General features: G+C 72.2%; 53 protein-coding genes and 1 pseudogene (2 of these 54 running past the window's edge). 30 read left to right on the top strand and 24 right to left on the bottom strand.

All coding sequences use genetic code 11. The annotated features are described in order from the left end of the window. Positions 1-181, top strand: the 3' portion of a protein-coding gene (locus CLV43_RS31610; protein ID WP_106191715.1) for a dihydrofolate reductase family protein. Its footprint begins 458 nt before the window's first position; only the last 181 of its 639 coding nucleotides appear in the window; its start codon lies off the left edge, out of view; the stop codon is at positions 179-181. Between the two features lies 1 nt (position 182). On the opposite strand, the gene CLV43_RS48050 is transcribed toward CLV43_RS31610, so the two are convergent. After that, on the bottom strand, positions 183-359 hold the full coding sequence (locus CLV43_RS48050; RefSeq protein WP_170156100.1) for a hypothetical protein: 177 nt from the start codon (positions 357-359) through the stop codon (positions 183-185). An 18-nt stretch (positions 360-377) separates the two neighbouring features. Here CLV43_RS48050 and CLV43_RS31605 point away from each other — a divergent pair, with 18 nt between their 5' ends. The 3 genes from CLV43_RS31605 (at position 378) to CLV43_RS31595 (ending at position 3,567) form a co-directional block, all read left to right on the top strand. Further along, the gene (locus CLV43_RS31605; RefSeq protein ID WP_106191714.1) at positions 378-1,013 is read left to right on the top strand and encodes a hypothetical protein; all 636 of its coding nucleotides are present in this window, start codon (positions 378-380) and stop codon (positions 1,011-1,013) included. A 33-nt stretch (positions 1,014-1,046) separates the two neighbouring features. Continuing rightward, the gene (gene lysS / locus CLV43_RS31600) at positions 1,047-2,684 is read left to right on the top strand and encodes a lysine--tRNA ligase (protein WP_106191712.1); all 1,638 of its coding nucleotides are present in this window, start codon (positions 1,047-1,049) and stop codon (positions 2,682-2,684) included. Positions 2,685-2,949: 265 nt separating this feature from the next. Then, a complete protein-coding gene (locus CLV43_RS31595; RefSeq protein WP_106191710.1) occupies positions 2,950-3,567 on the top strand; it encodes a hypothetical protein in 618 nt (205 codons plus the stop codon). Between the two features lie 45 nt (positions 3,568-3,612). Here CLV43_RS31595 and pgm read toward each other — a convergent pair whose 3' ends face one another. The 6 genes from pgm to CLV43_RS31565 form a co-directional block, all read right to left on the bottom strand. Then, entirely contained in the window at positions 3,613-5,250 is a 1,638-nt protein-coding gene (pgm, locus tag CLV43_RS31590) for a phosphoglucomutase (alpha-D-glucose-1,6-bisphosphate-dependent) (RefSeq protein WP_106191709.1), read from the bottom strand. 58 nt (positions 5,251-5,308) lie between these two features. Next, a complete protein-coding gene (locus CLV43_RS31585) occupies positions 5,309-6,316 on the bottom strand; it encodes an EcsC family protein (protein WP_106191707.1) in 1,008 nt (335 codons plus the stop codon). Between the two features lie 13 nt (positions 6,317-6,329). Then, a complete protein-coding gene (locus CLV43_RS31580) occupies positions 6,330-8,858 on the bottom strand; it encodes an ABC transporter permease (protein WP_106191959.1) in 2,529 nt (842 codons plus the stop codon). Then, positions 8,858-9,616, bottom strand: a complete 759-nt coding sequence (locus CLV43_RS31575; RefSeq protein ID WP_245887130.1) for an ABC transporter ATP-binding protein — start codon at positions 9,614-9,616, stop codon at positions 8,858-8,860. The genes CLV43_RS31580 and CLV43_RS31575 overlap by 1 nt, the downstream gene beginning before the upstream one ends. A gap of 174 nt (positions 9,617-9,790) precedes the next feature. Next, entirely contained in the window at positions 9,791-10,378 is a 588-nt protein-coding gene (locus CLV43_RS31570; RefSeq protein WP_106191705.1) for an acyl-CoA-like ligand-binding transcription factor, read from the bottom strand. Next, positions 10,375-11,829 (bottom strand): FAD-dependent monooxygenase, encoded by a 1,455-nt coding sequence (locus tag CLV43_RS31565; protein WP_106191704.1) that lies wholly within the window; start codon positions 11,827-11,829, stop codon positions 10,375-10,377. The genes CLV43_RS31570 and CLV43_RS31565 overlap by 4 nt, the downstream gene beginning before the upstream one ends. Positions 11,830-11,914: 85 nt before the next feature. Between CLV43_RS31565 and CLV43_RS31560 the strand changes: the two genes are divergently transcribed. Both CLV43_RS31560 and CLV43_RS31555 read left to right on the top strand, forming a co-directional pair. Continuing rightward, positions 11,915-12,427 (top strand): mycothiol transferase, encoded by a 513-nt coding sequence (locus tag CLV43_RS31560; RefSeq protein ID WP_106191702.1) that lies wholly within the window; start codon positions 11,915-11,917, stop codon positions 12,425-12,427. Between the two features lie 66 nt (positions 12,428-12,493). Beyond that, complete coding sequence (locus CLV43_RS31555; RefSeq protein ID WP_106191701.1) at positions 12,494-13,870, top strand: amidase family protein; 1,377 nt, start codon at positions 12,494-12,496, stop codon at positions 13,868-13,870. A gap of 3 nt (positions 13,871-13,873) precedes the next feature. Here the strand turns inward: CLV43_RS31555 and CLV43_RS31550 are convergent, their stop codons facing one another. Continuing rightward, positions 13,874-14,995, bottom strand: a complete 1,122-nt coding sequence (locus CLV43_RS31550; RefSeq protein WP_245887129.1) for an aminotransferase class I/II-fold pyridoxal phosphate-dependent enzyme — start codon at positions 14,993-14,995, stop codon at positions 13,874-13,876. 143 nt (positions 14,996-15,138) lie between these two features. Here CLV43_RS31550 and CLV43_RS31545 point away from each other — a divergent pair, with 143 nt between their 5' ends. The 3 genes from CLV43_RS31545 to CLV43_RS31535 all read left to right on the top strand — a co-directional run bounded on the left by CLV43_RS31545 (position 15,139) and on the right by CLV43_RS31535 (position 17,331). Continuing rightward, positions 15,139-15,765: an alpha-ketoglutarate-dependent dioxygenase AlkB gene (locus CLV43_RS31545; protein WP_106191699.1), complete on the top strand. Its 627-nt coding sequence runs from the start codon at positions 15,139-15,141 to the stop codon at positions 15,763-15,765. A gap of 201 nt (positions 15,766-15,966) precedes the next feature. Then, positions 15,967-16,596, top strand: coding sequence for a DUF4360 domain-containing protein (locus CLV43_RS31540; protein WP_106191698.1), 630 nt, complete (start codon positions 15,967-15,969; stop codon positions 16,594-16,596). 99 nt (positions 16,597-16,695) lie between these two features. Next, positions 16,696-17,331, top strand: a complete 636-nt coding sequence (locus CLV43_RS31535; RefSeq protein ID WP_106191696.1) for a DUF4360 domain-containing protein — start codon at positions 16,696-16,698, stop codon at positions 17,329-17,331. A 3-nt stretch (positions 17,332-17,334) separates the two neighbouring features. On the opposite strand, the gene CLV43_RS31530 is transcribed toward CLV43_RS31535, so the two are convergent. After that, positions 17,335-18,588 (bottom strand): MFS transporter, encoded by a 1,254-nt coding sequence (locus tag CLV43_RS31530; RefSeq protein ID WP_106191694.1) that lies wholly within the window; start codon positions 18,586-18,588, stop codon positions 17,335-17,337. A 179-nt stretch (positions 18,589-18,767) separates the two neighbouring features. Here CLV43_RS31530 and CLV43_RS31525 point away from each other — a divergent pair, with 179 nt between their 5' ends. Then, positions 18,768-19,736, top strand: a complete 969-nt coding sequence (locus CLV43_RS31525) for a LysR family transcriptional regulator (protein ID WP_245887128.1) — start codon at positions 18,768-18,770, stop codon at positions 19,734-19,736. Here CLV43_RS31525 and CLV43_RS31520 read toward each other — a convergent pair. From CLV43_RS31520 to CLV43_RS31500, 5 genes are all read right to left on the bottom strand, one after another. Further along, complete coding sequence (locus tag CLV43_RS31520; RefSeq protein WP_106191691.1) at positions 19,708-20,214, bottom strand: MmpS family transport accessory protein; 507 nt, start codon at positions 20,212-20,214, stop codon at positions 19,708-19,710. The two genes, CLV43_RS31525 and CLV43_RS31520, sit on opposite strands and share 29 nt — an antisense overlap. A 154-nt stretch (positions 20,215-20,368) precedes the next feature. Continuing rightward, positions 20,369-21,190: a lytic polysaccharide monooxygenase auxiliary activity family 9 protein gene (locus CLV43_RS31515; RefSeq protein WP_106191689.1), complete on the bottom strand. Its 822-nt coding sequence runs from the start codon at positions 21,188-21,190 to the stop codon at positions 20,369-20,371. A gap of 57 nt (positions 21,191-21,247) precedes the next feature. Further along, positions 21,248-22,228: an ABC transporter substrate-binding protein gene (locus CLV43_RS31510; protein ID WP_106191688.1), complete on the bottom strand. Its 981-nt coding sequence runs from the start codon at positions 22,226-22,228 to the stop codon at positions 21,248-21,250. 50 nt (positions 22,229-22,278) lie between these two features. Next, positions 22,279-24,249, bottom strand: coding sequence for an ABC transporter permease (locus CLV43_RS31505; RefSeq protein WP_106191686.1), 1,971 nt, complete (start codon positions 24,247-24,249; stop codon positions 22,279-22,281). After that, positions 24,249-25,325 carry a quaternary amine ABC transporter ATP-binding protein gene (locus CLV43_RS31500; protein WP_106191685.1) on the bottom strand — a complete coding sequence of 359 codons (1,077 nt, stop codon included), beginning with the start codon at positions 25,323-25,325 and terminating at the stop codon, positions 24,249-24,251. The genes CLV43_RS31505 and CLV43_RS31500 overlap by 1 nt, the downstream gene beginning before the upstream one ends. 385 nt (positions 25,326-25,710) lie before the next feature. Between CLV43_RS31500 and CLV43_RS31495 the strand changes: the two genes are divergently transcribed. From CLV43_RS31495 to CLV43_RS31475, 5 genes are all read left to right on the top strand, one after another. After that, on the top strand, positions 25,711-26,667 hold the full coding sequence (locus tag CLV43_RS31495; RefSeq protein WP_211304640.1) for an ABC transporter substrate-binding protein: 957 nt from the start codon (positions 25,711-25,713) through the stop codon (positions 26,665-26,667). 119 nt (positions 26,668-26,786) lie between these two features. Further along, positions 26,787-27,893 (top strand): acyl-CoA dehydrogenase family protein, encoded by a 1,107-nt coding sequence (locus CLV43_RS31490; protein ID WP_170156099.1) that lies wholly within the window; start codon positions 26,787-26,789, stop codon positions 27,891-27,893. Beyond that, positions 27,890-28,846, top strand: a complete 957-nt coding sequence (locus tag CLV43_RS31485) for an LLM class F420-dependent oxidoreductase (protein WP_106191682.1) — start codon at positions 27,890-27,892, stop codon at positions 28,844-28,846. Before CLV43_RS31490 ends, CLV43_RS31485 begins: the two co-directional genes overlap by 4 nt. Then, complete coding sequence (locus tag CLV43_RS31480; RefSeq protein ID WP_106191680.1) at positions 28,843-29,301, top strand: winged helix-turn-helix transcriptional regulator; 459 nt, start codon at positions 28,843-28,845, stop codon at positions 29,299-29,301. The genes CLV43_RS31485 and CLV43_RS31480 overlap by 4 nt, the downstream gene beginning before the upstream one ends. 9 nt (positions 29,302-29,310) lie before the next feature. Further along, positions 29,311-31,335 (top strand): serine/threonine-protein kinase, encoded by a 2,025-nt coding sequence (locus CLV43_RS31475; RefSeq protein ID WP_106191679.1) that lies wholly within the window; start codon positions 29,311-29,313, stop codon positions 31,333-31,335. Positions 31,336-31,430: 95 nt separating this feature from the next. On the opposite strand, the gene CLV43_RS31470 is transcribed toward CLV43_RS31475, so the two are convergent. Continuing rightward, positions 31,431-31,622, bottom strand: coding sequence for a DUF3072 domain-containing protein (locus CLV43_RS31470; protein ID WP_106191953.1), 192 nt, complete (start codon positions 31,620-31,622; stop codon positions 31,431-31,433). A gap of 117 nt (positions 31,623-31,739) precedes the next feature. Between CLV43_RS31470 and CLV43_RS31465 the strand changes: the two genes are divergently transcribed. Beyond that, positions 31,740-32,360, top strand: a complete 621-nt coding sequence (locus CLV43_RS31465) for a DUF47 domain-containing protein (protein WP_106191677.1) — start codon at positions 31,740-31,742, stop codon at positions 32,358-32,360. A 17-nt stretch (positions 32,361-32,377) separates the two neighbouring features. Continuing rightward, positions 32,378-33,352 (top strand): inorganic phosphate transporter, encoded by a 975-nt coding sequence (locus tag CLV43_RS31460; protein ID WP_425445783.1) that lies wholly within the window; start codon positions 32,378-32,380, stop codon positions 33,350-33,352. Here the strand turns inward: CLV43_RS31460 and CLV43_RS48680 are convergent. Genes CLV43_RS48680 through CLV43_RS31440 form a run of 4 tightly spaced genes read right to left on the bottom strand, consistent with a single transcriptional unit; the run spans position 33,328 to position 39,570 of the window. Then, positions 33,328-35,349: a transglutaminase TgpA family protein gene (locus CLV43_RS48680; RefSeq protein ID WP_146174971.1), complete on the bottom strand. Its 2,022-nt coding sequence runs from the start codon at positions 35,347-35,349 to the stop codon at positions 33,328-33,330. The genes CLV43_RS31460 and CLV43_RS48680 overlap by 25 nt on opposite strands. After that, positions 35,346-36,455, bottom strand: a complete 1,110-nt coding sequence (locus CLV43_RS50155) for a DUF58 domain-containing protein (protein WP_281262187.1) — start codon at positions 36,453-36,455, stop codon at positions 35,346-35,348. Before CLV43_RS50155 ends, CLV43_RS48680 begins: the two co-directional genes overlap by 4 nt. Further along, on the bottom strand, positions 36,452-37,438 hold the full coding sequence (locus CLV43_RS31445) for an AAA family ATPase (RefSeq protein ID WP_106191672.1): 987 nt from the start codon (positions 37,436-37,438) through the stop codon (positions 36,452-36,454). Before CLV43_RS31445 ends, CLV43_RS50155 begins: the two co-directional genes overlap by 4 nt. Beyond that, on the bottom strand, positions 37,435-39,570 hold the full coding sequence (locus tag CLV43_RS31440; protein WP_106191671.1) for an NHL repeat-containing protein: 2,136 nt from the start codon (positions 39,568-39,570) through the stop codon (positions 37,435-37,437). The genes CLV43_RS31445 and CLV43_RS31440 overlap by 4 nt, the downstream gene beginning before the upstream one ends. 371 nt (positions 39,571-39,941) lie before the next feature. Here CLV43_RS31440 and CLV43_RS31435 point away from each other — a divergent pair, with 371 nt between their 5' ends. From CLV43_RS31435 to CLV43_RS31415, 5 genes are all read left to right on the top strand, one after another. Next, on the top strand, positions 39,942-41,282 hold the full coding sequence (locus CLV43_RS31435) for a cation:dicarboxylate symporter family transporter (RefSeq protein WP_106191669.1): 1,341 nt from the start codon (positions 39,942-39,944) through the stop codon (positions 41,280-41,282). Positions 41,283-41,438: 156 nt separating this feature from the next. Then, positions 41,439-41,699, top strand: coding sequence for a hypothetical protein (locus tag CLV43_RS31430; RefSeq protein WP_106191950.1), 261 nt, complete (start codon positions 41,439-41,441; stop codon positions 41,697-41,699). A gap of 81 nt (positions 41,700-41,780) precedes the next feature. Continuing rightward, positions 41,781-42,995, top strand: a complete 1,215-nt coding sequence (locus CLV43_RS31425) for a cytochrome P450 family protein (RefSeq protein WP_106191668.1) — start codon at positions 41,781-41,783, stop codon at positions 42,993-42,995. Positions 42,996-43,159: 164 nt separating this feature from the next. Then, on the top strand, positions 43,160-44,635 hold the full coding sequence (locus tag CLV43_RS31420) for an alpha/beta hydrolase (protein ID WP_106191666.1): 1,476 nt from the start codon (positions 43,160-43,162) through the stop codon (positions 44,633-44,635). Positions 44,636-44,708: 73 nt separating this feature from the next. Next, entirely contained in the window at positions 44,709-45,410 is a 702-nt protein-coding gene (locus CLV43_RS31415; protein WP_342749823.1) for a MerR family transcriptional regulator, read from the top strand. 46 nt (positions 45,411-45,456) lie between these two features. Here the strand turns inward: CLV43_RS31415 and CLV43_RS31410 are convergent, their stop codons facing one another. Then, on the bottom strand, positions 45,457-46,317 hold the full coding sequence (locus CLV43_RS31410) for an NAD(+)/NADH kinase (protein WP_106191665.1): 861 nt from the start codon (positions 46,315-46,317) through the stop codon (positions 45,457-45,459). A gap of 21 nt (positions 46,318-46,338) precedes the next feature. Then, positions 46,339-46,842, bottom strand: coding sequence for a YflT domain-containing protein (locus CLV43_RS31405; protein ID WP_106191663.1), 504 nt, complete (start codon positions 46,840-46,842; stop codon positions 46,339-46,341). 171 nt (positions 46,843-47,013) lie between these two features. On the opposite strand from CLV43_RS31405, the gene CLV43_RS31400 reads away from it, so the two are divergent. From CLV43_RS31400 to CLV43_RS31385, 4 genes are all read left to right on the top strand, one after another. Then, positions 47,014-47,985 (top strand): ABC transporter substrate-binding protein, encoded by a 972-nt coding sequence (locus tag CLV43_RS31400; protein WP_106191662.1) that lies wholly within the window; start codon positions 47,014-47,016, stop codon positions 47,983-47,985. A gap of 377 nt (positions 47,986-48,362) precedes the next feature. Continuing rightward, positions 48,363-49,781: a family 2B encapsulin nanocompartment shell protein gene (locus CLV43_RS31395; RefSeq protein WP_106191660.1), complete on the top strand. Its 1,419-nt coding sequence runs from the start codon at positions 48,363-48,365 to the stop codon at positions 49,779-49,781. Between the two features lie 40 nt (positions 49,782-49,821). Then, positions 49,822-51,219 carry a family 2B encapsulin nanocompartment shell protein gene (locus CLV43_RS31390; RefSeq protein WP_245887127.1) on the top strand — a complete coding sequence of 466 codons (1,398 nt, stop codon included), beginning with the start codon at positions 49,822-49,824 and terminating at the stop codon, positions 51,217-51,219. Positions 51,220-51,232: 13 nt separating this feature from the next. Continuing rightward, on the top strand, positions 51,233-52,273 hold the full coding sequence (locus CLV43_RS31385) for a family 2 encapsulin nanocompartment cargo protein polyprenyl transferase (protein WP_106191657.1): 1,041 nt from the start codon (positions 51,233-51,235) through the stop codon (positions 52,271-52,273). Positions 52,274-53,112: 839 nt separating this feature from the next. On the opposite strand, the gene CLV43_RS31380 is transcribed toward CLV43_RS31385, so the two are convergent. Beyond that, positions 53,113-53,370, bottom strand: a complete 258-nt coding sequence (locus tag CLV43_RS31380; protein WP_245887126.1) for a hypothetical protein — start codon at positions 53,368-53,370, stop codon at positions 53,113-53,115. 214 nt (positions 53,371-53,584) lie between these two features. On the opposite strand from CLV43_RS31380, the pseudogene CLV43_RS31375 reads away from it, so the two are divergent. The 3 genes and pseudogenes from CLV43_RS31375 to CLV43_RS31365 all read left to right on the top strand — a co-directional run. After that, a pseudogene (locus CLV43_RS31375) lies at positions 53,585-53,890 on the top strand (ArsR/SmtB family transcription factor); the annotation flags it as partial. Between the two features lie 83 nt (positions 53,891-53,973). Beyond that, complete coding sequence (locus tag CLV43_RS31370; protein ID WP_106191654.1) at positions 53,974-54,858, top strand: SRPBCC family protein; 885 nt, start codon at positions 53,974-53,976, stop codon at positions 54,856-54,858. A 99-nt stretch (positions 54,859-54,957) separates the two neighbouring features. Next, on the top strand, positions 54,958-55,725 hold the full coding sequence (locus tag CLV43_RS31365) for a pirin family protein (protein WP_106191652.1): 768 nt from the start codon (positions 54,958-54,960) through the stop codon (positions 55,723-55,725). A gap of 6 nt (positions 55,726-55,731) precedes the next feature. Here the strand turns inward: CLV43_RS31365 and CLV43_RS31360 are convergent, their stop codons facing one another. Then, positions 55,732-56,133: an ester cyclase gene (locus CLV43_RS31360; protein ID WP_106191650.1), complete on the bottom strand. Its 402-nt coding sequence runs from the start codon at positions 56,131-56,133 to the stop codon at positions 55,732-55,734. Continuing rightward, a complete protein-coding gene (locus CLV43_RS31355) occupies positions 56,130-56,759 on the bottom strand; it encodes a TetR/AcrR family transcriptional regulator C-terminal domain-containing protein (RefSeq protein WP_106191649.1) in 630 nt (209 codons plus the stop codon). Before CLV43_RS31355 ends, CLV43_RS31360 begins: the two co-directional genes overlap by 4 nt. 52 nt (positions 56,760-56,811) lie before the next feature. On the opposite strand from CLV43_RS31355, the gene CLV43_RS31350 reads away from it, so the two are divergent. Beyond that, a protein-coding gene (locus CLV43_RS31350; RefSeq protein WP_106191647.1) for an FAD-dependent monooxygenase crosses the window boundary here: on the top strand, positions 56,812-57,671 show its 5' portion. It continues 499 nt past the right edge of the window; 860 of the gene's 1,359 nt are visible here — the first part of the coding sequence; the start codon lies at positions 56,812-56,814; its stop codon lies off the right edge, out of view.

Genomic DNA, 57,671 nt, shown 5'->3' with positions numbered 1-57,671 from the left:
GCACCCGATCATGCTCGGCGTCGGCAAGAAGGTGTTCGACGACGGCGTGGTGCCCACGAACCTGACCCTGCTCGAACCGGCCGTGACCAGCCCGAAGGGCACGATCCACCTGCGCTACGGGCTCGCCGACGGCACGCCGGGCACGGGCGACATGAGCGCGCCCGACCGCGGCGTCGGCTGACCTAGGGCGTCGCGGGCTCGACGGGCTCCGGTTCCGCCTCGGCGATCCGCGCGTGCAGGCGGTCCCGGATCTCGTCCGGCGTGTACGCCTGGCGCCGGCGCTCGGCCCGCACGACGACCGCGCCGGTGGCGGCGACGCCGACCACGCCCGCGAGCCCGAGCAGCTTCCACCACTTCATTTGCCTAGGCTACCTCCCATGGCCGAAACGCGGATCACCCTGGACGAAGCCGTCAACCTCACGCGCACCGGCGACGTCTGGCTGTTCAGGGGCGACTCGGCGGCGGACCGGGCGATCCGGATGACGACGAACAGCCCGGTCAACCACGTCGGCATGGCGGTGGTGATCGACGACCTGCCGCCGCTCATGTGGCACGCCGAGCTGGGCCGGTCGCTGATCGACATGTGGACGGGCACGCACCAGCGCGGGGTGCAGCTGCACGACCTGCGCAGCGCGGTGCTGGTGTGGGCGAACCGGTACGGGCAGCGGGCGTGGCTGCGGCAGCTGGACCACACGCACACGCGGGAGACCGACGACGCGGTGCTCAAGACGATCGCGCGGCTGGACGGGACGCCGTTCCCGTCCACGGCGAAGCTGGCCACGCGGTGGTTGCGCGGGCGGCTGCCCAAGGTGCGCAAGGGGACGTCGGAGGCGACGCTGGAGACCGCGTACTGCGCGGAGGTCGTGGCGGTCACCTACGAGGCGATGGGTCTGCTGCCCGTCGGACGGCGGGTGAACTGGTACGACCCCGGCCGGTTCTGGAGCGGTGACGGGCTCCGGCTGGAACGGGGCGCGGAGCTGAGCGCGGAGATCGCCGTCGACATCCCGGCGTGAACCCGTTCGACACGCCGTAGGACAATCGGGGGTATGCAGGTTCAGACCGAGGCCGACTGGGTCTCCCGTTTCGCAGACGACGTCATCGCCGAAGCCGAACGCCGGGCGCCCGGCGAACCCATCGTCTGCGCGTCCGGCCTGAGCCCGTCCGGCCCGGTCCACCTCGGCAACCTCCGCGAGGTGATGACCCCGCACCTGGTCGCCGACGAGATCCGCCGCCGCGGCCACGACGTCGTGCACCTGCTGTCGTGGGACGACTTCGACCGGTTCCGCAAGGTCCCGGTCGGCGTCGACCCGGCGTGGGCCGAGCACATCGGCAAGCCGCTCACGTCCGTCCCCGCGCCCGCGGGCAGCGAGTACCCGAACTGGGCCGAGCACTTCAAGGCGCCGATGATCGCCGCCCTCGCGGAGCTGGGCATCGAGTACCGGCCCGTGAGCCAGACGCAGATGTACACCTCCGGCGCCTACCGCGACCAGGTCCTGCTCGCGGTACGCGAGCGCGCCAAGATCGACGCGATCCTGGGCCGGTACCGCACCAAGGACAAGCCCGTCACCGAGCAGGACGACGAGGAGCAGTACTTCCCGTACAAGCCGTACTGCTCCGCGTGCGACCGCGACATGACGACGGTCACGTCCTACGACGACGAGACCACCGAGCTGACCTACACCTGCGTGTGCGGGCACACCGAGACCGTGCTGCTCAGCGAGCACACCCGCGGCAAGCTCGTGTGGAAGGTCGACTGGCCGATGCGCTGGGCGTACGAGGGCGTCGTCTTCGAACCGTCCGGTGTGGACCACTCCTCCCCCGGCTCGTCGTTCGTCGTGGGCGGCCAGATCGTGCGCGAGGTGTTCGGCGGCAAGCAGCCGATCGGTCCGATGTACGCGTTCGTCGGCATCTCCGGCATGGCGAAGATGAGCAGCTCCAAGGGCGGCGTGCCCACCCCCGGTGACGCGCTGGAGATCATGGAGGCACCGCTCGTCCGCTGGCTGTACGCCCGCCGCAAGCCGAACCAGTCGTTCAAGGTCGCGTTCGACCAGGAGGTGCAGCGCACCTACGACGAGTGGGACGCGCTGGAGCGCAAGATCGCCGACGGCACCGCCGTCGCGGTCGACGCGGTCGCCCACGACCGCGCCACCCGCACCGCCGCCGGGCCCCTGCCCAGCACCCCCACCCCGATCGCCTACCGCACGCTCGCGTCCATCGTGGACATCACCACCGGCGACCCCTCGCAGACGTTGCGCATCGTCCGCGACCTGGACCCCACCCGCCCCGTGTCCACCCTGGACGAGGTCCGCCCCAGGCTCGACCGGGCCGCCCACTGGATCACCACCCAGGTCCCGCTCGACCAGCGCACCCGCGTCCGCGAACACGCCGACGTGGACCTGATCCAGTCCCTCGACGAGCACCAGCGCGAATCCCTGCGCCTGCTCCTCCAGGGCTTGGACAGCCACTGGTCGCTCGACGGCCTCACCGACCTCGTCTACGGCGTCCCCAAGGACCAGGCGGGCCTGCCCAGGGACACCAAGCCGACGCCCGAGCTGAAGGTCGCACAACGCACCTTCTTCGCCCTGCTGTACCGGCTGCTGGTGGGGGTGGAGACCGGGCCACGGCTGCCCACGTTGCTGCTGGCCGTGGGGGCGGACCGGGTGCGGAAGCTGCTGTCGGACTGAGCCTTGGGTGTGGGTGCGCTCGCGACAAGGCGCGCGCACCCACACCGGGCACTGCTTTACCTGCGACAACACAGCCCGCCGGACCGTTCGGCGCATAGGAACATACGTTCGAAGCTTCGCACTACCGGGGCCACCCGTTTGCGACGAATAGACCGTACGGTCCGGGTTCAAGGCGGGCACTGCCCGTCTGAGGCAGCACCGCCATGAACCGGGTGTTCGTCGTGGCCAGCTCCTGCCTCTGGTCTGATCAGAGGAGGAAGCCCTGATGCGTGTGAAGATCAGTGCTGGGTCCTTCATGGAGTACTCGACCAGCGGCCAACGGGGCCGCATCGCCATCGTCTCGGAGCAGAAGGCCGTCTACCTGTCCGAGCACTTCCTGGGCCAAGGGTTCTACGAGCCGGTGCGCGACGCCATGCGGCGCGCGGCCAACTCCGCGACTCCTGAACTCGCGCTCGACGCCGCGATCGACCGAGCGAATCGACGCGGACAGGCACAGGCGTTCGTCGAGATCAAGAACGGTTACCTGCCGTGGCTCGCGAGCCGGCGTGCGACCGGTGTTCCGGTCGTCAGTTCGACCTGGAGTTGCGGGGATCTCGTCCTGACCATCAAGCCCCATCTCGGCTTGCGTCTCCGAGACGGCTCCACCATGGCGGTGCTGGCCTACCTGAAAAGCCAGCCGCTGACACAGGAGTCCGCCAACGTCGGCCTCAGGCTGCTGGAGTACACGATCGGAACGACGCTTCCGGAAGCCACGCCGATCGTGCTCGACGCCCGCCGCGGTCGGGCGTTCAGCATGTCCAGGCGCACGAACACGGCCAAACTCGACGCACTCATCATCGCTGAGGCGGCAGGCTACGTCGCACATTGGGGTGCTACCGCCTGACAGCCGGCCAGAGGGGCCTCGCTCGGAAGCGAGGCCCCCGGTTCGCTAGGACCCCAGAACCCCGTCCAGCACGGTCTGGGCCTCCTCCTGCAACAGCGCCAGGTGGTCCGGGCCCTTGAAGGACTCGGCGTACAGCTTGTACACGTCCTCCGTCCCCGAAGGCCTCGCGGCGAACCAGCCGGACTCAGTGACGACCTTCAAGCCGCCCACGGGCGCCCCGTTGCCCGGTGCGTTGGTGAGGCGGTCGAGGATCTTCTCGCCCGCGATCTCCTCCACGGCGACCTGCGACGGGGACAACGCACCCAACGCGGCCTTCTGCTCACGGGTGGCGGGCGCGTCGATGCGGGCGTACACGGGGTCGCCGAGGGAGGCGGTCAGTTCCCGGTAGCGGGCGGAGGGGGTCGAGCCGGTCACCGCGATGATCTCCGAGGCGAGCAGCGCCAGGATCAGGCCGTCCTTGTCGGTGGTCCAGCCCCGGCCGTCGCGGCGCAGGAACGACGCGCCGGCGCTCTCCTCGCCGCCGAAGGCGATCGAGCCATCCAGCAGCCCCGGCACGAACCACTTGAACCCGACCGGCACCTCGACCAGACGTCGTCCCAACGACGACGCGACCCGGTCGATGATCGACGAGCTCACCATGGTCTTGCCGATGGCCGCCCCTTCAGCCCAGCCGGAGCGGTGGGAGTAGAGGTAGTCGATGGCGACGGCGAGGAAGTGGTTCGGGTTCATCAGGCCCGCGTCGGGGGTGACGATGCCGTGCCGGTCGGAGTCGGCGTCGTTGCCCGTGGCCACGTCGAACTCGGCGCGGCGGGAGATGAGCGACGCCATGGCGTACTGGGAGGAGCAGTCCATCCGGATGCGGCCGTCCCAGTCGAGCGTCATGAACCCGAACGTCGAGTCCACCACGGGGTTCACGACGGTGAGGTCGAGGCCGTGGCGGTCGGCGATCTCCGACCAGTAGGCGACGCTCGCGCCACCCAACGGGTCCGCGCCGATGCGGACGCCCGCCGAGCGGATGGCGTCCAGGTCGACGACCGAGGGCAGCTCGGTCACGTAGAGGTCGAGGAAGTCGAACGGCTCGGCGGCCTGGCGGGCGCGGGCGTACGGGATGCGCTTGACCCCCGAGAGCCCGGCTTCCAGCAGTTCGTTCGCCCGGTCCTGGATGCCCTTGGTGATGCCGGAGTCGGCCGGGCCGCCGTCCGGCGGGTTGTACTTGAAGCCGCCGTCCTCGGGCGGGTTGTGCGACGGGGTCACGACGACGCCGTCCGCCAGTCCGTCCGTGCGGCCGGAGTTGTGGGACAGGATCGCCAACGACACGGCGGGCGTGGGCGTGTAGCCGTCGCGGCTGTCGACCAGCACCCGCACGTCGTTGGCGACGAACACCTCCAGCGCGGTCACGAACGCCGGTTCGGACAGCGCGTGGGTGTCGCGCCCGAGGTACAGCGGGCCGGTCACGCCTGCGCGCGCCCGGTGCTCGCACACAGCCTGGGCGGCGGCGGCGATGTGGTCGTCGGTGAAGCCGATCTTCAACGCCGACCCGCGGTGGCCGGACGTGCCGAACGCGACCCGCTGCTCGGCGACCGACGGGTCGGGGTGCTCCGCGTAGTACGACGTGACCAGGTGAGCGACGTCGACCAGGTCGGCTCGCGTCGCGGGCTGACCTGCACGCGGGTGGACTGCCACGGGTTTTCTCCTCGCTCTGGGCTGCGGGGTGAAGCAGACCCCTACGCGCCCACCGAGGTCAAGGGGACACGTCGGGCTCCGCCTCGACGATCTCCGCGTCCAGGATGTCCACGATCGGGATCGTGTCGTCGCGCTCCGCCGTCACGGTCGGCTGGGGCACGTTGTCGACGATGCCGTACTTCTCCTGGAGGTGCCGTTTGCGGTAGGCGTGCTCGGCGTCGTCGACCACCCGCGAAATGGTCTTCGCGTTCAGCCCCGCGCCGATCAGGACGCCCACGACGGGGACGGCCTGGCCGAGCTTGCGCTGGGTGAGGCGCATGCCCAGCTGCGCGTACACCTGCTCGACGACCTTGGTCACGACGTTCTGCCGCAGCTGGTCCCACGTGTGCTTGCGGGCCAGGCCCTGGACGAGCTTGTTCAGCTCCAGGTAGGCGGCGGTCTTGGTGACCTCGGAGGACGTGCCGAGGTTCAGCACGCCCAGCGCGAACATCTGCTCCTCGGGCCGGGTGAGGTCGTAGCCGTAGTAGGCGGCGACGTGCGCGACCGCCCGCTGGCTCGCCACCAGGACCGCGGCGGCGTCGGCGGCCATCGCGCCGATCACCACGCCCGCGCCCGGCGCGCCGCCGCTGGCCACGCCGAGCAGCTCGCCGCCGGACACCGCGAGCCCGGCGGCGGCGCCCTGGAGGGTGGACGCGGTGATGTAGGCGATGTCGAGCCGCGGTTTCACCTTGTCCATCTCGCTGAGCGGCAGCGCCCGGATGTCGTCGATGGTCTGCACGGCGTGGCCGCGCTTCTGGAACGCCTTGACGACCGCGCCGGAGCGGACGCTGGCCCGCGCGGCGCGCGAGCCGAGGTCGGTGAAGCCGCCGAGCGCCTTCATCAACAGCCCCTGGAACTGCTCGGAGCCGGGGATCGAGTCGATGCGGCGCTTGGCGACCTCGCCGGTCCGCTGCAGCCGGTCCCGCACGACGGCGGGCAGCAGGGAGCGCTCGGCGGGCTGCTCGCTCTCGATGAGCGCGTCCCACGCCTTGCCGTCGTACTCGGACATCCCGCTGCGGAACGACATCCCACCAACCTACCTATTCGTACGAGATCGCGTTCAGGACGTTCAGCCGCGCCGCCCTGATCGCGGGCAGGATCGCCGCGACCACGCCGATCACGGCGGCCACCGCCAGGTAGGTACCCATTCGCGCCCACGGGAACCCGAGCTCGGTGATGCCCTGGTCCCGCAGCGCCCGCACGGTGGCGACGCCGAGGCCGGAGCCGACCAGCAGGCCGAGCAGGGCGCCGAACACCGAGATCACCACGGACTCGACGATGATCATGCGCATCACCTGGGCCCGGCGCATGCCGATCGCGCGCAGCATGCCGAGCTCGCGGGTCCGCTCGACGACCGACAGCGCGAGGGTGTTGACCACCCCGAGGACCGCGATGAGGATCGCCAGCGCGAGCAGGATCTGCACCATGAGCAGCACGGTGTCGAGCTGGGCGGCCTGCTGCCGGACGAACGCGCTGCGGTCCTGGACCGAGACCTCGGGGTTGTCCGCGAACAGCGGCTCGACCCGGTGCTGGACGTCGGCCACCGGCGTTCCCGCCGCGACCTTCGCGAAGGCGTCGGTCAGCTCGGCCGACGAGAAGTCCGCCGCTGCGGCTGCCGAGAGCTGTACCCCGTCCATCACGCCGTTCTTGGCGTAGATCACGGCCACCGAGTAGGTCTGCTGCTCCCCCTTCGCCAGCTGCACGGTCACCGTGCTGCCCACGCCGAGGTTCTTCGCCTTGGCCGTCTCCTCGGCCATCGCCACGGTGCGGCCGGTGACGTCGGCGAACGACCCGGCCGTGGCGCGCAGGCCGAACAGGCGCTGCATGGCGGGGAAGTCGGTGACGGCCTGGAGGTGCATGCGGTCGCCGTCCACGGCCGCGTAGTCGGAGTAGAACCCGAACGCGGACTCGACGCCGGGCGTGCTCCGCACCCGGTCCAGGACGGCGGGCTCGAAGGTGGCCCCCTCCTCGCCGGAGATGATCAGGTCGGCGGAGATCTGCGAGTCGGCCACCTTGGTGATGCTCGCGGTCGCCGACGTCAGGACGATGCTCACGCCGGTGATCAGCGCGATGCCGACCATGAGGGCGGCGGCGGTGATGGCGGTGCGGCGCGGGTTGCGCGCGGAGTTGCGCCGCCCCAGCGTGCCGGGCGTCGACCAGGACAGCAGTCCGCCGATCACGGCGACGACCGGCTTGCTGATCAACGGGGTCAGCAGGGCCACGCCGAGGAAGGCGACCAGGATGCCGGAGAACACCATCCACAGCACGCCGTTGGCGAGGCCGATCCCGAGCAGCGTGCCGCCGGTCGCCGACAGCGCGGCGCCCGCGACGGTCGGCTTGGTCAGCGGGCGGTCCGGGGTGGCGGCCTCGCGCATCGCGGCGACGGGCGCGATCCGGGAGGCGCGCACGGCCGGGAACACCGACGCGGCCATCGTGACCAGGATGCCGACGGCGAAGGACGAGACGACCGCGGCGGCCGGGAGCCCGATGCTCGCGAGCTGCAGGCTGCCGCCGCCGAACGTGGCGAACAGCCGGGCGAGCAGCGCCCCCACGCCGACGCCCGCGCCGAGTCCGACGACGGAGGCGACCACGCCGATCACCAGCGCCTCCAGCACCACCGACACCATCATCTGGCGGCGGCTCGCGCCCATGGCCCGCATCAGCGCGAGCTCCTTGGTGCGCTGCGCGACGATGATGGAGAAGGTGTTGAAGATGATGAACGCGCCCACGAACAGGGCGATCCCGGCGAAGCCGAGCAGGATGTAGTTGAAGAACTTCAAGCCCTCGCCGATGGAGTCGGTCTGCGCCTTGGCCAGCTCGGTCCCGGTCTTGACCTGGTAGTCCGCGCCGATGGCGGCGGCCACCCGGTCGCGCACGACGTCCTGCGGGACGCCGTCGGCGGCCTGGACGGTGACGGAGGTGTAGGTGTCGGGCCCGCCGAGCAGCACGCGGTGGGCGGTGGCGGGGCTGAAGCTGATGCTCATCTCGCCGCCGAGCGAGTCGCGGCCGCCCTGGTAGCCGAAGACGCCGACGACCTCGTAGGTCTGCTTGGGCGCGGCGGTGAGCACGGCCACCTCGTCGCCGACGGCGAACCCGCCGGACTTGGCGAGGAACCCGCCGAGCACGACCTCGCGGTCGCCCTCCGGCGCCCGGCCCTCGCGCAGGACCCGTTGCCCCGACAGGTCTTCGGCCCACGCGTCGCCCAGCCGGGGCGCGCCGCTGGTGGTGAGCACCTTGCCGTTCTTGCCGATCGCGCGGGCCGGGCCGACGACGTCGCCGACCACCGCGCGCACGCCGTCGACCCCGCGCACGGTCTCCAGGACCGAGGCGGGCAGCGCCGCGGCGGAGCTCTCCGGGTCGCCGTCACCGCCCTGCACCTTGGGCTTCGTGGTGACCTGCGCGTCGACCCCGGTGTAGACGCTGGAGAACAGCGAGTCGAACGACCGGTCGAGCGTGTCGGTCAGCACGAAGGAGCCGGACACGAACATCACGCCGAGCACGACGGACAGCCCGGACAGCAGCAGGCGCAGCTTGCGCGCCATCAGGCTCTTGAGGGTGGCCCTGAACATCACGCGACCCCGCCGTCGAGGTGCTTCATGGTGTCGAGGACGGCTTCGGCGGTCGGCTCGACCAGCTCGCGCACGATCCGACCGTCGGCCAGGAAGACGACCCGGTCCGCGTAGGACGCCGCGTTCGCGTCGTGGGTCACCATCACCACGGTCTGCCCGAACTCCTGCGCGGACCGCTGGAGGAAGCCGAGCACCTCGGCGCCGGAGCGCGAGTCGAGGTTGCCGGTCGGCTCGTCGGCGAACACCACGTCGGGCCTGCCGACCAGCGCGCGGGCGCACGCGACCCGCTGCTGCTGGCCGCCGGAGAGCTGGGTGGGCCGGTGCCCGAGCCGGTCGCGCAGCCCCACGGTGTCGACCACGGTGTCGAACCACGCCCGGTCGACCTTGCGGCCGCCGATCGCCAGCGGCAGCAGGATGTTCTCCTCCGCGGTCAGGGTGGGCAGGAGGTTGAACTGCTGGAAGACGAACCCGACCTTCGTGCGCCGCAGGTCGGTCAACCCCTTGTCCCGCAAGCCGGTCACCCGCGCGTCGCCGACGAACACCTCGCCGGAGTCCACGTCGTCCAGTCCCGCCAGGCAGTGCATCAGCGTCGACTTGCCCGACCCCGACGGCCCCATGATCGCGGTGAACCGGCCCCGCTCGATGTCCACGCTGACCCCGTCCAGCGCGGTCACGGCCGCTTCCCCCGAGCCGTACACCTTCGTCACGCCCACGGCTCTCGCCGCGGTGGACGTGGACGTCCCCACTGTCACCGTCACCGGATGCTCCGATCTCCCCTGCGCGCTTGTGTTGGGGAAATCCTGTCGATCCGACGGTGCCCGCGCGTCGGGAACGTGCCCGATCCGCGGCCGGGGCCGACCCCGAACCGGCCTAGGGGTTCTTCCCCGACCCCTCCCGGCGGGACCCTTCGGTCGAACGGCTCGACGCGCTGGTCAGGAGTCCAGGTGCCCCAGGACGTCGAAGCCCCGTTCCATCAGCGACGGCAGGTCCTCCGCGCCGTCGCCCTCGACCCAGGCGGTGAGCGCCGTGGACAGCGCGCCGAGCACGGCGGCGGCCAGGACGCGGAGCTCGAAGGTGATGTCGCCGCCGGTGCGGGTGGCCAGCGCCTCGGCGAACAGCCGCTGGGTGCTGTCGCCGTTGCGCCACTGGCGGCCGCGCAGCGCCGGTGTGGTGAGGATGAGCCTGGTGCGGGCGAGCAGGGCGTCCTTGTCGGTGTCGTACACCTCGCGCATGCCCAGGACGACGGCGTTGCGCAGGGCGGTGAGCGGGCCGAGCTCGGCGGGCTGGGTGCGGATGAACTCGATCAGCAGGGGGTCGTACTCGTCGTTCTCGACGACCGCCTCCTTGCTGGGGAAGTAGCGGAAGAACGTCATGTGCGACACCCCGGCGGCCGACGCGATCCGCTCGACCGTGGTCGCGTCGTAGCCGTCGGCCAGGAACAGCCGCAGCGCGTGTTCCTGGATGGCCTTCCTGGTCCGTGCTTTCCGCTGTTCCCGCAGTCCCGGTGCTGGCGTGCTCACGTGCCAAGGATGCCGGTCAGCCTCGAGTCCAGCACGCCGGGTGCCTCCTGGCCGCGCCACGCGAGGTGGCCGTCGGGGCGGATCAGCAGGGTGTCGCCGTCGGCGGGCAGCACCACGACGCGGTCCTCCCCCAGCCGCTTGCGGGCCACGACGGCGGACCGCTCGCCGCCGAACAGCACCCAGCGGTGGCCGAGCAGCGCGTGCAGCCTGGTCGGCGTGCTCCCCAGGACGACGGGCCGGTCGGGCACGCGGTCGCCCGGCTGGGGACCGCGGCCGAACCGGTGGCCGCCGAGCGGACCGCGCCGGTAGGTGATCCCGAGCTGGGAGGACCGGTCCCAGACCGCCTTCTGCACGAAGCCGCGGTTCATCATCGGCACCACCACGTGGTCGCGCAGCAGCCGGGCGGGCGGCGACCCGCCGATCAGCAGCTTCGTCATGCCGCTGGTGGAGGACAGCACGCCTTCGGCGACCGGCCGCCGTTCGCCCTCGTAGGTGTCCAGCAGCGACGCCTCGGCGTGCCCGGACGCGACCAGCGCGAGCTTCCACGCCAGGTTCTCCGCGTCCCCCAGCCCGGTGTTCATGCCCTGCCCGCCGAACGGGCTGTGGATGTGCGCCGCGTCCCCCGCGAGCAGCACCCGGCCGACCCGGTAGGTGTCGGCGAGCCTGCGGTGGAAGCGGAAGCTCGACGTCCAGTCGGTCGACCCGACCACCGCGTCCGGTAGCGCCGCCCGCTCGCGCAGCAGCTTCCCCATGACCGCGGCGATGTCCCCGTCGTCGGGGAAACCGGCGGGCGCGGGCGCCATCAGCCGCCACAGGTCGGTGCCCGGCAACGGGAACGCGGCCAGCAGGTCCTCGCCGTCGAGCCACACGGCGACGGCGTCGCGCGGGCGCGGCAGGTCGACGTGCGCGTCGGCGAGCAGGAACCGCTCCACCAGCGGCACGCCGGGGAACCCGACGCCCACCGCCTTGCGCACCGCGCTGTGCGCCCCGTCGCAGCCCACCACCCAGTCGGTGCGCGCCTCCCGGCCGTCGGCGGTGCGCACCAGCGCGCCCCGGTCGTCCTGGGTGATCCCGGTCAGCGCGGTGCCCCACTCGACGACACCGCCGAGGTCGGCGAACCGCCCGCGCAGCTCGCCTTCCACCTCGGCCTGCGAGATCAGCAGCCCGCGCCGCTCGACCAGCTTGGTGACCCGGCCGACCTCCAGCTCCCCCAGGGGTTTCCCGCCGACCGAGATCGCGATCCGGTCGACCTCGATCGACCGCTCCGGGAGGTCGCCCAGCGCCCCGAGCCGGTCCAGCACCTCCACCCCGCGCGGTTGGAGACCGAGTGCGCGGGACGTGACGGCGGGACCCGCCGCCGCGTCCACCAGCCGCACGGGAACGCCTGCCGCGAGCAGGCCGCACGCCAACACCAGTCCGGTCGGACCGGCACCTACCACCGTGGTTGTCATGGCTGAAGTGTTACTCAATACCAGTTGGTAGTCAATAACAATTTCAGACGGGACAGCCGCGCCGGTCGGGATTACGGTCGTGGGCATGAGCACCGAGACGAGCACCGCGCTCCTCACCGACGCACTCGACCGCGTCCGGGAGGTCGCCCACCAGGCCGCCGACGGCCTCACCCCCGACCAGCTGGCCCACCGCGTCGACGGCACCGCCAACTCGATCGCCTGGCTGGTGTGGCACCTCACCCGCGTCCAGGACGACCACGTCGCCGAGCTGGCGGGCGTCGAGCAGACCTGGACCGGGCAGGGCTGGGCGGAGAAGTTCGACCTCCCCTTCGACGACTCCGCGACCGGCTACGGCCACACCTCCGACGACGTCGACGCGGTCGGCGGCCGCACGGCGGACCTGCTGCTCGGCTACCACGACGCCGTGCACCGCGCGTCCACCGAGTACGTGCGCACGCTGACCGACGAGGACTTCGGCCGCGTCGTCGACCAGCGCTGGGACCCGCCGGTGACGCTCTCGGTCCGGCTGGTCAGCGTCCTGTCCGACGACCTCCAGCACGCCGGGCAGGCGGCGTTCGTGCGCGGGCTGCTGGGTTGACCCTCACACGGCGTCAGACCGTAGACCGGTGACGCCCGTCCCACCCGCACCGGAAGCGAGCACACCGTGGACGTCCTCTTCGGATCCGCCACCGAGGCCGCGGCGCTGCTGCGCCGCGGGGAGCTGTCGGCGCGCGAGCTGACCGCGCTGCAGCTCGACCGCGTCGACGCCGCGAACCCCGCGGTCAACGCCGTGGTCGAGCTGCGGCGCGACGTCGCCCTGCGGGCCGCCGACGAGGCCGACGCGGCACTGGCGCGCGGTGACGACGTGGGCCCGCTGCACGGCGTGCCGATCACGGTCAAGGAGGCCTTCGACGTCGCGGGGATGCGCACCACGTGGGGGAACCCGGCGTTCGCCGACTTCGTCGCGCGGGAGGACTCCACCGTCGTGGCGCGGCTGACCGCGGCGGGCGCCGTCGTGATCGGCAAGACGAACGTGCACGAGATGCTCGCGGACTTCGGCCAGACGGCCAACCCCGTCCACGGTCGCACCGACAACCCGTGGGACCCCGACCGGACGCCCGGTGGCTCGACCGGCGGCGGCGCGGCGGCGCTGGCCGCCGGTCTGTCCTTCCTGGAGTACGGCTCGGACCTGGTCGGCTCGATCCGCGTGCCCGCCGCGTTCTGCGGTGTCTACGGCCTCAAGCCGAGCGTGGACACCGTGCCGCTGACCGGTTTCCAGGTTCCGCGCACGACGGCGGCGCCGAGCGACTGGCGGTACCTGTCGTCGGTCGGACCGCTCGCCCGGTCCGCGGCGGACCTGCGCACGGCGCTCCGGGTCACCGGTGGCCCCGAGGGGCCGGCCGCGCGGGCGTACTCGTGGCACCTCGCCCCGCCGCGGAGCACCAGGCTCGCCGACTTCCGCGTCGGCGTCGTGCTCGACCACCGGGACGCACCGGTGTCCGGCGAGGTCGGCGCCGTGCTGTCGAACGCGGTCGACGCGCTCGGCGCGGCAGGCGTGGAGGTCGTCGAGGGCTGGCCGCAGGGCGTGGACCCGACGCGCGACGCCGAGTCGTTCGGCTTCCAGGTGGGGCTGTTCTTCGCCTTCCAGGAGCCGGAGGACTTCGCGCCGCTGAGCGCCGTCGTCGAGCAGGAGGCCCGGCGGATGGCGGCGCGCACGGCGTGGTCGCGGTACTTCGAGGACGTCGACGTGTTCCTGTGCCCCACCACCTTCACGCCCGCGTTCCCGCACGACACCAGGCCGTTCGCCGACCGCGTGATCGGCACGCCCGAGGGCGACCGGCCCTACGACGCGCTGCCGTTCTGGGTCGCGCACGCGTCCCTGCCCGGCCTGCCCGCGGTGTCCGCCCCGGTCGGGCTGACCGCGGGCGGGCTCCCGGTGGGCGCGCAGGTGGTCGGGCCACCGCACGAGGACGACACCGCGATCACGTTCGCCGAGCTGGCCGCCGACGTCCTCGGCGGGTACCGGCGGCCGCCGCGGTAGTCCTCAGCGCCGCCGTTCCAACCAGTCCGCCCACAGGTCGAGGGCCTCGCCCGGCCCGAGTCGGCCGACGCCGACGCGGAACCGGTCGGTCGGCGTGGGCGTCAACGCGGAGGCGAAGATGCGGGCGGGCAACAACAACACGCCCTCCTGCTCGACGAGGTCCGCGCACATCGCCTCGACGCCGTCGGCCCCGAGGTAGCGCGGGTAGGCCACGCACCCTCCCTTCGGCGGCGCCCACTCGAACAGGTCGGGGAAGCGCGCGAAGAACGCGTCGAACAGCGGCACGTTCTCCTCGACGATCCGCCGGTTGCGGCCCAGCACGCGGTCGCGGGCCCGCAGCGCGATCAGCGCCAGCACCTCGCTCGGCGCGGCGTTGCAGATCGACGTGTAGTGCTTGGCGCGCTCGAGGCGGGCGAGCAGAGCCCTGTCCTTGCAGGCGATCCAGCCGATCCGCAGCCCCGGAAGGCCGTAGGCCTTGGACATGACGTTGAGCGAGAGCGCCGTGGGCGAGAGGTCCGCGGCCTGCGGCAGCGCGGGCGCGCGGTCGAGGCCGCGGTAGACCTCGTCGCTGAACAGCAGGACCCCGCGCTCCTCGCACAGCCGCACGAGCCGGGTCCACGTGGCCGCGTCCGGCACGGCGCCGGTGGGGTTGTTGGGGAAGTTGACCGACACCATCCGCGTGGTGGGCCGCAGCGCGGCCTCGACCTCGTCCACGTCCAGCGCCCAGTCCTCGTCGGCGCGCAGCGCGACCCCGGTCACCTCGCACACCGACAGCGGGATCGTCTCGGCGGCCTGGTAGTTCGGCGTCACCACGACGACGTGGTCGTCCGCGTCGAGCAGCGTCGTCATCGCCAGGTACAGGCCCTCCTCCGCCCCCGCGAAGCACAGCACGTCCTCGGGCTCGACGGTGTCGTAGGTGTCGGCGACGGCCTCCCGCAGCGCGGGCAGGCCGTAGGTCTCGCTGTAGCCCAGGGTCAGCGACTCCCAGCGCTTCCTGCCGTCGTCGTCGGCCAGGTCGAGGAGCTCGGTCAGCGACAGCGTCTGCGCGTCCGAGGCGGTCAGGTGGTGGCGGGCGGCGAACTCCCAGCGCGCGAAGTACGACTCCAGCCGGAACTCAGGGAGCATCGGGATCCTCACGCGGGTCGGCGGGCGGGTGGAGGGCGGCGGGCGTCGACCGGGGCACCGCGCCCCGGTCGTGGACAATACCTCCAGGTTGGACGAAAACTCCAAACTCGAACACCCGTTCGACCTGGGTTACGCTGCCGGACATGCCGGTACCGGTGCAGGCGTCGTTGTTCGACGACTCGGAGGCGATCGGGCTCCGCGAGCTCACGTCGGTCCGCCGCACGGTGCTGGACCGCGGCGCGTGGGTCGACGTGCGGCCGGGCTGGCTCAGCGGGGCGTCGGAGCTGTTCACCGAGCTGGCGGGCGGGGTGCCGTGGGTGGCCGAGCGCAGGCAGATGTACGACCGGGTCGTGGACGTGCCGCGGCTGCTGTCGTTCTACGACGAGCGCGCACCCCTGCCGCACCCCGTGCTGGAGGCCGCGCGGACGGCGTTGAGCGCGCACTACGCGGCGGAGCTCGGCGAGCCGTTCCGCACCGCGGGCCTGTGCTACTACCGCGACGGGCGCGACAGCGTGGCGTGGCACGGCGACACGATCGGCCGAGGCGCCACCGAGGACACGATGGTCGCGATCGTCTCGGTCGGCACCCCGCGCGCCCTGCTGCTGCGGCCGCGCGGCGGCGGGGAGACCGTGCGGCACGCGCTCGGGCACGGCGACCTGATCGTCATGGGCGGCTCGTGCCAGCGGACGTGGGAGCACGCGATCCCGAAGACCGCGAAGCCCGTCGGGCCGCGCATCAGCGTCCAGTTCCGGCCCCGCGGCGTACGCTGACACACCCCTACGTTCTTTCGGCCGAGCCGGTGAAAATCCAACGGGAGTCATTCCCCGGCCGCCGCCGACATCCTTCGCCGATGCCAAGTAAATTCTCTGGGAATTTTTACTCCATCCAGCCTGATGCCGAGGCCCGACCCTTTGCGCTACCGTTCGAATCCTGCGCCGCCATCAGGTCGAGAGGTATCGGAAAGGTATCCCATGCTCACTACGATGGCAGCTGCCGTCATGGCTTTGTCCACGGTCATAGCGCCTGCCACGACCGTCGATTCCCCGCCGGGCGAGCGGATTACCGTCACCGTCGTCACGGTCAACGGATCCGGCTGTCCCGCGGGCACGGCGGCGGTCGCCCCGTCCGCCGACAACACCGCGTTCACGGTGACCTACAGCGACTTCCTCGCGCAGATCGGCGTGGGTGCGGAGCCCACCGAGTTCCGGAAGAACTGCCAGCTCAGCCTCCGCGTGACCTACCCGCAGGGCTTCACCTACGGCATCGCGCAGGCCGACTACCGGGGGTTCGGCTCCCTCGCGCACGGCGCCAAGGGGCTGGAGAAGGCGAACTACTACTTCGCGGGCAACTCGCCGACCGCCCAGGTGAGCCACACGTTCAACGGGCCGCTCAACGACTACTGGCAGGCCACCGACAAGACGGAGGTCGCCTCGATCGTCTACGCGCCGTGCGGCGAGCAGAAGATCCTGAACCTGAACACTGAATTGCGCGTCAGCGCGGGCACCTCGGACATCTCGAAAACGACGAGCTTCATGGCCATGGACTCGACCGACGGCAGCGTTCGAACGACAGTCCACTTCGCGTGGAAACAGTGCCCCTGACATTCCCGAGGGCCGTCTAGAACGTTTTCAAAGCCCTGAGAAACGTTTTCATTCGCCGCGCCGCCATTCACGGATGACCGCATTCAGAAAGGTGCACCCATGCTCAGTGCGATCACGGCCGCCCTCATGGCCCTGTCCACGATCACGTTCCCACCCGGCGGCGCACCGGGCACCGTTCCCCCACCGGACCACATCACCATCGAGGTGGTGACGGTCCTCGGGTCGGGCTGCCCGACGGGCACGGCCGCGGTGGCCGTCTCGCCGGACAACAAGGCGTTCACGGTGACCTACAGCGACTTCCTCGCCCAGGTCGGCATCGGCGCCCAGCCCACCGACTTCCGGAAGAACTGCCAGCTCAACCTGAGGGTCAACGTGCCGCAGGGCTTCACCTACGGCATCGCCCAGGCCGACTACCGCGGGTTCGCGCACCTGGAGACGGGTGCCAGCGGCACCGAGCGGGCCAACTACTACTTCCAGGGCATGTCGGCCACCCCGTACAAGTCCCACACCTACAACGGGCCGATGAGCGACGACTGGCAGGCCACCGACACCACCGAGGTGGCCGCGATCGTCTACTCGCCGTGCGGCGAGCTGCGCAACTTCAACATCAACACCGAGCTGCGCGTGAACGTGGGCACCTCGGACCCGAAGAAGACGACCAGCTTCATGGCGATGGACTCGACGGACGGCAGCATCGAGACGACCTACCACTTCGCGTGGAAGACCTGCCCCTGATCGTCAGCGCCCGACGCCGGGGTCCGCGGTCTCCACCGCGGGTCCCGGCTCCTCGGCGTGCTCGCGGCGCGGCAGCAGCAACGGCGTGGCCAGCATCAGCACCCCGGCCACCGCGACCGCCTCGCGCGGCCCGACGAGACCCGCCAGCAGCCCCCACAACGCCGTCAGCACCGCGATGGTGGCCTTGCTGGAGATCGACCACGCCGACAGCGTGCGCACGACCCGGTCGTCCGGCACCTGCTCCAGCCGGTAGGTGGCGAACACCGGGGTGAACACGCCCATGCACGTGATCAGCCCGAGTTCGACCAGCATCACCAGCACGAGGCCGGACGCTCCCGCGTGGACGAACGCCAGCCCGACGAGCCAGCACGCGCGCAGCGTCCCGACCACGCGCAGCACCCGGTGCCGCCCGAACCGGCCGACCAGCCGCCGCGACGTCCGCGCCCCGACCAGCCCGCCCACGCAGGGCGCCGCGAACGCCAGCCCGTACTGCCACGGCGCGAACCCCAGCGGGCCAAGCATGAGCACGGCGAGCAACGGCGCCGTCGCCATGATGAGTCCGCTGACCAGGACCGTGTTGAAGAACAGCGGGCGCAGCACCGGGTGGCCCAGCACGTACCGCCACCCCTCCAGCAGGTCCCCCACCCGCACCGGCGCGCCGGTGCGCACGGGTCGCGGCTCGCCGCCCCCGATCGCCCGGATCCCCGCCGCCGACAGCAGGTAGCTCACCGCGTCCGCCACCACCGTCGCCACCGGCCCGAACAGCCCGATCGCCGCCCCGCCCAACGGCGGACCCAGCGCGGTGGCGGTCCAGGCGGTCGACTCGAACCGCCCGTTCGCGACCAGCAGGTCCTCCCCCGACACCACCGACTTCAGGTAGGCCCCGCTCGCCGCCTGGAACGCGATGTCCGCCGTCCCGACCACGATCGACACCACCAGGAGCTGCCCGAACCCCAGCCACCCCAGCCAGTGCGCCAGCGGGACCGTCACCAGCGCGGCGAACCGGACCAGGTCCATCGCCACCATCACCGGCCGCTTGCGCCGGAACTCCAGCCAGTGGCCCAGCGGCACCGCCACCAGCGCACCGACCGCCAGCCCGGCGGCCGCCAGCACCGACACCTCCGCCGGACCCGCGTGCAGCACCAGCACCGCGATCAACGGGAACGCGTCGAACGCCAACCTGGTGCCGAAGGTGCTGGCCGCGTACGCCGCCCACAACCACCCGAACCGCCGCCCCAGCGACCGCCCACCCACCACTGCGGACTCCTCCCCCGGTCCGGGAGATCCAAGCGAGCGGCGCGCGAGCGGGTCAAACAACCGCCACCACAACCACCGGTTGTGCCCGCGGTGCGGTGGCCACGAACCCTTGCCGGGGAGTTCTGTCGCCCAGGCGGTCCCTCGCGAGCGGCTGGGCCCGGAGATGCCCGCCGAGGATCGTGGTCACCGCACTAGAGTCGGCCGCCGTGGACCTCGACGCCGTGCGCACCTTCGTCGCCGCCGCGGAGGCGGGCCGGTTCCAGGACGCCGCCGCGGAGCTGTCGGTCACCCAGCAGGCCGTCTCCAAGCGGATCGCGGCGCTGGAGAACGACCTCGGCGTGCGGCTGTTCGCCCGCACCCCGCGCGGCTCGTCGCTCACCCCCGACGGGCGGGCGTTCCTGACGCACGCGCGCGACCTCCTGCGGGCCGAGGAGCGGGCGGCCGCGTCGGTGCGCCCCGGTCGCCGCGCCCTGTGCGTCGACGTGATCGGACGGCGGCTCGCGCCCGCGGACCTGGTGCGCGACTTCCACCGCGCGCACCCGGACACCGAGCTCGACGTCGTGACGCTCCCCGACGGGGACGCGGCCGTCGACGCCGTCCGGTCCGGTGCGGTCGACGTGTCCTTCCGGGCCGTCACCGCCGGGCGGCTCCCCGACGGCGTGCGCGCCGAGCGGGTGCACGACGAGCCCGTCCAGCTCCTCACCGGACCGGCCCACGAGCTCGCCGACACGGGCGCGGTCACGCCCACCGCCCTGCGCGGGCACCGGATCTGGATGCCCGGCGTGGGCCTGCGGACGGAGTGGGGGACGTTCTACCGCGACCTGACCGCCGCGTTCGGGCTCACCGTGGACGCGACCGGTCCCGACTTCGGCACCCGCCCCGTGCTGGACGTGGTCGCGGGCTCGTCGACGTTGGCGACCTTCATCGGCGAGGGGTCCGGGCTGCTCTGGCCCGCCGACTACGACCTGCGCCGGATCGCCCTGCGCGACCCGGTCCCGGTGTACCCGCACTCGCTGGTGTGGCGCGACGACAACCCGCACCCGGCGCTGGCCGCGCTCCGCGCCCACCTCGGCACCCCCGCACCGGCCGCGGGCACCTGGACACCGGAGTGGGCCGGTCTCAGGCCCGCGGGCCGACGGTCGCGGTGAGCGACACGGAGTTGTAGGCGGGGCTGGAGGCTCCTTCGCGGGCGACCTGCCCGTCGACGGTGATCCGCGCCCCGATCTCCGACGCGCCGCCCACGGCGACCACGGAGGCGCTCTGCGGCTCCGCCCCGGCGGGCAGCTCGACCGTCGTGGTCCACGGCAGCGCCGCCCCGGTCACCACCTCGGTCCCACCCGCGCCGTCCGTGCCGAAGGTGATGTCACCCGTACCGGTGCCGGTGACCTCGTACACCACGATGTGCACCACGGGCGGCGGCGCCGCGGGAGCCGTGGGCGCGGTCTCCAACCCCGGCCGCGGGGCCTCGGTGGACGTGCTCGTGGCGGGCGGCGGCGCCGCGGCCGTCTTGCCACCGGACCCGCCGGTGAGGACGACACCGGCCACGACGAGCACCGCGACGAGCCCGACGACCCAGAGCCAGTTCTTGGTGTTCCTCGGTGCCGGGACGGCCGGATCCTGCGACATCGGGCACTCCTGCGACGGGCGGCGGGCTGACCCCTCAAGCGTCGCGTTCCGCCCGCTCGCCGTTACACCCGTGCCTGGCGAGTCCACTCCGGACCGTCAAAACCCCGCACCGGCGGCACGGCGATGTGCCACCGGTGCGGGCTCGCCAGAACGTCTAAGCGCGCCGCCTCCAGAACAGCGCTCCGCCCACCACGACCACTCCCAGCACCACGATCCCGGCCGGGATGAGCACGCCCTTCTGCGACGCCAGCGAGGCCAGCCGGTCCACCTGCGGCGCCGCCACGGCCGACCCCGGCTGCGGGGAACCGGGCTGCGGGGATCCGGGCGGGGGCGCGGCACCCGCCTGCGAGGCCCCGGCCACCAACGTCACGTCCGAACACGAGTAGTAGGTGTCCGGTGTGTCCGAGTTCTGCCAGATCGTGTAGATCACGTGGCGCCCGGTCTTGCCCGCGGGCACCGACCCGGCCAGCGTGTAGGCGTCCTTCACCAGCGGAGGGTCCGTCACCGTCATGAACGGCTGCTCTTCGAGATCGGCCCACCGCAAGGGGTTCTCCGGCTTGTACCCGTCCTTGCTCAGGTAGAGCCGGAACGTCCCCTTGTGCGGGATCGTCGCCCGGTAGGTGATCTTCACGGCGCCGGTGACGACCTTCGACGTGGGCCAGTCAGCCCTGGCCAGGTCGAGGCCCGCGTACTCGCGGAGACCGGCGCTGCACAGCTTGCCGTCGGGGATGGTCTCGCGGTCGCGGCCCTTGACGTTGGCGACGCGGATGTTGTCCCACTCGGCGGAGGCCTTGGGACCGCTGGCGGACAGCGCCGCCTTGCACGCGACGGGTTGCGGCTGCGCGCCGTCGGCCCCGCACGCGGCCGACCGGCTGACCGGTGACACCACCGCGCCGTGCGCGGCCGCGGTCCCGACGGCGAGAGCCGTGTACAGGACCGCGACCGCGGACGCCCACCACCATGCACGAGTCCGCACTCGCCCACCTCCACGTGGGGATACGGATGGCGCCCGGCGAACGTTCAGGTGGACTTCCTACTTGCCCGCGGGCAACCAGGCCTTGACCTTGTCGGCGTTGTCGTCGACCCACTTCTTGGCCGCCGCGTCCGCGGACATCTTGTCCTCGGCGATGTACTTGGCGACGAGGTTCTGGTCCTCGTTGGTCCACTTGAAGTTCTTGACCAGCTGGAAGGCGGGACCGCCCGCGTCGGCGAACTTCTTGCTGACGATCTTGTCCAGGTCGTAGTCGGGGTAGTCGCAGGCGATCTTCTGGGTGTCGGCGTCGCAGCCCTTGGTGTAGGCGGGCAGCTTGACCTTGACCAGCTTCACCTGCGACAGCAGCCACTGCGGCGAGTAGAAGTAGCCGATGACCGGGGTCTTCTTCTCCTCGGCCTGCTTGAACGCCTGGATGAGCGCGGTCTCGCTGCCGCCGTAGACGACCTTGTAATCGAGGTTCAGGTTCTTGACCAGGGCCTCGTCGTTGGTGACGAACGAGGGGTCGCCGTCGAGGAGCTGGCCCTTGTCGCCGGACTCGGAGGTCTTGAACAGGTCGGCGTACTTGTTGAGGTTGTTCCAGTCGGTGATGTCCGGGTACTTCTCGGCCATCCACGGCGGGACGTACCAGCCGATCTGCCCGGTGACGCCGGTGGAACCGGCCGACACGGCGGTCTTCTGGTCGTCGACGTACTTGGCGCGCAGGTCGTCGTGGCCCCAGTTCTCGACCACCGCGTCGACCTCTCCGGTGCCGAAGCCCTGCCAGGCCACCTCTTCCTTCAGGTCCTTCTTGGTGACCTTGCAGCCGAGCTGCTTCTCGGCCACGTAGGCGAGCACGGCCGCGTTGGCCTCGTAGCCGACCCACGGGTTGATCGCGATGTTGAAGGTCCCGCAGTCGCCGGTGGACCCGGACTGGGCACTGCCGGTGTCACCGACCTTCGCGCCGCCGCACCCGGCCAGGGTCAACGCGACGGCGAGCGCAACGCCCGCGCCGCGGATGCCGGTCTTGCCGCTCAGTGCCACGTGATCGAACCTCCTCGTTCCGCCACCTCCGGGGTGGCGCTTGCACTTGGTCAGGACCGACCGGACCTGGCCGCGGCGGCGCGGGTGAGGCGGTCGAGCAGCACGCCGAGCACGACGATGGCCAGACCTGCCGCGAGCCCCTTGCCGTAGAGCTGCCCCTGCGAGAACCCGGCCACCACGTCGTAGCCGAGGGCGCCCGCGCCGACGAGGCCGCCGACGACGACCATCGACAGCACGTAGACGAGCCCCTGGTTGGTCGCGAGGACCAGTGCCTGCCGCGCCATCGGCAGCTGCACCTTGGTGATCGTCTGCCACGTGCTGGAGCCCGACGCCGTGGCGGCCTCGACCGTGGTGGGCGAGACCGCGCGGACGCCGTCGGCGACGATCTTGACGGCCACCGGCGCCGCGAACACGACCGCGGCGACGATGGCGGTGAACCGGCTCGCCGCGAACAGCGCGAGGAACGGGACGAGGTAGACGAAGGCGGGCATGGTCTGCGCCGCGTCGAGCACGGGCCGGATCACCCGGTCCGCGCCGGGGCTGCGGCCCATCCAGACGCCGACGGCGACGCCGATGACCATGACGACCGCGGTCGCGACGAGCGTGGAGGCCAGGGTCGCCATGCTGTCCTGCCACAGCCCGGTGGCGACCAGCAGGCCGAGGCACACCGCGGAGCCGATCGCGGCCCGGATCCCGCCCAGCACCACGGAGAGCGCGACGACCACGGCGGCGACGAGCCACCACGGGGAGCCGGTCAGCAGCGACTGCAACGGGTCCACGAGCACGAGCGTCACGACGTCCTTGACGCCGTTGGTGATGCCGGACAGGTTGCTCTGCACCCAGTCCGTCGCGGTGGTCACGCCCTTGGCGATGGAGCTGCCGACCTCCACGTCGGGTGGGAACTCCGCGGCCCACACGTAGGTGTAGGACAGCCAGACCGCGACCAGCGTCAGCACCCCGCCGCCGATCAGCCCGCCCTGCCTGGCCCGCGCGGCCCACGGCCGCCGGGTGAGCCGGGCGCGGTCGACCCGGTCGCCCGCGGCGGTGGTCACGCGGTCGAGCACGATCGCCAGCACGACGATCGCCAGGCCCGCGTTGAACGCCGTGCCGACGTCGAGGGTCTGCAGCGCCTTGATGACCGTCTTGCCCAGGCCCGGCGCGTCGATCAGCGCGGCGATGGTGACCATGGACAGCGCCGCCATCATGGTCTGGTTGATCCCGACGATGATCGTGCGCTTCGCGGTGGGCAGCAGCACCTTCCGCAACGTCTGCCCGTCGGTGGCGCCGAGCGAGGCGCTGGCCTCGACGGTGTCGCCGGGGACGTTGCGGATGCCGTAGGCGGTGAGCCGGATGGCGGGCGGGGCGGCGTAGACCAGCGTCGCGATGGTCGCCGACGCGGGGCCGATGAGGAAGAACAGCGTCAGCGGCGCGAGGTAGACGAACGTCGGCATGGTCTGCATGAAGTCGAGCACCGGGGTGATGACCCGGTTGAACCGGTCCGACAGCCCGGCCCAGATGCCGATGGGGATGCCGAACAGCAGCGCGATGACCACGGCCGCCAGCGTCAGCGCGAGCGTGTCCATGCTCTCCTCCCACAGGCCCTGCAGGCCCAGGAAGGTGAAGCCGGCGGCCGCGAGCAGCGCGACCCGGAAGCCGCCCGCCGCGTAGGACACGAACGCGGCCAGCGCGACGACGCCGAGCCAGCCGATCAGCGGCAGCGGCCTGCCGAACGCGGGCTGCGCGATCAGCGACTGGATGAAGGTGACGAACTCGTCGATGACGAGCCGGATCTCGTTGAAGAAGTAGAGGAACAGCGGGTTGGTGTTGCGGCTCGCGCCGATGGAGTCGTTGAGGTCGTTGACGGCCTGGTGCAGCGGCGTGAGCTGGGCCGGGCCGAGCGCGAGGGTGTGCAGCCCCTTGAGCAGGGCCCACAACACCAGCCACAGGGCCAGGACCAACGCGACGACGGCGCCGCGACCGGGACGTCGGAGGTCCACTTTGGACAGTGCGACCGCCGCCATCAGGCGTCCGCCTCCTGCCCCGCCACGACCGCCAGGATCTCCTCGTCGCCGACGATGCCGAGCAGCTCTCCGTTCTCGACCACCTTGACCGGGGCGGCCGCGGCGAGCACCGCGCGGGTGGCGTCGCGGACCACGACGTCCGGGCCGAGCTCGGGGCCGTCCAGCACGTCGTCGGGACGCGGGTCGCGCATGATCCACTTCAGGGTCAGCACGTTCGCGCGCGGCACGTCCCGGACGAAGTCGCGCACGTAGTCGTCGACCGGGGCGCCGACCAGCTCGTCGCCGGTGCCGACCTGGACGACCTTGCCGTCGCGCATGATCAGGATGCGGTCGCCGAGCTTGAGCGCCTCGGCCAGGTCGTGGGTGATGAACAGCATCGTCTTGCCGACCTCGCGGTGCAGCCGGATGACCTCGTTCTGCATGTCCCGGCGGATCAGCGGGTCGAGCGCGGAGAACGGCTCGTCGAACAGCAGCACGTCCGGGTCGCCCGCGAGGGCGCGCGCCAGGCCGACGCGCTGCTGCATGCCGCCGGAGAGCTGGTCCGGGTAGGACTTCTCGTACCCGCTCAGGCCGACCAGCTCGACGACCTCCATCGCGCGCCGGGACCGCTCGGCGCGCGGGACGCCGCGGATCTCCAGGCCGTAGGAGATGTTGTCGAGCACCCTGCGGTGCGGCAGCAGGCCGAAGTGCTGGAACACCATGGAGAACTTGTTGCGGCGCAGCTCGCGCAGCCGCTTCGCGTCGGCCGCGAGGATGTCCTCGCCCTCGAACAGCACCTGGCCCGCGGTCGGCTCGACGAGCCGGGTCAGGCAGCGCACCAGGGTGGACTTGCCCGATCCGGACAGTCCCATCACCACGAAGACCTCGCCGGGAGCGACGTCGAACCCGACCTCGCGGACCGCGGCCGTGCAGCCGGTGCGCTCCATCAGCTCCCGCCGCGAGAGGGCGCACAGCTCCGGCGACCCCGGCACCCCCTCGGCCTTGGGGCCGAAGACCTTCCACACATCCCGCACAGAGATCACCGGGTCGGGCCGCTCCGCACCGACCGGTCCGACCTCGACATCTTGGGCCGCCACGTAGGTCTCTCCAAACCGTGCGCCTTGTTGCGGATCGCGCACATTGTTTCTGGATGCGCGACAGCATCGACCCTGGTCGAACCGCCGTCAAGGTCAAGTAGGCCCGGTCGCGCGACTTTAACGTCCCGACCACGCGGCCGACACGACGCGGACCGGCGGCTCCACCCGCCGTCGATCCACAGTGGACAGTCGGCGACCAAGATCGATCCTCTTGAACGTCCGTCGATCCGGTCGTCCGACCTCTGCCCTGGTGAACTGCGAAAACGTGCTCTCCAGGACACCGACGGCGGTCTTCCGACCCTTGACCGGCCCGGCGGCGCGCGTCGATGCTGGGCGCGCACCCCGGAGATCGAGTCCCTGCCCTCTGTTCCGGAGGTCCCAGAAGGTGTTGCCGAGAAGGTCCACCGCCGGCGGGCGCGCCCGGTGGTACGTCCTGGCGATGGCGCTCGTCCTCGGCGCGGCCGGGTGCGCCCAGCCGCCGCGGGCCGCACCGGCGAGGTCGTGCGGCCAGGTCAGCATCGCGGTGAACCCGTGGGTCGGGTACCGGGCCAACGCCGCGGTCGTCGCCTACCTGGCCACCACGAGGCTGGGCTGCAAGGTCACCCTCAAGGAGCTCGGCGAGGAGGAGTCCTGGGAGGGTCTGGCCGCGGGCGACGTCGACGTGATCCTGGAGAACTGGGGGCACGACGACCTGAAGGCCAGGTACGCGCGGGACACCGTCGTCGTCGGCACGACCGGCAACGTCGGCGCGATCGGCTGGTACGTGCCGCCGTGGATGAAGACCGCCCACCCCGACATCACCGACTGGCACAACCTCGCCAGGTACAAGGACCTGTTCGCCACCATCGACTCCGCGGGACAGGGGCAGCTGCTCGACGGCGACCCGTCGTTCGTCACCGCCGACGAGGCGCTGATCCGCAACCTCGGCCTGGACTACCGGGTCGTCTACGCGGGCAGCGAACCCGCGCTGATCAAGGCGTTCCAGCAGGCCGAGGAGCAGCGCACGCCGCTGATCGGCTACTTCTTCGAGCCGCAGTGGCTGCACCTGGACATCGGACTGGTCAAGGTCGACCTGCCGCCGCACCGGCCGGGGTGCGACGCCGACCCCGCGACCGTGGCCTGCGACTACCCGCGCTACGAGCTGGACAAGATCGCGCGCCGCGGGTTCGCCGACGCGGGCGGGCCCGCCTACCGGCTCGTCGACAACTTCCTGTGGACCAACACCGACCAGAACACCGTGGCCAGCTTCGTCGACGTCTACCGGATGAGCCCGGACGAGGCGGCGAAGCGCTGGACCGAGGCGAACCCGGACAAGGTCGAGGAGTGGCTCAAGGGGACCTGAGCCCACCGGCCGTTGTGGACGGTCGACGCCCGACCAGTGGGCTCCTGATCACCGCACCTCCGCTTGACCTGCCCGCCACCAGCACGGTAAGAATTTTGAACCGACAACCTGGAGGCGTTGTGTTCGAGTCCGCCGTCGCCGTGTCCGCCGTGGCACGGGAGTTCGCCCGCGACACCGAGGCGGGGCGGGCCCTCGCTCCCCCGGTGCTCGCCGCCGCCAAGGAGGCCGGGCTGCTGCGCTCCGGGCTGCCCGAGGAGCTGGGCGGTCCGGCGGCCTCACCGGAGGCGATCCTGCGCTCGGCCGAGACCGTGGCGCGCGGTGACGCGTCGGCGGGGTGGTGCGTGTCGATCGCGGCCACCAGCAGCCTGCTGTCCGCCTACCTGCCGCCGGAGGGCGCGCGGGAGGTGTTCGGGCCGCCCGACGTGGTGGCGGCCGGGGTGTGGGCACCGCGCGGCACGGCCAAGGCCGTGGACGGCGGCGTCGTCGTGTCCGGGCAGTGGGCGTTCTGCAGCGGCATCCCGCACGCCGACTGGCTGTTCGCCGGGTGCGTGCTCGACGGCGTGGGGCTGCGGGTCGCGGCGATCCCCAAGGCCGAGCTGGAGGTCCTGGACACCTGGTACACCGGCGGGCTGCGCGGCACCGGCAGCCACGACTGCGTGGCGCGCGAGGTGTTCGTGCCGCGGCACCGGGTGCTGTCGGTGCTCGACGGGCCGCTGGACGACTCGCCGCTCTACCGGTTCCCGGTGTTCGGGTTCTTCGCGCTGTCCATCGCCGTCGCCGCGCTCGGCAACGCCCGCGGGGCGGTCGACGACCTGATCGCGCTGGCCGGGGGCAAGCGGTCGATGGGGTCGAGCAAGTCCCTCGCCGAGCGCGCCCAGACCCAGGCCGACGTGGCGCGGGCCGAGGCCTCGCTGCGCGCGGCCGACCTGCTGGTGTTCGACGCGGTCGACCGGGCGTGGCAGGAGGCGCAGGGCTCCGACCCGGTGTCGGTGGCCGCGCGGATGGGCGTGCGGCTGGCCGCCACGCACGCGACCCGCACGTCGGCGGAGGTCGTCACCGCGATGCACGACCTCGCCGGGGGCGCGGCGATCTACCAGGACTCCCCGTTGCAGCGCCGGTTGCGCGACGCGCACACCGCCACCGCGCACTTCCAGGTCAACGCGGCGAGCTACGAGCTGTCCGGGCGGCTGCTGCTCGGCCTGCCGACCCGCACGGAACAGCTGTGAGCCTCGGCGTCGTCCTGCCGTACTGGCTCGACCGGCCCGACGGCGAGGCCGTGGAGATCGCGGTCGAGGCCGACCGGCTCGGGTTCGGCACGCTGTGGGTCGGCGAGATGGCGACGTTCGACGCGTTCGCGCTGGCGACCGCCGTCGGCCTGCGCACCGAAGGCATCGGCCTGCGGATCGGCCCGCTCGCGGCCGGGGTGCGCGGTCCGGTCGCGGTGGCGCTCGGGGTATCCTCGGTCGCGGCGCTGACCGGGCGGCGGGTGGACGTCGCGCTCGGCGCGTCGAGCCCGGCGATCGTGACCGGGTGGCACGACCGGCCGTGGCGCGGTGCCGCCCCGCGGATGCGCGAGTCCGTGCGGGCGCTGCGCGGTCTGCTGGCCGGGGAACGGATCTCGGCGGACGGCGACCACGTCCGGGCGCACGGTTTCCGGCTGCGCCACCCGCTGCCGGAGGCGACGGTGTCGGTGGCCGCCTTCGGTCCGGTGATGACCCGCGTCGCGGCCGAGGAGGCGGACGAGGTCGTGCTCAACCTCGTCGCGCCGCACCAGGTCGAGCGGGTCCGCGCGGTGGTCGACGCGCACGCGGCCGCGTTCGGCCGACCGGCGCCGAAGCTCGCGGTGTGGGTGACGGCGGCGCTGGACCCCGGTCCGGCCGCGGTGCGGCAGGTGTCCGAGCAGCTGGCCCTGTACCTGCGGGCGCCCGGCTACGCCGGGATGTTCGCGGAACTGGGCCACCCGGCGCTGGTGGCGCGGGCGGAAGCGGGCGCGCCGCGGCGGGAGCTGGCCGAGGCGGTGCCGCGGGAGCTGCTGGAAGCGGTGTGCGCCATCGGTTCCGCGGCGCGGGTGCGCGACCGGATCGCCGACTACCACCGGGCGGGGGCGGACCACGTGGGCGTGGTGCCGTCGACCGCGGACGACCCGGCCGGCCGCCGGGTCCTGGCCGCGGTGGGGTGAGCGTGCACGACCTGCCGCAGCGGTTCGAGGCCGACTCCGTCGGCCGGGCGCTCGCCCTGGTCGGCGAGCGGTGGACGTTGCTGATCCTGCGCGAGGCGTTCTTCGGCGTGCGCCGGTTCGGTGAGCTGGTCGCCAACCTCGGCATCCCCAAGCCGACGCTGTCCGCCCGGCTGCGGACCCTCGTGGACGCCGGGCTGCTCGACCGCGTGCCCTACGCCGCCGAGCCGGACCGGCACGAGTACCGGCTGACGCGGGCGGGCCGCGACCTGTTCCCCGCGATCGTGGCGCTGATGAAGTGGGGCGACACCCACCTGGCCGGACCCGACGGGCCGCCGATCGTGCTGCGGCACCACGCGTGCGGCGCGGTCACCGACCCCGTGCTCACCTGCGGGCACTGCGGCGGGGGGATAACGACCGAGTCCGTCACGCCGGAACCCGGACCTGGTCGGTCGTAGGATCGAACGGTGGCGACTGACGACGAGCTGATGGCCTGGGCGCCGCGCGCGACGACCAGGAGCGGCATCGCCCTCGCCGGGTACAGCGACTTCCGGATGGTCGCCCAGGGCGGCGAGGGCACCGTGTACCGGGCCCGGCAGGACGGCCTCGGCCGCGACGTCGCGGTCAAGGTGCTGGCCGCGGCCGACGACGCCACGCTCGCCCGGTTCCGCCGCGAGCTGGAGATCACCGTCCGGCTCGGCAGGCAGCACCCGCACATCGTGACGGTCCTGGACACCGGTGTGGTGCAGGGCAGGCCGTGCATCGTGATGGAGTTCCACGACCTCGGCTCGCTGCACGACCGGCTGCTGGCCCGCGGTCCGCTGCCGGTGGCCGACGTGGTCGCCGCGGGCATCGCCGTCGCGGACGCGCTGGCGTTCGCGCACGGCCAGGGCGTGCTGCACCGGGACGTGAAGCCGCAGAACGTCCTGGTGCTGCCGACCTCCTACGTGCTGGCCGACTTCGGCATCGCCCGCGCCGTGGACGCCGGGCACTCCGCGTCGCTGCAGCTGGTCAGCTACCGGCACGCCGCGCCGCAGATGGTCGACGGCGAGAAGCCCGCCGCGACCGACGACGTGTGGTCGTTGGGCTCGACGCTGTTCACGCTGCTGGACGGAAAGCCGCCGTTCTCCTCCGCCGACCCGGACGAGGACACGATGCTGGCCTACCTCGGGCGGGTCCGGTCGGCCCCGCCTCGTCCGTTGCGGCGCACCGACGTGCCGCCGGACCTGCTGGCCGTGGTCGACCGGTGCCTGCGCAAGGCGCGGGAGGACCGGTTCCCCGACGCCGCGTCGCTGCGCGCCGCGCTGGCCGCCGTGGACACCGCGTGGGCGCCGACTCCGTCCACTGTGGACCCGGACAGCACCAGGGCCGTGGTCCCCCTGGCCCCGCCCCAGCTCTACCCCGAGGGCCCGACCGCGCTCCCCGACTTCGGGCCTCGGCCGCGGGTGGAGGAGGAGCCGCCCGCGCCGGCAGTGCAGGAGGAGCCCAAGTCGTGGGCCGACCAGCTGGCCGACCTGACCGTGCGGCACCACCCCGCGGAGCCGGAGGTCCCGGACTTCGGTCCCCGGCCCGGAAACCCGGCCGACGCACCCGACTTCGGCCTGCGCGAGGCAGGCCCTTCCGCACCCGGTGTGCCGGACTCCGAGAGCGGTGCCGGTGCGGCCGACCCGACGACGGACGTGCGGTCCGCCGAGCAGACCACCTCGGCCGGGCAGGACTCCACCTCGGACTCACCCACGAGCACGGCGGTACCCGACTCGGACTCGCCAGCCAACAGGCCCGTCTCCGATGAACGTGCCGTCCCGGACCAAACACCCCCAGATCACGCACCCGAGCCTCCGACGGCGGTGACGCCCGCACGTCCGGCGCCGTTCGCCCCGTCGATCCCCGTCGTGCCGTTCACCCCACCGCCCCCGGTGGCCGTGGTGCCCGCCACCTCCTACCCGGTCGACCGCACCGTCCACGAGCCCGTCACGCAGCCGTCCGCGCCCCCGCGCTCCGACCCGCCCGTGCCGCGCCGCCACCTGCGCTGGCTGGTGCCGCTGGCGATCGTCGCGATCGTCGGCGGCGCGGTGCTGGGCGTCGTGCTCACCCGGCCCGACGACCGGTCGCAGGCCGCTCCGCCCACGACCTCGTCGGCGGCGTCGACCTCGCCTGCACCGCCCAGCACACCCGACACCAGTGCCAACGTCCCCGCGGGCACCGACCCGAGGTTCTCGCCGGTGCTCAACCGGGTCGAGGTGCTCAGCGGCACCACCATCGAGCTCGACTGGACCGACCCCAGCGACGGCCGCGCCCAGTTCGTCGTGGTCGACGTGACCGGCAAGAAACCCGAACCGCTGGTCACGGTCGCCGCGGGCACCACCACGCACCTGCTCGAAGGCCTCGACACGGCCGGTCGCCGCTACTGCTTCCAGATCCTCGCCATCGGCCTCGACGACCCCGGCAACCAACGCGGCTCCTCCGCCCGCACCTGCACCTCGACGGGCTAGCCACCCGGCGGCACACGCGCCCCTCCCAAGACCGCCGGTGCTCGCCGCGCGGGCGACCGCGGCGAGCACCCGGACGAAGCGGCGGGGGCGGAGCGCTAGCTGGCGCCGCGCCCGGTCTCCTGCTGCAGCTTGTCGATCATCTGCGACGCCTCGGCCTTGGTCAGCCCGTCCGGCACGTCCTCGCCCGCCTCGCGCGCCAGGGTGTGCAGGTAGGACTCCTGCGGCCCGGTGATGGGCTCGTCCCCGGTGGTCCACTCCTCGAGGTCCTTCTCCGGCGTTCCGGTCATGGCGTTCTCCTTCCGCTCGAACACCTGTTCGCGGTACCCGAGACGTCCCGGTCGCAAACAACCCGGCCGACGTTTGCCCTTGATCGAGTTCGGGAACCACGGCGCCAGGAGGCCCACATGGTGTTTCGGCGCAAGCCGCGGGGACGTCAGTTCTTCGACCTGTTCAGCACCGCCGGCACGAACATCGCGGCGAGCGTGGACGTGCTGCGCGAGTTCGTGGCCGCGCCGCTCGACCGCCGTCCGGTGCTGGCCGCGCGGATGCACGAGCTGGAGAACGCGGGCGACGACGCGACGCACGCGATCGTCGACCAGCTCAACCGGTCGTTCATCACCCCGTTCGACCGGGAGGACCTGTACCTGCTGGCCAGCAGGCTGGACGACGTGGTCGACCACGTCGACGCCGCGGTGGACTTCGCGAACCTCTACGGCATAGGGGAGTTCCCCGAGGGCGTGGCCGACCAGGTCGACCTGCTGGGCAAGGCGGCCCGGCTGACCGCCGACGCGATGCCGCGGCTGGCCGCGCCCGCCGACCTCACGTCCTTCTGGATCGACATCAACGCGCTGGAGAACGAGGCCGACCAGGTGTACCGCAAGCTGGTGTCGCTGCTGTTCAGCGGCCGGTACGAGCCGCTGGAGGTCATGAAGCTCAAGGAGGTCGTCGACGAGCTGGAGTCGGCCGCGGACGCGTTCGAGGACGTCGCCGACGTCGTGCAGACGATCGCGGTGAAGGAGTCCTGAGCGGGCAGCTCGCGGCCGTGGTCCTGGTCGTCGTGCTGGCCACGGCCTTCGACTTCACCAACGGTTTCCACGACGCCGCCAACGCCATCGCGACCGCGGTGTCCACCAGGGCGCTGCCGTTGCGCGGCGCGCTGGCCATGGCGGCGGTGATGAACCTGCTCGGCGCCCTCGCGGGTACAGGGGTCGCGGTCACCATCGCCAGCGGTGTGATCGCCGTGCCCGCCGGCGACGGCGGTCTCGTCGTGGTGATCGCCGCACTGGTCGGCGCCACGACGTGGAACCTGATCACCTGGTACTTCGGCCTGCCGTCGTCGTCCTCGCACGCCCTCATCGGCGGCCTCGTCGGTGCGGCCCTCGCCTCCGCCACCGTCGTGCACTGGGGCGGTGTGCTCGCCAAGGTCGTCGTCCCGATGGTCGTCTCCCCCGTCGTCGGCCTCGTCCTGGGCTACCTCGTGATGACCGCCATCCGGTTCCTGTTCCGCGCCGCCGACCCGCACGTCGCGGGCCGCCGCTTCCGCCGCGCCCAGGTCGTCTCCGCCGCCAGCCTCGCCTTCGGCCACGGCCTGCAGGACGCGCAGAAGAGCATGGGCGTCATCGTGCTCGCGCTCGTCGTCGCCGGGCACCAGACGGACTACCACGTCCCGCTGTGGGTGATCCTGCTGTGCGCCACCGCCTTGGCCGCGGGCACCTACTCCGGCGGCCTGCGCATCATGCGCACCGTCGGCAGGCGCATCTTCCACCTCACCCCGCCGCACGGCTTCGCCGCCGAGCTCTCCGCCTCCTCGGTCCTCTACCTGACCGCCTTCGCCTTCACCGCGCCCATCTCCACCACCCACGTCATCACGTCCGCCGTCATGGGCGTCGGCGCCACCGAACGCCGCTCCGCCGTCCGCTGGGCGGTCGCGGGCGACATCGCCGTCGGCTGGGTCCTGACCCTCCCGGCGTCCGCCGCGGTGTCGGCGCTGGTCTACCTGGTCACGCGGTTGTGGTGACGGCGCAGCGGCCTCGGGTCGACCGACCAGAACAGCCGCCGGTACCACGGGACGACGCGGCGCAGCCCGGCGCGGACCTCCACGGCCAGCCGCCACGCGTCCGGCTCCACGACCGCTGACGGACCGAAGGCGGAGCGGTCGGCCATGGCCGCCAAGGGCACGGCCGACGGGGCGAACCCGGCGATGTCGTGGGCGATGTCCGGAGCCGCGCGGTCGCGCCGCGGGGTGCGACCGGCCAGCAGCAGCGAGTCCAGCACGTAGGACCAGGCGCCCGCGACACCCGCACGGCGCAACCGGACGCGGTGGCCGGTGCGCAGGGCGAGCAGGAGCAGGACGGGCACGAGCGGGACGGCCAGGAGGACGAACGGCGGGCCGCCCGCGGGCGGTGCCGGTGGCAGCGCGACGGGAGCGGCGGGCTGGGCCAGCGGTGGTGGCGCGGACGGCGGGGTGGTCGGCGACGGCGGGATGGAGGCCAGGCGGTCGAGGACCTCGCGCTTGGAGGCCGGGCTCGGGCCGGAGCCGGTGCCGGACACGGGGTCGAAGGGGACCCAGCCCCAGCGGTCGAAGTACACCTCGGGCCACGCCGTGGCGTCGCTGCCGCGGATCACGCGGACGCCGTCGGGACCCTCGGGAACGGGTTGGAAGCCGACGACGACCCTGGTCGGGAGGCCGACCGAGCGGGCGAGGACGGCGAAGGCGGAGGCGAACTGCTCGGCGGTGCCCGCGTTGGCGCCGGACTCGGTGGTGCCGAACAGGAACGTCTCCAGGCGCGCGTACGACGACCCGACCGGTGCCTCCACGTCGGGCTTGCGGTCCAGCCGCACCACCTGTTCGAGCGCCACCGCCTTCTCGTACGGCGTGCTCGCCCCGGCGACCGCCTTGCGCGCGTACTCGGCGAGCGAGAACGGCAGACCGGGCAGGGTGACGTACCGGCGGGCCGCCGGACCCGTGGGAACCGTGGCGGTCAGCAGGTCGGCGTCGTCGGGCGTGTCCGTCGAGCCGGTCACGTCGTAGCGCAGCCCCGGCGTCAGTTCTCCGGGCAGCACAAGGGATCCGGAGTCGGTGTCGACCGCGGCGCCGTCGAGGCTGACCGCGGAGGGACGGCCGACCGCGGGCAGCCAGGTGCCGCCGAGGGCACCGACGGTGACCTCGATCGTCGACTCGGACACGCGCGCCCCAGGCGGCAGGTCCGGGTCCGCGACGGCGCCGATCGGCCCGTACAACGAGGCCGCGCGCCAGGTCGCGCCGGTGTAGTCGGCCAGCGCCACGAGCCGCAGCGGGCGCTCCGGGCCGCGCACCCGCAGCAGCTCGGTGTCGCCTATCCCGGCCCAGAAGGCCAGTCGTGGCAACGGACTGGTGACCGCCATGTCGCTCACCGGCGGCCGCACCAGCTCGCGCGGCTCGAACGCGCCCGCCGACGGCAGCACCGTCGCGGACAGCGTCACCGCGCCCAGCACGCCGAGCACGGCGGCGGGCCGTCCCAGCGGGAGCCGTCGCCCGGCCTCGATCCGGTCGACCACCAGCCAGCCCAGTGCCACCAGCAGCACCAGCGCCAACGCGACCACGCCGTGCGGGTCGGCCCGCCCGGCGGTCAGCAGCGCGGTGGCCGTGTAGAGCACGGCCGCGCCCAGGGCCGGCGCGAACGACGACCTCGCGACCGCCACGGCCAGCGCCACCAGGAACACCAGCAGCACACCGGGCACCAGCAGGGTCGGGGTGGCGGGCGCGGGACGGGCCGCCGTCAGCAGCCGGGGCACCAGGTCCAGCAGCACCGACGCCGGGGCGGCCTCGTCGGTCCTGGCCACCGCGTACGCGCCGACCAGCGCGAAACCCAGCAGCACCAGCGCGGACACCTTCGCCCACCGCACCAGCGGCAGGCAGGCGAACGCCACCAGCACCGCACCGGCGAACACCAGCCGGGGCAGCACCCCCTGCCACCCGGCTCCCAAGTGGACGGACGCCACCAGCAGGACCGAAGCGCCCCAAGCGATCCTCATCGCGCCACCACCGTGTTCCACGCGGTCACCAGGTCGTCCGCCCGAGGTGCCCGCAGCACCACCACACCGCCGACCGCCGACACCGGGGCCGCCTCCGTCACCGCCAGCACGACGCCGAACGCCGCCCGGCCGACCTCCAGCAGCAGCGAGGGCAGGTCGGACTCCGCCCCGCACACCACCGCCACCACGTCCAGGTCCCGCAACGGCACCGGCCTGGCCACCGCCGTGACCTCCAGGTCCGCCAACGCCGCCAGGGCGGGCGACGGCTCGTCCGCCACGGCCACGTCCACCGATCCCGACGACGTCAGCAGCCGCACCGGGTGCCCGCCCTCCACCGCCGCGCTCACCAGCGACGCGGCCACCTCGACCGCGTCCTCGAACGACGCCGGGTCGCCGTAGGCCGCGGCGCTGTCGTCCAGCACCACCGCCAGGTGCGGCAGCGCCGGGTCCGCGTCCTCGCGGATCATCAGCGTGCCGGTGCGGGCCGTGGTGGCCCAGTGCAGCCGACGCAGGTCGTCGCCGGGCACGTACTCCCGCAGCCCCACCAGGTCCGTGCCGCCGCTCTCGACCCGCTCGTCGGCGCCCACGTGACCGCGGCGCACCCCGCCGGGCAGGCCGCGGACCGGGAGCACGCGCGGCACGACCCGGACGTCGACCACCGACCCGAGCACGGTCCTGGCGACCGCCAGCCCGGCGAAACCCCTGCGGTGCAAGGTCAACGGGCCCACCGCGAGCACACCGCGGCGGTCGGTCGGGATCGGGTACTCGACGGCGACCCGCTCGCCGGCCGCCAGCATCGGCACGTCGACCGGCGTCGCGACACCGGCCACGTGGTCGGTCGCGTCCAGCACGACCGGGAAGCGCTTGCCGGGGTTCGCCAGCTCCACCCGCCCGGTGCACCCGGCCAGCCGCTGCACGGTCCGCGGCCGCACGCTGCGCGACGCCTCGACCGGCACCGTCGTGCGCACGGACACCACCGCGGCCACCACGAGCAGCACCAGCGCGATGCCCAGCCCGGCCACACCGGGGTAGCGCCACCACAGCCCGAGGGAGGCCAGCACCAGGCCCAGCACCAGGGTCCCGGTGCCGCGCGCGGTCAACCTCACCGGGCTTCCGGCCGGGGGACCGCCACGGAGGACAGCACCTCGGCCAGCACCTCCTCGGTGGTCGTGCCCGCCAACAACGCCTCACGGGTGAGCACCAACCGGTGCGCCAGCACCGGAACGGCCAGCTCCTGCACGTCGCCGGGCACCACGAAGTGCCTGCCGCGCGCGGCCGCGTGGACCTGCACGCAGCGCACCAGCGCGCGCAGCCCGCGGGTGCTCGCGCCCAGCCGCAGCCGGGAGTCCTCCCGCGTCGCGGTGCCCAGCTCGCCGATGTAGCGCAGGATCGGGTCAGCCACGTGCAGGGTGCCCAGCCGCTCCCCGAAGGACGCGACCTCGTGCGGGTTCGACACGGTGGGCACGCCCGCGACCCGACCGGCGCCGCTGCCGGGCCGCAGCACGTCCAGCTCGTGCTCGGCGTCGGGGTAGCCGATGGAGACGCGGATCATGAACCGGTCGAGCTGCGCCTCGGGCAGCCGGTAGGTGCCGTCGAGGTCGATCGGGTTCTGGGTGGCGACGACGAGGAACGGCGCGGGCACCACGTGGCCGACGCCGTCCACGGTGACCGTGTGCTCCTCCATCACCTCCAGCAGCGCGGACTGGGTCTTCGCGGCCGCGCGGTTGATCTCGTCGGCCAGCACCACGTTCGCGAACACCGGGCCCGGCCGGAACCGGACCTCGGCGGACTGCGGGTCGAACACCGACGTGCCGGTCACGTCGGAGGGCAGCAGGTCCGGGGTGAACTGGACCCGCCGCGACACCCCGCCCAGCGCCCCCGCGACCGCCCGCGCCAACGTCGTCTTGCCGGTGCCGGGCACGTCCTCGAGCAGCACGTGGCCGCCCGCGAACAGCGACACCAGCACGAGGTCGACCACCTCGCGCTTGCCGCGCACCGCCGTCTCGACGGCGTCGCCGAGCCGGGCGTGCAGGGCGCGGAACGCCGCGATCTCGTCCTCGCCGATCGCCGTGCTCTCCAGGGTCGTCACCGGAACTCGCCCTCCTCGGGACCATCGGACGCGTCGGAACGCCTGCGGCCGATCCGCAGCAGCGCCGCCGTGGCGATCAGGCCGAGACCGCCCGCGCCCATCGGGGCGGCGGGCGACTCGGGTGCCGCGCGCGGGATCTGGCACGGCTTGGTGCCGCACAGCTCCGGGTCGCGGACGTTCGTGCTCTTCGACGCCGAGTCCACCGACGAGCCACCGCCCGCGGCGTAGGCGCGCACCACGATCCGGTTGACGCCGATGTCGGCCTCGATCGTGGTCGACGTGGCCGAGCACGCGATCGGGGTGCTCCAGCCGTAGGTGGTGTTCACGACCTCGCACGTCCCGTTGTGGCTCGCCCAGTCCGCGGGCGGGGCCATGTTCACGGTCTTGGTGTAGGACGCCGCGCCACCGGTGATCGTGGTGATCACGGCCGCGCCCGCGGTCGGCAAGGACGGCGGCGGAGGCGTGGTCGTCGTGGTCACGACGGGCGGGGGCTCGGTGGTCGTGGTGACCACCGGCGGCGGGGTCGTCGTGGTCGTGACGACCGGCGGGGGCGTGGTCGTCGTGGTCACCGGCGGCGGGGTCGTGCCCGCGGGCGGGACGCTCCACGACACCGTGGTCGCGCCGCCGCCGGCCGCCGTCACGGACACGTCGAGCCTGCCCGACGCGCAGAACGTGCTGCCCGAACACGGGATCGACAGGTCCGTGCTGGTGCCCGAGGCCTGGGCGCCGAGGCTGCCGCCGGTGAACCCGCCACTGGCGGTGACGGTGTAGCCGGTGGCGGAGGCGACCGCTCCCCAGCTGACCGTGACGACGAGGGTGGAGGCGTCGCGGCTCTTCAGCGACACCGACACACCGGTCGGCTTGCCGGGTTGGCCGTCCACGGCGGGCACCGACCCGGTCGTCGTCGCGGGCGGCGGCACGGCGGTGGTCGTGACGCCGGTCGGGTTGTTGCCGCGCGTCCCGGTCGGCACCTCCTCCGGGCGGGGCGGCGGCGGGCTCGGCACCGACGGGATCGGCTGCCGGTCCGGGTCCGTCACGGCCAGCTCGGGGCTGCGGATGGTGACCGAGCGGGTGGTGCCGTCGGCGTCGACGATCACGCCCTGGGACGCGCCGGGGGTGTTGATGAACAGCTTGCCGTCGTCGAAGACCAGCTCGGGGTCACCGGTCCCGGCGGTCATCACGTCGTCGCCGGAGCGCTTCCCGGAGCCGTCGAGCACGACGACCTTCCCGGCGCCGCGGCACGGCACGTAGACCTTGTCGCGGAACACCGCCGGACGGCCGGGCTTCGCGCACCCGAGGCCCGCGGTGTCGACCCGGATCACCTGGCTGCCGCTGACCAGCACGACCACACCGGAGTCCGGCACGGCGGCGGGCACCAGCCCGGCGGGACTGGTGAGCGCGGCGAGCACGTCGCCCTCGAGCTGCACCGTCATCACCGACAGGGACTGCCCGGTGCCGTCCTGGAGCACTACCCCGCCTTCGAGCCCGAGCAGCGTCACGCCCTGCCCGTGCGGCACCAGGGCGGTGCGCGGACCGGCGCCGGGGACCGGGCGGCTCGACTTCTCGACGAACCGCTCCTCGTCGTCGGACCACTCCAGCGCGTGCAGGTTGCCGCCGTGGTCGACCGCCCACACCAGGCCCCGGTCGTCCACGACCACGTCGGCCAGCGGCTGCCCCGCCGACCACGGCGAACCGATGTCGACCAGCGTCACGGGGTCGGCGTTGTGGATGGTGCCCGCGGTCCGGTCGACCACGAACACCCGGCCCTGGGCGATGAGCACCTTGCTGGCCGCGCCGGGCGGGGCCTGCCTGCGGCCGCTGGCGAGCAGCGTGGACAGGTCGATCACGGTGATCTGCCCGGTGCGCCGGTCGAGCACGATGAGCGTGCCGTCGTCCTGGGCGATCTCCAGCTGCGCGTCGCCGCCGCTGATCTGCAGGCGCGTCTGCGGCTTGCCGGAGCTCGGGTTGACCTGCACGACCTCGCCGCGCTGGTCGTCACCCAGCCAGGTCAGCCCGTCGGACACGGACACCGCCGTGCGCGAGATCCCGCTGCCGAACGCGGCTCCCGCGAGGAGCAGCACCCCCAGCAGCGCGGCGCCGACGCTCGCGGACTCGCGACCGCCCCTGCCCACGACTCCCCGCCCGGCTCGCACCAAGCGCTGACCTAACCCCATCGGGCCCTCCCTCGACGGCGGGATGCTAACCCGGACCTGGTCGGAGAAATCGCACTGCTCCGATTGGCCCAACAGGGTTTCCGCTCGCGCGTTGGACCCCGCCGCTCCCCGCTCGGTTCCCTCGAGTTGCCTTCGGAAGCCGAGCCGCCCTCGGTTCGCGAGATCTCATTTCGGTCGACACTGAAGCAATAGTGAAGTAAACCCAGTATCGGAAAATAGTCCGGCGATCAAGGTCGCGTCCTGCGGCGCCCACCACTCCCATGGAGGAAGATCTGCCCGTCGCGGCACGGCCGGTCGCGTACTCAAGGCTCGTCGGGAGGCCCCACCACATGACAGACACGACGTCGCGCCCGCAGCGCGACCGCACCCAGTACCTCTACCTCGCGGTGATCGTCGCCGTCCTGCTCGGCATCGTCGTCGGCTTGGTCTTCCCCAAGTTCGGCGTCGCCCTCAAACCGGTCGGGGCCGGGTTCGTCTCGCTGATCAAGATGATGATCAGCCCGGTGATCTTCTGCACGATCGTGCTCGGCGTCGGCTCGATCAGGAAGGCCGCCACCGTCGGCAAGGTCGGCGGCCTCGCCCTGGGCTACTTCATGGTCATGTCCACCTTCGCGCTCGCGGTCGGGCTCGTGGTCGGCAACATCATCAAGCCGGGCGAGGGCCTCAACCTGTCCGCCGCCGCGCGGGCCGCGGGCACGAAGGCCGCGGGTGCCGAGGCGCAGACGACGACCGAGTTCCTGCTGGGCATCATCCCGCAGACGCTGGTGTCGCCGCTGACCGCGGGCAACGTGCTGCAGACCCTGTTCGTGGCGCTGCTGATCGGGTTCACGATCCCCAAGCTCGGGGCGTCGGGCGAGGCGATCCTGCGCGGTGTGAAGCACTTCGAGCGCCTGGTGTTCCGGGTGCTCGCCATGATCATGTGGGCCGCCCCGGTCGGCGCGTTCGGCGCCATCGCGGCCGTGGTCGGCGAGACGGGGTGGAAGGCGCTCGCCAGCCTGCTGCAGATCATGGTCGGCTTCTACCTCACCTGCCTGATCTTCGTCGTGGTGATCCTCGGCCTGGTGCTCAAGGTCGGCTCCGGCGTCAACATCCTGCAGCTGCTGCGCTACCTGGGCCGCGAGTTCCTGCTGATCGTCTCCACCTCGTCGTCGGAGTCCGCGCTGCCCCGCCTGGTGGCCAAGATGGAGCACCTCGGCGTCTCCCGGCCGGTCGTCGGGATCACCGTGCCCACGGGGTACTCGTTCAACCTGGACGGCACGGCGATCTACCTGACCATGGCGTCGATCTTCATCGCGGACGCCATGGGCACACCGCTCGCGATCGGCGAGCAGATCTCGCTGCTGGTGTTCATGATCATCGCCTCGAAGGGCGCCGCGGGCGTCAGCGGCGCGGGCCTGGCCACGTTGGCGGGCGGTCTCCAGGCCCACCGGCCGGACCTGCTCGACGGCGTCGGCCTGATCGTCGGCATCGACCGCTTCATGTCCGAGGCGCGCGCGGTGACGAACTTCGCGGGCAACGCGGTCGCCACCGTGCTCATCGGCAACTGGGTCGGCGAGTTCGACAAGGCCCACGCCGAGCGCGTGCTCAGCGGCGCGGAGCCGTTCGACGAGGACACGATGCTCGACCGCGAGGACGGAAAACCCGAAGGGGCGCCCGCCGAACGGGTGTGAGCCGCGTTCGTCCCCGTGGACGGCGTCCACGGGGACGAACGGGACGAGTACGGCGTACGCCCGGCCACTTCCGGCCTCCAGCCCTGGTCAGGCGGGTCCTGTTCGGGTTCTCCTCGGTGCAGCGCCCGACCCACCACCCGATGCGAGATGACCGCCATGACCACCACCACCCCGTCCCACCGGGACCTCGCCCTCCTGCGCGCCGTGGCCGCCGGACGTGCGCAGATCACGTGCAGCTGCGAGCCCGACCTGTTCATCGACGGCGTCGCGTGCTGCGACCAGGTCGCCGCGGGCCGACTGGCCCGCTCCGGTCTCGTCGAGGCCCGCGTCCCCGCCGCGCTCGGCCAGCGCGTCCCGGCCCGGCTGACCGCGCTCGGCGCGCGGGTGCTCGGCGAGGGCCTCGGCCTCAGCGCCTGATCACCCTTTCAGGGCCGTTCGGCATCCCCGTCCCCCGCGTACGTTGGCGAGGTTTCGCCCGTTCAGGACGAGGGGACCCCGATGCACCCGTCAGAGCAGGTCGTGACCATCACGGCGGAGTTCAAGGCCGACGCGCCCGCCCGCTACGCCGAGCTGCGCGAGCTCGGACCGGTGCACCGCTCCCGGTTCTCCACCGGCCTGGAGGGCTGGCTCGTCGTCGGCCACGACGCCGCCCTCGACGCGCTCGTGCACCCCGCGCTGGTCAAGAACTCCGCGCCCTCACGGGACAAGCTCGCCGCCGCCAACTACACCAACGACCGCCCCGGCGTCGGTCTCGGCGGCAACATGCTCGTCTCCGACCCACCCGACCACACCCGGCTGCGCAAGCTCGTCGCGGGCGCCTTCAGCCCCGCCCGCACCCGCGCGCTCGCCCCGCGCGTCCAGCGGATCGCCGACGACCTGCTCGACCGGCTCGTCCCGAAGGGCGAGGCCGACCTCGTCGAGGCGTTCACCGCTCCCCTGCCGGTGGCCGTGATCTCCGAGCTGCTCGGCGTCCCCGAGGCCGACCGCGCCGACTTCCGCCGCTGGAGCTCCCTCACCCTGGGCGCCCCCTCCGACCCGCAGCGCGAGGCCGCCCTGAACCTCAACCGCTACCTCGCCGACCTGATCGCCGCCAAGCGCCGCTCCCCCGCCGACGACCTGCTGTCCGCGCTGGTCGCCGTGCGCGACGAGGACGACGGCAGGCTGTCCGAGGTCGAGCTGGTCGGCACCGCGGTCCTCCTCGTCGTCGCCGGCCACGAGACCACCGTCAACCTCCTCGGCAACGCCGTCGTCGCCCTGCTCCGCGACCCCGCGCAGGCCGACCTCCTGCGCGGGCGCCCGGAGCTCGTGCCCGGTGCCGTCGAGGAGTTCCTCCGCTACGACTCCTCCGTCGAGCACGCCACCCCGAGGTTCGCCGCCGAGGACCTCGTCATCGCGGGCACCCCCGTCGCCCGCGGCGACGTCGTCATGGTCGCCCTCTCCTCCGCCAGCCGCGACATGCCCGTCCCGGACCACGGCGACCCGGCCGAGCTCGACGTCACCCGCAACGGCGTCCGCCACCTCTCCTTCGGCCACGGCATCCACTACTGCCTCGGCGCCCCCTTGGCCCGCCTGGAGGCCGCCACCGCCCTGTCCACCCTGCTGCGCCGCATCCCCGACCTGCGGGCAGCGGCCCCGTTGGACGAGCTGGAGTGGGTACCCAGCGGCATCATGCGCGGTCCGCTCGCACTACCGGTCCGCTTCACCCCGCGGTAGGACGTCACCGACAGGCACGGAAGCGTTGGGGGACAAGGAGAACCGGCGCACACCACGGCTCGGCTCGGGTGACGACCCCCGGTTCGGCTTGACCGTGCCCCGAGGGCACGGTGTCCCCTCGGGGCACGTCCGGTCCGCTGTGGACCGCCTCGGGAGGAGCACCCATGCGCAGAACCGCACTACCCATCCTCGCCGCCCTGGTGGTGGCGACCTGCGCCCCGGCGTCGACGGCGACACCGGGCGCCCCGGCGAACACCCTGGTGTGGGGCGGATGTCCCGGCGACGCCGCCGTGCCGGGCCTGGAGTGCGCGACGGTCGAGGTCCCCCTGGACTACCGGGACCCCGGCGGTCGGAAGATCGGCATCGCGATCTCGCGGCTGGCCGCCGCGGATCCGCGGAAGCGCCGCGGCGTGCTGCTGACCAACTCCGGTGGGCCCGGCAGCCCCGGACTGGTCTACCCGGCCGTCCTGAAGCTCTACCGGCTGCCGCCGAGCGTCCAGGACGCCTACGACGTGATCGGCATGGACCCGCGCGGGGTCGGGTACAGCTCCCCGGTCACCTGCGGCCTGGAGCCGGAGCAGGCCACGCTGACCGCGAACATCCCCGAGTACGCGCTGACCCCGGCCGACGTCGCCGAACGCGCCGAGCGGATGGCGGAGACCGCCGGGCGGTGCGGATCCTCGGCGACGGCATCGGTGCTGCCCCACATCACCACCGCGAACACCGCGCGCGACGTGGACCGGGTCCGCCAGGCGCTGGGCGAGCGGAAGATCTCCTACCTCGGCATCTCCTACGGCACCTACCTCGGCGCGGTCTACGCCACCCTGTTCCCGGAACGCACCGACAGGGTCGTGCTCGACAGCGCGCTCGGTCCCGGCGGGCCGGACGTCGAGGCCTCGCGCGGGTTCGGGAGGGGTTTCGAGGACAGGTTCCCGGACTTCGCGGAGTTCGTCGCCGCGCGTCCCGAGTACGGCCTGGGCACCACACCGGCGGAGGTGGAGGCGACGTACTCCGAGCTGGCCGCCGAGCTGGACGCGGCACCGAGGCCCGATGGCTTCGACGGCAGGCGGTTCCGGCACGTCACGCTCGAGAAGCTCTACCTGGACGCCTGGCTGCCCGAGCTGGCCGAGATCTGGCGGGCCGTCCGCGGTGGACAGCCGCTGCCGCCGCCCTCGGCCGGACCTCCCGCCACCGACCCGGTCGACAACCCCGTCGCGAGCCAGCTCGCGGTGATGTGCAACGACTCCGACTGGCCGGAGTCGGTGGCCGCCTACCAGCGCGACGTCGAGGCCGACCGCGTCCGCCACCCGAAGTTCGGCGCGGCCGCGGCCAACATCCGGCCGTGCGCGTTCTGGCCGTGGGAGCCCACCGAGCCCCCGGTGCGGATCACCGGCAAGGGTCCGGCGAACGTGCTCGTCGTGCAGAACCTCCGCGACCCGTCCACACCGCTGGCGGGCGCCCGCGAGCTCCGCAACGCCTTCGGCGAGCGCGCCCGGATGGTCACCGCCGACCAGGGCGGCCACCTCGCCTACCTCTACCTGGGCAACAAGTGCCTCAACGACACCACGACGGACTTCCTCGCCACCGGACGGCTTCCGCACGACGACGTCGCGTGCGCGGCCGAACGCGGCGGGAGGTGAGGACCCGCTCCTCGTCGCCGCGCCGGTCGCTACCGTGCCGGTGCGGGGAAGGGCGCGAAGGGCGGTGGCGGTGGTGTGGAGCACGAGCCAGGTGGCCGAGCTGGCGGGCACGACGCTGAAGACCGTCCGGCACTACCACCGGATCGGGTTGCTGGAGGAACCGGACAGGAAGGCGAACGGCTACAAGCAGTACCGGGTCCCCCACCTGGTCCGGCTCCTGCGGATCCGCAGGCTCGTCGACCTGGGCGTGCCGCTGGCCACGATCGCCGGGATGGAGGTCTCGGACGAGAACGCGGAACGGGCGCTGCGCGAGCTGGACGCCGAGCTGGCCGCGGACGTCGAGCGCAAGCAGCGGATGCGCGAGGAGCTGGCCCGCGTCCTGCGGCACCGGGCCCTGGCCGACCTGCCACCGGGGTTCGCCGCCGACGCCGGGGCGGCGGAGGGCGAACGGTCCCTCCTGCTGCTCTTCTCCCGCGTCCTGAACCCCGCGGCCACGGCGGCGCTGCGGGAGCTCCACGCGTTGCCGCGCCTGCCGATCGACGCGGAGTTCGACGCGCTGCCCGCGGACGCGGACCCCGCCGTCCGCCAGGACCTCGCCGAGCGCCTCGCTCCCGTCGCCCGCCGTCAGCGCGAGGACTTCCCGGCGCTGCTCGACCCGACCCCGCACGGCGACACGACCGCGATGTCGGTCGCCGCCCGTGGGCTGGTCGAGGTGTACAACCCCGCCCAGGTCGACGTCCTGCGGCGGCTGGACGCACTCCTGCAAGGCCGGTAGCCGCGGTCCTCGGTCCGCTCCGCGACCATCGGGTGCTCGGCCGTCGTCAGACCTCGCCCTGGCTGGTGAACCCGCTCAACCCGAACTTCCGCTGGGCCCTCTGGTAGAACGTCGTCCGCCCGAGGCGGACCACCTGCGCGGCCGCGGGAAGCACCTCGATGTCGATCACCGTCCCGGCTCCCACGTACCCGATGAGCTGGCCGTCCGCCTCCACCCCGACCTCGCTCCCGGTGATCTCCAGCGCCAGCTTCTCCCCGCCGGACAGGAACACCGCGCGGTTGAACGTGGAGTGCGGCGCCACGGGGGTGATCAGCAGCCCCTCCGCGCGCGGCGAGATGATCGGCCCGCCTGCGCTGAAGCTGTACGCGGTCGAGCCGGTCGGGGTGGCCACGACCACGGCGTCGGCCGAGTAGCTGACGAACGGGTGGCCCTCGACGTGCAGGCGGACCGCCGTCATGCCGTTGCCGGGGACGCGGACCAGGGCCACGTCGTTGAAGGCGATGGCGTCCTTGTCCCCGGTCACGGCCCGCAGGCCGGAGCGGGGCTCGGTGGTGAACCGGTGCTCGTCGATCGCGCACAGGGCGTCGGTCAGCTCCGGCGGGTCGATCTCGGCGAGGAAGCCGAGCTTGCCGAGGTTGACGCCGAGGACCGGCGTCCGGTCCGGGATGCCCAGGCGCATCGCGCGGAGCATGGTGCCGTCGCCGCCGAGGCTGACCAGCAGGTCGACCCGGCCGGCGAGGTCCTCGGCGCCGATCGAGGAGACCGCGCCCCTCGCGCGCTCCACCTCCGACTCGACGCCGAACAGCTTGATGTCGCGGGACCGCGCCCAGTCGACCATGGTGCCGATCACCTGGGCGCAGTCCCTGCGCGGGTGCAGGACGAGGCCCACCGCACCGATCTCCGTCATGACCCGGACTCTACGGGCGGGTCAGGCGACCTGCGGGCCCTTCATCGCCAGGGTCGCGAGCATGTCGCGGCCGCGCTGGGCGTTGGCGGGGACGCTGAGCACGTCGTAGCGGCGGGCGACGACCTGGCTGGTCGAGATGAAGTCGCGCTGCCCGCGGGTCGCGGCGTAGCGGGCGGCCGACGTGGCCAGCCCGAACGCGATGCCGCCGACGAGGCCGATCGCGATCGGCGCGAACCCGGCGCCGGGTGTGAACAGGCTGAGCAGCAGGCCGACGAACAGGCCGAGCCACGCGCCGGAGGCGGCCGCGCTGCCGAGGACCTTGCCCCAGGTCAGCCTGCCCGCGACCCGTTCGACCAGCATCGGCTCGACGCCGACGATCGTGATGCCCTGCACGGGGAAGGCGCTGTCGGCGAGGTGGTCCACCGCGCGCTGGGCCTCCTGGTAGGTGCTGTACGAAGCGATCGGCCATCCCTCGGGCAGCGTCGGGATGTTCACCGTCGACGGGGACTGCATGAACGCTGTCATCTCACTCACCTCTGTGAACGACCCCCGTGGGGGCGTTTTCGCTCTTACGTCCCTTTCAACGACGGCGCACCGACGAATCGTGCCCCTCACCGGGACTTCACAGGCGATTCTCAGTCAGCCCACCAGCGTGTTAGCTTAGGGTTACCTAAACTCTAGAACGAACGGGTGAACATGAAGCGCGCCGCCATCGGGCTCCTGACAGTCCTCCTGACCGCATCGCTGGCCGCGTGCGGCAGCTCCTCGACCCCCGAGGCGGGCGGCACGTCCTCGGGTGCGGGCTCCGCGTTCCCGGTGACCGTCGACACCATGTTCGGGCAGGTCGAGGTCGAGAAGGCGCCCACCCGCGTGGTCGCGCTCGGCTGGTCGGACGCGGAGACCGCGCTCGCGCTCGGCGTGCAGCCGGTCGGCGCGAGCGACTGGCTCGCCTTCGGCGGCGAGGGCGTCGGCCCGTGGGCCAAGGGCCTGTACGAGAAGGCGCCGACCATCCTGGGCACCCAGGAGCTGAGCTTCGAGGCCGTGGCGGCGCTGCAGCCCGACCTGATCCTCAACACCCGGTCCAACCTGGACGCGAAGACCAACGAGACGCTGTCCAAGATCGCGCCGACGATCGCCGCGCCGAAGGACGTCATCCCCTACGGCACGACCTGGCGCCAGCAGATGGAGCTGGTCTCCAAGGCGCTCGGCAAGCCGGACAAGGGCACGGAGCTCATCGCGACCGTCGAGAAGGAGTTCAAGGACGCGGCGACGTTCTCCGGCAAGACCGCCGTGGTCGGCACCTACTTCGGCAACCAGTACGGCGCCTACGTGCCCGGCGACGGCCGGGTGGACTTCATGGAGGAGCTCGGCTTCGGCACCAAGAAGGAGATCGACTCGCTGGCCAAGGGCACGTTCTACGTGGAGATCTCCACCGAGCAGCTGGGCCTGCTGGACGCCGACCTGACCGTCGTGTTCCCGATCGGCACCGATGCGGGCGTGCTGCGGTCCGACCAGGTGCTCAACAACATCCCGTCGGCCAAGGCCGGGCACCTCGTCATCCTCGACGACAAGGCGCTGTCGGACGCGTTCTCCAGCGGCTCGACCCTCGGCGTCTCCTACGCGATCAAGAACGCGGTCCCGCTGTTCACCGCAGCATTGCGGAAGTAAGCCCTTACCCGTTTGACCGACCGTGGGAACTTCGTCTCCCGAGTTGCAATTTTCACGATGTTGTTCGCGGTTTCCACGACTTGAGACCCACGATGGAGTGGTTCTCATTAGAGCATTGGAGTTACGAATTCCAGGTCGGCGCGACTTAGTCGTACCGACCTGGAAAATTCACCCGATGTAGTGCGATCCGTCCATCATGTACACAGCGAGTGCCCAACATCTCCGCTGGTCACACCATGGGAGGACGCCGTTTTGGCCGCTTCCCCCCACGTGCTCCGGCTGGTTAACGTCTGACCGCCACGAACAAGTCCATTGTTCGTGAATTGAGTTCCCTCACGCGCCACCAGCGGCGCGCAAGCGGATAGGCGGTATGTCGGGTGACTGTGACGGACAACCCCTCGTCGGACGTGGATTCGGGTCGTGCGCAATCGAGCTTGGCGACGGCGGCGGCCAGGAACCTGGCCACGACGACCAAGTCCGTGCCGCAGATGCAGGGCATCTCCTCGCGGTGGCTGCTCAAGGTCCTGCCGTGGGTGCAGGCGGCGGGCGGTGCCTACCGGGTCAACCGGCGCCTGAGCTACGCGGTCGGCGACGGCCGGGTGACCTTCACCAACACCGGCGCCGAGATCCGGGTGATCCCCCAGGAGCTGTGCGAGCTGCCGCTGCTGCGCGGGTACGACGACGAGGCGGTGCTCACCGCGCTCTCGCTGAAGTTCGTGCAGCGCGAGTACGCGCCCGGCGACCTGATCGTCGAGTCCGGCCAGCGGGCCGACACCGTGTTCCTGATCGCGCACGGCAAGGTCAACAAGATCGGCGTCGGCGAGTTCGGCGACCAGACGGCCCTCGGCGTGCTCGCCGACGGCGACCACTTCGGCGGCGAGGTGCTGGCCGGTCCGCAGGGCGAGTGGGAGTTCACCGTCAAGGCGGTCACCCCGGTCACCGTGCTGACCCTGGACTGGCGCTCGTTCGAGGAGATGAACGGCGCCGCGGGCGGCCTGCGCGAGCACATCCAGCACGCCCGTGCGCGCGGCGAGAACGACAAGCGCGACGAGAGCGGCGAGGCGTCGATCGAGATGTCCTCCGGCCACGAGGGCGAGGTGGAGCTGCCCGGCACGTTCGTCGACTACGAGCTCTCCCCCCGCGAGTACGAGCTCAGCGTCGCCCAGACGGTCCTGCGCGTGCACAGCCGCGTCGCGGACCTCTACAACCAGCCGATGGACCAGGTCGAGCAGCAGCTGCGGCTGACCATCGAGGCGCTGCGCGAGCGCCAGGAGCACGAGCTGGTCAACAACCGCGAGTTCGGCCTGCTCGCCAACGCCGACCTCGGCCAGCGCATCCACACCCGTTCCGGCCCGCCCACCCCCGACGACATGGACGACCTGCTCGCCACGGTGTGGAAGGAGCCCAGCTACTTCCTGGCGCACCCCCGCACCATCGCCGCGTTCGGCCGCGAGTGCAGCAAGCTCGGCCTCTACCCGGCCAGCACCGACCTGGGCGGCCACCAGGTCCCGTCGTGGCGCGGGGTGCCGATCCTGCCGTGCAACAAGATCGCCATCAGCCAGACCCGGACCAGCTCGGTGATGCTGATGCGCGTCGGCGAGCAGAACCAGGGCGTCGTCGGCCTGCACCAGACCGGCCTGCCCGACGAGTACCAGCCCGGCCTGTCCGTGCGGTTCATGGGCATCGACGAGAAGGCCGTCATCTCCTACCTGGTCAGCGCCTACTACTCGGCCGCGATCCTCGTGCCGGACGCCCTCGGCGTGCTGGAGAACGTCGAGATCGGCCGCGAGGGCTAGATCCGTCCGTCGGTAGGCACGTCAGGAGATGGGAAGACACGTGACGGTGACAGATCCGGGCCTCGAAGAGGCCGCCGCGCCTTCGAGCCTGAGCACGAGGGCGGCGCGCAACCTGGCGTCGACCACCAAGTCGGCGCCGCAGATGCAGGGCATCACCCCCCGCTGGCTGCTGCGCTCGCTGCCGTGGGTCGAGGCGAGCGGTGGCGCGTACCGGGTGAACCGCAGGCTCAGCTACGCCGTCGGCGACGGCCGGGTGACCTTCACCAACACCGGTACCGCGGTGCGGGTGATCCCCCAGGAGCTGCGCGAGCTGCCCGCGCTGCGCGATTTCGACGACGACGCGGTGCTCAGCGCGCTCGCCGACCGCTTCCAGCAGCGGGAGTTCGCGCCCGGTGAGGTGATCGTGCGGGCCGGTCGCGCGGCCGACGAGGTCGTGCTGATCGCGCACGGCAAGGTCAGCGCGACCGGTGTCGGCCACTACGGCGAGGAGACCTCGCTCGGCGTGCTGGCCGACGGCGACCACTTCGGCGACGAGGTGCTCACCGGGACCGTCGACGAGTGGCCGTTCACGGTCAGGGCCGTCACGCCCACCATCGTGCTCGTCCTGCCGTGGCGGGAGGTGCAGCGGCTCAACGGCCAGGCCGACGCGCTGCGGGCGCACATCCAGGGGTTCGTCGCGCGGTCCGGGAAGCCGAGCAACAAGGCGGGCGAGGCGTCGATCGAGATGTCCTCGGGCCACGAGGGCGAGGTGGAGCTGCCCGGCACGTTCGTCGACTACGAGCTGTCGCCGCGGGAGTACGAGCTCAGCGTCGCCCAGACCCTGCTGCGGGTGCACACCCGCGTCGCGGACCTCTACAACCACCCGATGGACCAGGTCCAGCAGCAGGTCCGGCTGACCGTGGAGGCGCTGCGGGAACGGCAGGAGCACGACCTGCTGAACAACCCGGAGTTCGGTCTGCTGCACAACGCGGACCTCAAGCAGCGGCTGCACACCCGCACCGGGCCGGTCACCCCGGACGACATGGACGACCTGCTCAGCCGTCGCCGCAAGACCGCGTTCTTCCTGGCGCACCCGCGCACGATCGCCGCGTTCGGCCGCCAGCTCAACCAGCGCGGCCTGTACCCGACGCCGATGGACTACAACGGCACGAAGGTCAACACGTGGCGCGGCGTGCCGATCCTGCCGTCGGACAAGATCCCGATCTCCTCCACGGGCACCAGCTCCGTCCTCGCGATGCGGGTCGGCGAGCAGGAGAACGGCGTGATCGGCCTGCACCAGACCGGTCTGCCCGACGAGTACGAGCCCGGCCTGTCGGTGCGCTTCACCGGCATCGACGACAAGGCCGTCCTGTCCTACCTGGTCAGCGCCTACTACTCGGCGGCCGTGCTCGTTCCCGACGCGCTCGGCGTGCTCGAGAACGTCGAGATCGACCGCTGAGGGAGGACGGGTCATGACCGATGTCGAGGACAAGCAGGCGGTCCGCTCGGCGCACGAGGTGCTGTCGTGGAGCAGGTTCGGTGTCGAACCGGCCCTGCGCGGCGCGGTCGAGCGGATGCCCGAGTCGATGCGCGTCATCTCCGGGTACCACTTCGGCTGGCGCGACGAGCACGGCCAGCCGACCGGCGGCAACAGCGGCAAGGCGATCCGCCCCGCCCTGACGCTGCTCGCGGCCGAGGCCGTCGGCAGCGTCGCCGCCGCGGCGATGAGCGCCGCGGTCGCCGTCGAGCTCGTGCACAACTTCTCGTTGCTGCACGACGACGTGATGGACCGCGACACCACCCGCAGGCACCGGCCGACGGCGTGGAGCGTGTTCGGCGTCAACTCGGCCATCCTCGCGGGCGACTCCATGCTCGCGCTGGCGCTCGACGTCCTCGCCGACAGCGGTCACCCGTCCGCCCAGCAGGGCATGCGGATGATCAGCGCCTCCGTCCAGGGCCTGCTCGACGGGCAGGCCGCGGACATGGCGTTCGAGGAGCGCGGCGACGTCGACCTGCTCGAGTGCGTGAAGATGGCCGAGGGCAAGACCGGTGCCCTGCTCGGCTGCGCCTGCGCCATCGGCGCCCTCTTCGGCGGCGGCAGCACCCAGCAGGTCCAGGAGCTGCGCGGCTTCGGCGAGGCCCTCGGTCTCGCCTTCCAGTTCGCCGACGACCTCCTCGGCATCTGGGGCGACCCGTCCGTCACCGGCAAACCCGTCTTCTCCGACCTCCGCAACCGCAAGAAGTCCCTCCCGGTCGTCGCCGCCCTCAACTCCGGCACCGAGGCAGGCCGCGAACTCGACACCCTCTACCACTCCGACCACCCCCTCTCCCCTTCCGACCTCAGCCGCGCCGCCGACCTGGTCGACCTGGCAGGCGGCCGCGCCTGGAGCCAAGCCCGCGCCGACGACCTCCTCACCCGCGCCCGCACCCACCTCACCAACGCCACCCCCCGCCCCCGCGCCGCCGCGGAACTGGACGCCCTCGCCGAACTGGCCACCCACCGCGACCACTAGATCCCCGACCCGCTGCCACGTCACCGACCGACACCCAGCGGGTCGGCCCAATCCGCGACACTCGCCGGGCCAGACGAGTGCCGCCCACGGGCCCAGGACCTTCGCACCGGAAGGTCCTGGGCCCAATCCACATCCACCAAAGCGCAAACACCCACCCACCGCCCCACCCACCGCCCCCAACCGATGGCGAAGCCGACCTCAACAGCCAACGGGGCGAAGCCCGCCAGCGCGCATCCGGCGCGGAGCGCCTGGGGCCTTGTCGGACGAAGTCCGATGCCTGAGTCAGGCGAAGCCTGATGCTTGAGTCGAGCGGCGCTCGATGCTGGCGAAGCCAGACTTCCCCTCTGCCCCCGATCCACAGCGCCCTCCTGCCCGATCTTGCTTGTCAAGATGGCTTTATCATCTTGACAAGCAAGATCGGGCATTGAGACAATCGCGCGCCGGGGGCCGGGCTTCACCAGGGATGGGAGGGCCGGGGGCCGGGCTTCACCAGGGATGGGAGGGCCGGGGGCCGGGCTTCACCAGGGATTGGGAGACCAGGGGCCAGGCTTCCCAGAAGTGGGACGGCCGGGCGCCGGGCTTGCGCGGCGAGAGGGCCGGGCGCCGGACTTCGCACCACGGAAGGACCGAAGGCCGGACTGCGCACCGCGCAAGGGCCGAGGGCCGAGGGCCGAGGGCCGAGGGCCGAGCCTCACAGCTCAAGAGAGCCCGAGGTCAGACCCCGCGCAACCAGCGAACCAGCCACCAGACTCCACCAGCAAGCAAGAGCCAAACTCACAAGACAAGAGAGCAAAGACCGGGGCCCACCAAACAAACCACACCCCCGGACACCCCCCCACCTACTCCCCCACCTTCTTGGCCGACAACGTCACCGTCGTCCCACAGTCCACAACCTCCCCAGGCCCCGACATCTGCCCGGTGGTAGTCCAGTTCCGATCATTGATCAACAACCGCCCCTGCCCCGTCGCATCCCTCTCCAGCAGCACGTACAACCCACTGGCCTGCATCGCGTCCTGCGCGTCCTGGTGCACCATCCCCATCACATCGGGCACCGTGCACATCTTCACCACCTCGGACGACCTCACCACCGCCGTCACGGAGGAAGTCGCAGAGGAAGACACAACCGACGAAGGCACCGGCACAACAGGCCCCTCCACCGGCGAAGCACAGGACCCAAGAACCAGGGCCAACACGACGACCAGCGCTCGAACCATGGTGGACAGCCTCCGGTTCCGACGAGTGCCCGGTATGTCAGCCTCGCACGCCCCCGCGTTACTTGCTTGAGTATGTCAATCCGGCTATATTGCCCACATGGCATCAACGTTCGCGATCCTCGCCGACCCGAGCAGACGCGAGATCCTCGACCTCCTGCGGACCGGCGAACGCCCCGTGGGCGACCTGGTCGACCGCCTCACCCTCACCCAGCCCACGGTCTCCAAGCACCTGAAGGTTCTCCGCGAGGCAGGCCTCGTCGACGTCCGCCAGGACGCCCAACGCCGCTGGTACCGCCTCCGCCCCCAACCCCTGGCCGAGATCGACGCCTGGCTGGCCCCCTACCGCCGCATGTGGGAGCACAGCCTCGACGCCCTCGAACGCCACCTCGACACCATGCCCGAAGACAGCACCCCCGACGACAGCACACCCAACGACAGCACACCCAACGGCACCACGGCCGACGACAGCGCAGAAGGGACCACCCCGTGACCACCCCACGAGCCGCACTGGACACCCTCGACGGCCACCCGGTCCTCCGCTTCCGCCGCACCCTCCCCCACTCCCCCGCCAAGGTGTGGCGCGCCATCACCCAGCCGAGCGAACTGGCGGCCTGGTTCCCTGCGGCCGTCGAGCTCGACCTCCGCCCCGGCGCCAGGATCCGCTTCACGTTCCCCAGCGAGGCCCCGGTCGACGAGGGCGGCACGGGCGAGGTCCTGGAGGTCGACCCGCCGAAGGTCTTCTCCTTCCGGTGGAACTCCGACGTCCTGCGCTTCGAGCTCGTCCCCACCGCCACCGGCTGCACCCTCCACTTCACCCAGACCCTCGGCGACCGCCTCTCCGCGGGCCGCAACGCCTACGGCTGGGACACCTGCCTGGCCGCGCTGGACGCGCACCTCGACGGCCGCGAACCCGCACCGCCCGGCGACCACCTGGCCCCCATGGAGGCCTACATCCGCGAGTTCGGCCTCGACGAGGGCACGTTGGAGGACGGTGTCGTCCGCTTCACCCGCGACCTCGTCTGGAAACCCGCCGCCGACGTGTGGGCCCTGCTGACCGAGAACACCGAGCCCGCGACCGGCGACGCCCCGCCGCCGCGCGCCACCAACCCGCACGTCCCCACCGGACCGCTCACCGAGGTCGCCGCCCCGCACGTCCTCGCCTACGGCCCCGTCCACTGGGAGGTCACCCAGGACGCCGACCTGGGCACCCGCGTCACCCTCACCCACGTCCTGGACGCCACCGCGGACCCCGCGCTCGTGCTCGCCGCCTGGCACGTCCACCTGGAGCTGTTCTTCGCCGCCGTCCTCGGCGAGGTCCGCTGCCCGTGGCCCGAGGACCGCACCGAGGAGCTCCGCAAGCACTACGCGTGAGCCTCCACTGGCCATCCGGCCCCGATCCGGGAATAGTTGCACCGTCAACTAGGTTCCACCGAGCGTAGGTGACACATCAACTCGGGAGAGGGTCCAGTTATGAGCCAGAGCACCTTGCAGCCGCAGGTGGACGTGCGCCGCTCGGCCGAGCGCGATGCCACGAAGATCTCGTGGCTGGACTCGAAGCACTCGTTCTCGTTCGGCCAGAAGTACGACCCGGCCAACACCCACCACGGCCTGCTGCTGGTGAACAACGACGACGTCGTGCGGCCGGGCGCGGGGTTCGAGACGCATCCGCACCGGGACATGGAGATCGTGACCTGGGTGCTGCAGGGTTCGTTGGTGCACCAGGACTCCACGGGGCACTCCGGGATCATCTACCCCGGTCTGGCGCAGCGGATGAGCGCGGGCCGCGGGATCATGCACTCGGAGAAGAACGACTCGTGGCGGCTGGAAGGCGCGGCCCACCAGGACCCGGTCAGGTTCATCCAGATGTGGGTGGTGCCGGACGAGAACCGGATCACGCCCGGCTACGAGCAGCTGGAGATCGACAACGACCTGCTGGGCGGCGGGCTCGTGCCGGTGGCGTCCGGGATGGACGTCCACGAGGGCGCGGCGGCCATCCGCATCAAGAACAAGTACGCCGCCCTGCACGCGGCCAGGTTGCAGGCGGGCCAGTCGGTCGAGCTGCCCGAGGCGCCGTTCCTGCACCTGTTCGTGGCACGGGGATCCGTGACCCTGGAGGGCGCGGGCGCGCTCGCCGAGGGCGACGCGGTGCGGTTCACGGCGACCGGCGGCCAGCGGGTGACCGCGACCGAGCCCGCCGAGGTGCTGGTGTGGGAGATGCACGCGACGATCGCGGGCTGACCGGCCTCACCCGTGGGCGCCGGACCGGATCTGCTCCGCGATGGCCGCGCGGTCGATCAACGAGGTCACCTCGGCGATGCGCCCTTCCTCGTAGCGGTAGAAGACGTGTTCCGCGAACACGAACCGCCCGCCGGTGGGCGCGAAGCCGAGGAACTCGCCCACCGGCGTGCAGTCGAACACCAGGCGGCACGCCACCCGGTCGCCCGCGGCGACGACGACGTGCGCGTCGAAGAAGAGGTCCGGGATCGCGGCGATGTCGGCGGCCCGCTGTTCTTGGTAGCGCTGCCGGGTCATCGGTTCGCCGTTGTAGGTCAGCTCGTCGCACAGGTGGTGCGCGAGGTCGTCGAGACGACGCTCGTTGAGGACGGCGAGGTAAGCGCGGTAACGGGTTTCCAGGTCTTCGGTCACACCCCATCCTCCCCCTGGGGCGCCAACCCGCGCAGCACAAGGGAAAGCCCGTGGTCGAAGCGCTCGTCGAACGAGCCGTCCTCGAAGTGCTCGCGGGCCAGCGCCAGTGACGGGTACTCGCCGGAGGCGAGGACGCGGGCGAAGTCCTCGCCGAGCGCCTCGGGCACCGCCTGCTCCTCCTGGGTGAGCCCGAGTACGAAGTAGACGATCGTCCAGCACACCCAGACCGCTTGGCGCGCCGGGAATCCCGCGTCGAGCAGCGCGCCGACCATGGTGTCGGCGAACCGGAGCGTGGCGGGTTCGGCGGCGTACGTCCCGGCCACGATCCGGGCCCCGTCCCGCCGCGCCAGCAGTGCGCGGCGGTAGCGGTGGGCCAGTTCGCGGACCCGGTCGCGCCACGGTCCCGGCAGGTCCTCCACGGTCGCGCCCGCGACGATCGCGTCGGCCATCAGCTCCAGCAGGCGCGCCTTGGTCTTCGCGTGCCACAGCACCGTGTTCATCCGGACGCCGAGCCGGTCCGCGACGCCGCGGACAGACACCGCGTCGGCCCCCTTGTCGTCCAGCAGCTCCAGCGCGGCGCGCACGACGGTGTCCGGGTCCAGGCCGGTTGCGGACTTCTTGGTCACTGACCTAGTGTACGGCCTCACCAGTTGTTGGTCAGTGACCAAGGAGGATTCCGTGGAGCAGGTAGTGGTCGTCGGCGGCGGGCCCGTCGGACTGTGGTTGGCCGCCGAGCTGGGGCTGGGCGGGGTGCCGGTCACCGTCCTGGAGGCCCGCACCGAGCGGGACCCGCACTCGAAGGCGCTGACGATCCACCCGCGAACGCTGGAGGTGCTGGCGTTCCGCGGTGTCGTGGACCGGTTCCTGGCCGAGGGGCTGCGCATCCCCAACGGCCACTTCGGCGGCCTGGACGACCGGATGGACTTCCGCGTGCTGGACACGGACTTCCCGTTCACGCTGGCACTCCCCCAGGTCCGCACCGAGGAGCTGCTGGAGGAGCACGCGCGCACGCGGGGCGCGCGGATCCTGCGCGGGCACCAGGTGACCGGCCTGCGCCAGGACGCCGACTCGGTGGCGCTCCGGGTCACCGGCCCCGACGGGCCCTACGAGGTCGAGGCCGCCTACGTCGTCGGCTGCGACGGAACCCGCAGCGCGGTCCGCGAGGCCGCGGGCATCGCCTTCCCCGGCACGCCGGACACGACGTGGGGATGGCTCGCCGACGTCGTGCTGGACTCCCCGCCGCCGTCGCTGCTGTCGGTCTCCGGGCCCAACGGCGGCCTGATGGTGGTGCCGCTGCCCGGCGGTGCGCACCGGTTCGTCGGCGGTTCCGACCACACCGAGCGCCCCGGCGAGCTGACCCTGGAGGAGGTGCGCGCCACGGTCACCGCCATCACCGGCACCGACTTCGGCATGCGCGACCCGCACTGGCTGTCCCGGTTCGGCAACGCCACCCGGCAGGCCGAGCGGTACCGCCGGGGCCGGGTGCTGGTCGCGGGCGACGCCGCGCACATGCACTTCCCGGCGGGCGGGGTCGGCCT

This window comes from Umezawaea tangerina, assembly GCF_003002815.1.
Classification (GTDB): Bacteria; Actinomycetota; Actinomycetes; order Mycobacteriales; family Pseudonocardiaceae; genus Umezawaea; species Umezawaea tangerina.
The sequence above is the reverse complement of the archived record's forward strand: the minus strand, read 5'-3'. Positions and strand labels throughout refer to the sequence as shown.

Excerpts from the sequence above, each read along its gene's own strand:
- CLV43_RS48050 (WP_170156100.1), bottom strand. The coding sequence starts at position 359 with ATGAAGTGGTGGAAGCTGCTCGGGCTCGCGGGCGTGGTCGGCGTCGCC.
- CLV43_RS31605 (WP_106191714.1), top strand. The coding sequence starts at position 378 with ATGGCCGAAACGCGGATCACCCTGGACGAAGCCGTCAACCTCACGCGC.
- lysS (WP_106191712.1), top strand. The coding sequence starts at position 1,047 with ATGCAGGTTCAGACCGAGGCCGACTGGGTCTCCCGTTTCGCAGACGAC.
- CLV43_RS31595 (WP_106191710.1), top strand. The coding sequence starts at position 2,950 with ATGCGTGTGAAGATCAGTGCTGGGTCCTTCATGGAGTACTCGACCAGC.
- CLV43_RS31585 (WP_106191707.1), bottom strand. The coding sequence starts at position 6,316 with ATGTCGTTCCGCAGCGGGATGTCCGAGTACGACGGCAAGGCGTGGGAC.
- CLV43_RS31580 (WP_106191959.1), bottom strand. The coding sequence starts at position 8,858 with ATGTTCAGGGCCACCCTCAAGAGCCTGATGGCGCGCAAGCTGCGCCTG.
- CLV43_RS31565 (WP_106191704.1), bottom strand. The coding sequence starts at position 11,829 with ATGACAACCACGGTGGTAGGTGCCGGTCCGACCGGACTGGTGTTGGCG.
- CLV43_RS31560 (WP_106191702.1), top strand. The coding sequence starts at position 11,915 with ATGAGCACCGAGACGAGCACCGCGCTCCTCACCGACGCACTCGACCGC.
- CLV43_RS31550 (WP_245887129.1), bottom strand. The coding sequence starts at position 14,995 with ATGCTCCCTGAGTTCCGGCTGGAGTCGTACTTCGCGCGCTGGGAGTTC.
- CLV43_RS31545 (WP_106191699.1), top strand. The coding sequence starts at position 15,139 with ATGCCGGTACCGGTGCAGGCGTCGTTGTTCGACGACTCGGAGGCGATC.
- CLV43_RS31540 (WP_106191698.1), top strand. The coding sequence starts at position 15,967 with ATGCTCACTACGATGGCAGCTGCCGTCATGGCTTTGTCCACGGTCATA.
- CLV43_RS31535 (WP_106191696.1), top strand. The coding sequence starts at position 16,696 with ATGCTCAGTGCGATCACGGCCGCCCTCATGGCCCTGTCCACGATCACG.
- CLV43_RS31520 (WP_106191691.1), bottom strand. The coding sequence starts at position 20,214 with ATGTCGCAGGATCCGGCCGTCCCGGCACCGAGGAACACCAAGAACTGG.
- CLV43_RS31505 (WP_106191686.1), bottom strand. The coding sequence starts at position 24,249 with ATGGCGGCGGTCGCACTGTCCAAAGTGGACCTCCGACGTCCCGGTCGC.
- CLV43_RS31470 (WP_106191953.1), bottom strand. The coding sequence starts at position 31,622 with ATGACCGGAACGCCGGAGAAGGACCTCGAGGAGTGGACCACCGGGGAC.
- CLV43_RS31465 (WP_106191677.1), top strand. The coding sequence starts at position 31,740 with ATGGTGTTTCGGCGCAAGCCGCGGGGACGTCAGTTCTTCGACCTGTTC.
- CLV43_RS48680 (WP_146174971.1), bottom strand. The coding sequence starts at position 35,349 with ATGAGGATCGCTTGGGGCGCTTCGGTCCTGCTGGTGGCGTCCGTCCAC.
- CLV43_RS31435 (WP_106191669.1), top strand. The coding sequence starts at position 39,942 with ATGACAGACACGACGTCGCGCCCGCAGCGCGACCGCACCCAGTACCTC.
- CLV43_RS31430 (WP_106191950.1), top strand. The coding sequence starts at position 41,439 with ATGACCACCACCACCCCGTCCCACCGGGACCTCGCCCTCCTGCGCGCC.
- CLV43_RS31425 (WP_106191668.1), top strand. The coding sequence starts at position 41,781 with ATGCACCCGTCAGAGCAGGTCGTGACCATCACGGCGGAGTTCAAGGCC.
- CLV43_RS31420 (WP_106191666.1), top strand. The coding sequence starts at position 43,160 with ATGCGCAGAACCGCACTACCCATCCTCGCCGCCCTGGTGGTGGCGACC.
- CLV43_RS31410 (WP_106191665.1), bottom strand. The coding sequence starts at position 46,317 with ATGACGGAGATCGGTGCGGTGGGCCTCGTCCTGCACCCGCGCAGGGAC.
- CLV43_RS31405 (WP_106191663.1), bottom strand. The coding sequence starts at position 46,842 with ATGACAGCGTTCATGCAGTCCCCGTCGACGGTGAACATCCCGACGCTG.
- CLV43_RS31400 (WP_106191662.1), top strand. The coding sequence starts at position 47,014 with ATGAAGCGCGCCGCCATCGGGCTCCTGACAGTCCTCCTGACCGCATCG.
- CLV43_RS31385 (WP_106191657.1), top strand. The coding sequence starts at position 51,233 with ATGACCGATGTCGAGGACAAGCAGGCGGTCCGCTCGGCGCACGAGGTG.
- CLV43_RS31365 (WP_106191652.1), top strand. The coding sequence starts at position 54,958 with ATGAGCCAGAGCACCTTGCAGCCGCAGGTGGACGTGCGCCGCTCGGCC.